Genomic DNA, 42,674 nt, shown 5'->3' with positions numbered 1-42,674 from the left:
GGGAACACGCCGGTCCGGCCCGTCGCCGTCTCGTCGCCTACCTGTCCACCACGCAACGGCGCAGCTCCGCTCCAAGCCGAACGCCTCACTGGTCGGAAAACTGGACACCCCGGGGGAGCACTGGGGCGAGGTCGCCTCCGTCCTGGCCGGCGCCTGTGAGGTCATCCTCCTCGACCCGCCCCTCCCGCCCCGGCCCCGCGAGCTCCAGCGGCTGGAAGCCCGCCTCCGCACCACCGGCACCACCCTGTTCACCACCCCCCTGGCCCGGCGCCGCCCTGCGCCTGACGACCGGCAACGCGGTCTGGAGCGGACTCGGCGACGGCCACGGCGCCCTCCGCTCGCGCACCACCGACGCCCACTGCACCGGCCGCGGCCGCGGCCGCGCCACCCGCCCCCGCACCACCCGCCTGCTGCTCCCCGACGAGAACGGCTCGGTGAGCGCGGCGCAGACGGCGGCCGCCGCCGGGACGGCGTCGGCGACCGGCGCGGCCGTCGCCGGGTAGTTGTCCGGGACGGCAGTTCCGGGCTCGGTGGGGTTGGGCGGTTCCGCAGCAAATTCTGGCGGTGTACGGAGATCCGGCCGGCACCGGAGACCAGGGGCCGTCGTGGTGCACCTGGTGGTCAGCCTGCTGGGGGGTGAGGCCACAGTCGTACTATGCCGTCTCCGTCGCCGGTGGCGAGCAGGCGCCCGTCGGGGGAGAACGCGACGGGCACGACGCGCTTAGCGTGGCCGGTGAGGGGTTCGCCGTGGGCTTGGCCGGTGGTGGGGTTCCACAGCCGGATTGTGCTGTCGTCGCCGGTGCTGGCGAGTAGGCGTCCGTTGGGGGAGAACGCCACCGACCGGACGATGTCGGTGTGGCCGGTGAGGGGTTCGCCGTGGGCTTGGCCGGTGGTGGGGTTCCACAGCCGGATTGTGCTGTCGTCGCCGGTGCTGGCGAGTAGGCGTCCGTTGGAGGAGAAGGCCACCGAGAGGACAGGGCCGCTGTGGCCCGCGAGGGGTCGGCCGTGAAGTTGGCGGGTGGCAGGGCTCCACAGCCGCACCATGCCGTCCTGGCCGGCCGTGGCGAGTAGGCGTCCGTCGGGGGAGAAGGCCACCGAGAAGACCGTGGTGGTGTGGCTTGTGAGGGGCTGGCCGTGCAGTTGGCCGGTGGCGGAGTCCCACAGCCGCACCCTGTCGTCGTGGCCGGCTGTGGCGAGTAGGCGTCCGTTGGGGGAGAACGCCACCGAGAAGACGACGCCGGTGTGGCCGGTGAGGGGAAGCCCTTCCGGCGGAAGTCTTGTGTAGAGGGCGCTGACCAGTGCTTCGATCCGGGCTTCGGCCGACTTCGCAGCGGTCTCAAGGACAGCGACGCGGTGAGCGAGTTCGTCGCGATCCTTCTGCAACGCGGTGATGGTCGGAGTGAAGGAGACGCGCTGAGGTGTCACGGTGAAGGAGACGGGCCGAGATCCCGGGGTGATGGTCGGAGTGAAGGAGACGTGCTGAGATCCCGGGGTGATGGCGCCGTGCCCGGGTACGGCATCGGTGGGCAGCGGTACTGGGGGACTTGCCGGACTTGCCGAGGGGGGATCGGGGGCGTCGGGCCGCTGTCGAGGACGCGGCGGGCTCTTGAGGCGGGCGTTAACCCGGGAGCGTTCGAGCTTCTCCCAGCGGGCGCGCCACTGTTTGACCTGTGGGTCCTCACGGCTCGGGTGGCGGCCGTCCTGGTCGAGCGCGACCAGGGTCTGGACCAGGGCGATCAGGAAGTCCAGGCGTGGCAGGCGCTTGCCCGCCAGGGCCTCGCTGACTGCGGAGGCCGACAGCGGCCGCGAGGACGGTGCGGCCTTCTCCACCTCGCGTAACGAGGGGTTGCCGCAGGCGATCCGAAGATCGCGGAGCGCTCCGGCGAAGGCGGACAGCTCCTGCGGGTAGCTGTCCGGGGCTGCGTCCTGCGTGCCGGTGGTCGGGTCGGTCACACGATCTCCCTGACGGTGTGTGGATGACCACCGTAGAGGCCCCCGTCAGGAGCGGCACCGAAAACGGCCGAACAGCACCGAACGAAACCAGTGTTCGGCCGGGCCGGTGCGCTGTACGGTCCCGGACGGCGCCGATCGGGTTCGCACGGGTGCGTTCGTGCAGTACCGGGCCGCAGCCGGAACGCGGTTGCACTGGTGGGCATGAACACCGATGACACCTCCCAGCCGCCCACCGTGGCCCCCGCTCCCGTAGCGACGCCGTCCGTACTCCGGATTCCGCAGGACAGCGGCGTCCGCCCGGCTGCCCCCGCTCCGACCCGTGAGCGGGTGCTGGACCTGGTGGCCCTGGTGCTCCTGATCGGTCTGGCCGCCGCCGTGTTCATCCTGGCCGGCCCCGGTGCCGTCACCGCCGTCACAAGCGTCGGCATGGGCCTGTTCGCCACCTGGCGCTCCCGCCGATAGCCGTGTCGGCGGCCCCCGCGCAGGGGCCGCCGACCGCGCCCGGGACGGCCTGGCCTACGGCGCTGGGCCGACGCCCGGGGCGGCCTGGGACGGTGCTTGCGGGCTCGGCGGGCCACGCTGCGCCGCACCGAGCTCGCCGCCGCCCCGTCGGCCTTCCGCTCACCTGCGTCGAACCGGCACCGACTCGCCGTGTAGGGGACCGGGCCCGGTGGAGGTCGTCCGGTGCCGGCGGCTGGGCCGTCGGTCTGTTCTTCCGTGGACGATGCGGGCGCCGGCGCACCGGGGTGGTGGCGGTTGACTGTTTCTGATTGAGGCCGCAAGTACCCGCGAGTGATCGGTTCGTGACGGTTGGTCGAACACCGGATGTGACATGAGTCACCGTAAGTCTATTGTCGGTGGCGGAGTGTAGTTGAGCTCGCTATGAGCTCGGCGCGTCAGCAGCTGAAATGCCCAGGGTCGACCCGCACCCGCTTGGAGATGATCACGGAATGTATTCGAACGTGATCAAGGCGTGAAATTCGCCGGGCGGGAGTGCGTGATCGGCGGGGGAGGGCTGATTTGCTAATCCCGGGCCGCAAGACAGCCCAGACGAAGGCCAGATGACGCTGTTTCCGACACAAAGGCCGCTCCCATGGACAGCACCACCCCTCGACACCGACCCCGCCCCAGCGCCCGCAGAGCGGGTCACGCCCCGCCCCGTGAACGACGGCGTGCGGCGCGCCCGCGCTCAGGCCGGCACCGGGAGGCCTGAATGAGCGACGACCCGCTGTTCGCCATAGGCCCCGATCAGCCCGGCCACGACCCCGAGTCCGGACAGTGGGGAGCGGCCGTGGAACTGCCGGTCGACGGGATGCCGCTGGAGTACGAGGCGTTCACCCTCACCCACCGCCCGTCCTACCTGTGCTTCGCGCAGGAGATCCTCGGCGACCCGGGAGTCGCGGGCGAGGTCGTCCACGAGGTCCTCGTCCAGCTCGCCATCGACTGGTCCGAGGCACTGCGCAGCCCCGACATCGTCGTCACCGCCTGGGGCATGCTCTGCCACGCGATCCGCGCCGAGGTGCGCCGCCGCGACCGCGACCCCCAGCTGCTGGTCCGCCTCGCCCGCCTGCGCACCACCCTCGACCGCATGCGCGCCGCCCTTCCCGACACCGAGGCCACGACGGCGGCCGACCGCGACCCGGACGCCGACACCGACGACCCTCTGATGGTCCTGCTCGCCACGCTCTCCCCACGCCAGTTCGACGTCGTCATACTCAAGGCCCACGGCCGCTCCACGCACTTCATCGCCTGGTTCCTGGGTACGCACCCCAGCACGGTGGACCGCAACCTCGCCCGCGCCCTGGCCCGGCTCGACGACGGGCTGCGCCCCCTGCGCCTCCTCCACCCAGGCACACCCGACCACCGCAGAGGAGAACGCCGGTGAACGAGCCCACCGCCGGCCCCCCGGACGACCACGCCCCCGCACCCGACCCCGGCCGCGGGCCCGGCTCCCACTTCGCCGAGACACCCGACCTCGACGAGTTCCTCCACGACGCCGGCGTCTGCGCCCGCCACTCCTCCCACGCCACACGCCGCGCGGGCAAGACCGACCGTGCCACCGCCATCGACCTGCTGCTCGCCGAGAGGGAGAACACCCCGACCCCTGCCGACACCCCCGCCGGCGGCCCCGGCTACGCCGCCGCCCTGCGCCGGATCGCCGCGGACGTCGCCCGCCACCGCGCCGGCCGCTACCGGCGGCCGGCTTGGTGGGCGGACTACAACCGTGCCCGCCTCGGCCTGGACTCCCTGTCCCGTTCCGCCCTCACCGGGCCGAAGGCGCTCGGCCTGCTCGCCCGCTTCGCCGAGGAGGAAGGCGGGGAGACCCAGCTGGTCTCGGTCCTCGACAACGGCCGCGACACCGACATCGAGATCGTGGGCGCCAGGATCTTCGGCTGCCTGCTCCACCTCGCCGGACATCCCGTCAGCGCCTGCTTCTGGTGGAAGATCGCGGCCGGGGCCGGCGACCGGATCGCCGCGTTCGCCATCTACCTCCAGCACCTGGAGCGCGGCGAGTTCGACGAGGCCGAGTACTGGTTCGCCCAGGGCTGCCTGGACCCTGACGGCGAGACGTCCGCGATGCCGCCCGGCCTGCCCGAGATGCCCGGCTACTTCAGGGCCGTCCCGGCGGTCATGGTCCCCTGGCACACCGCCGAGAACGCCGGGCCCGCCGCCGGCCTCGCCGACGAGGTCGACCGCCTGGTCGTGCACACCGATTCCGGCGACGGCACCGTCATCGACGGAGTCGTCCGCCGCCCCGGCCCGCGCCTGGCGAGCCGCCTTGAGGACCTCGCCGGCCGCTGACCCCCGGTGCCGGTGCCGCGCCGTTCGCGCGCAGCACCGGCGCCGCCCAGCCTCCCCCGGTCGACGCCTACCTCTTCAACACCCCCTGGCACAGCGCGGCCATGCGCCTACCCGACGACACCACCGACCTCCACCACCCCGACCAGGCGCTGCGCCGCGCGGTCGACCACCTCGACACGGTCCGCGAGGACGACCGGTTCGGCACGTTCGTGCTGCCCACCGAGACCACCGCCGAGCAGCTCCACGACCTGGTCTGCCCCTAGCCGACCGTCGGCGCCCACCCACCAAGCGGGCGGGTGCTCCCGCGCCCCCGGCACCGCCCGGGCAGGTCCGGTCCGGGTGTCCGGACACCGCGCGGAACGGCCCGATCCGACCCTGTTCCCCGTCCCGTCCGGACGGCCCCGATAATCGCTCGCCCTCCGCAGCGGGAACTCACTAGGATTTCGAAGTTGGAGCACCGGGAGAACCCCGAAATCCCAGGCTGGACCCGGCTGGAGAATCTGACATTGATTCGACTGACGGGCCGTCCGGGACATAAACTCAGAACCGCTGCGCAACTCCATCCCGCCGACCGCATCCGGTCGGCCCCCTAAAGCTGCCCCGCCACCGTGGCGGGGTGTCCAGGCGCCATAGCCTGGGACAACGGGAAAGGGAGTAGCACCATGCCGGCCTACGGAGGCAGCGGGCAGCCGCCCGCCAAGCACCAGCCCAGCGAGGACACGCACGACCGGGCCTCGCAGGAGCGGACCGGCAGCAGCACGAAGGAGAAGCGAAACGGCCTTCAGGTCGCGGCAGATGCCGTGACCCTGGCATGCGGGGCGGTGGAGCTCGGGCGCGAGCTCTGGAACCTCTTCGGCTTCCTCTTCACCTGAAAACGCAGCAGCGCCTCAGCTGAAGGCTGAGACGCTGCGTGTGCTGCTGTTGTCATAGCAGACGGCCCTACCCCGTACAGGATGCCAGTCCTGGGGTGGGGCCTTCTGCGTTCCCGCACAAGGTGAACCAGTGTGCCTGGGATCGCATCGTCAAGCTTAGTGCATCCTACTGTTCCTTCACCACGCGGTGCACTAATAATCGATACCCATGTGACTTGGTTCAAAGTCCCATTGCATCTGTGAACCTTCCGAACCGATGACAACAGGAACCTTCCTGGGCGATTACTACCGGATCAGTAGAGCGAAGGAGACGATTGGCACACTATCCCGTAGTTGAGTGAGTAGATCCGAGGCGAAGGCCGCCATCTTTCACTCGCAACCACTCTTATCCTCACTGCACACAACAAGTTCAGCACCGCCAACCACCCTGTTGTAGTACTTCACGACCAACATGGTCCCTGAACCGGGAGGGCAGGGTCACGCCCGTGTCGGCAGCGGGCCGCCGTTCACCGCTGCGCTTCCACCCGCCGGTCGGTACCGCTCTGCCCACGACCGTCTTCCGCTCCGCTCGCTGCCTTGGTGGTACCGAGGCGGCGTCGTGTCCGGGCTCGCGTGCACCTGCGCTGCTGCCGACGCTGTGCCAGTCCGTACGGTTCCGGGTTGGCGAATGCCCTGGCCCTCCGGTTCGTGCGCCCGCCGTTGGGACACGCACCAGCGCACCCCGTGGCCTGCGGGTGATCAGTCAAGAGGGGCATCGCTTTGATCGGCGACCCGGAGCGGGCTCTGCCGGGGGAGCGTGGGCAGGAGCCAGCTGGTGCTGTCGTCCGGAGGCTGGGCGGGTGGTGCGGGGCGAGGGGTTCCGCGGTAGTCCATGTACATCCCGGCCAGGACGCTGACCTTCGCGCAGAGCATCCAGGGCTCGAACGGCTTGGCGATGAAGTCGATCGCCCCGGCGCCGTAGCCGCGCAGCAGGCTCTCGGGGTCCGCCCCGATCGCGGTGATGAAGATGATCGGGATGTTGCGGGTCTGGGCGCGGCGCTTGATGCGGGCTGCGGTCTCGTAGCCGTCCATGCCGGGCATCTGCACGTCCAGGATGATCACGGCGACGTCGTCGTGCTGGAGCAGCGCCTTCAGCGCGTCCGTGCCGGAGGCCACTGCCAGTACCTGGCAGTCGGCGGCGGTCAGGACGGCCTCCAGGGCGATCAGGTTGGCGGGCTGGTCATCGACGATGAGGACCCGCGGGCTGCCCGTGCCCGCAGGGGCGGGGCGGGGCATCCCGGAGTGCTGCAGTTCCTCGCCGGCCTGCTGCTCGGCCACGACCAGTTGGCGCTCCAGGAGCTCGCAGCGTGCTTCGGCTGCGAGCTGGCGCCGACGGGACTCCTCCAGTTCGGCCGTCAGCCGCGTGACCTCCGCCTCCAGGCGCCGGTGCTCGCGCAGCAGCTCCTCGCGGTCCCCGGCGTGGAGGACCAGTTCGTCGCCCCGGGCCCGTTCGCGGGCCCAGTCGCCCTCCAACTGGTTGAGGCGCAGCGCCAGGTCGGCGATGCGCTGGTTCCTGTCGAGCAGGGCCTCGCCCAGGACGTCGCTGTGGGCGGTCGAGCGCCGGGAGAGCCGGTCGGCCTCGGCCAGCTGGAACTGGAGCTGCTGGACGGCGTGGCTGACCGAGGCGCTGGTGCGCTGGGCCGCCGCGTGCAGCGAGCGCAGCAGGTCGATCGTCTCGGAGGTCGCGACGCTGCCGCGGTCGGCGCCGACATCGGCGAGCAGGTCCTGGACGAACTGCCAGGACGGGATCCGTTGTCCGGACAGGTAGCGGGAGACGGCTCCCGCACTCAGGTGTCGGCGCGCGCCGTAGCGGCGCACCGACACCGTGGGCCGCAGGCCCGCGAACAGGCTGCGCAGGGCCTCGGCGAACGCCCGGCATTCGCTGTTCAGGTCAGGGCTCAGCGCTCGCAGGTCTCCCACCCGCCCACCCCTCGGTGTTTCGTAGGCCTCCACGGCGCCACCATCCTTGCAGTATCGGGTCGGCTGCGGCCCGGGAACCTGAGACACCCGGGCCGCAGCCTTCACATCAGACGGTCTCCTTGTCCGCCGGCTCCTCCCGGGGCTCCGCGACGAGCTGGTTCACGAACGACACGCTCGCACCGAACGCGCCGACGCCGTACAGGACACACTGGGCCAGGTGCGCGCCCCCCGCGGCGGTCAGAACCCCCGCGCCGATACCCGTGAGCACGCCGACCAGCAGCACCAGGGCCGCCCTCGGCGACAGCAGCGCACGCCGCACCATCAACCTCCTCGATCCGTGGCGGCACTCGCCGCCACGACCTGCCCGCCAGTCGGTTCGGCCTGACGGTGCATCACAGGATGAAGGAGGATGCCGGTGTTGCGCCTCCGTTGCCGGGCCGGCAACACCAGATGGCAACACTGCGGCTTCGGGCTGCACCCGACCGGATCCGGCGCCGCCCGCGCCCGCCGAGCGGCACTGTCCCACCCCACCGCGCCCGGTTCCGCCTCCGCGCGGCCTCGTTTCGTTCATGCTCGTCCCCTTGTGCGTCGTGTGTGGTGAATACGGGCTGCGGGCGGAAGGGCCTGGGGCGCCGCAGGCCCGCTTCCGGCGGTCTGTGTGCCGGACGCTAGGCGCGGGAGGCGGCGGGGCAAGAGGTTTCGGGCATTGGTTTTTGAGGATGGCACCGGCCTGGCGAGGATGTCGAACCGGCGCACGGTACACCGCTCAGACGACCGGTCAGCCCCTTGTCGGGGGCAGGGTTCGACGGTCCGGAGCATGTTGACGGCCGAAGCCCTGGTGCGGGGCGGCGGCCGGATCGGTCGGGGAGCCCCGCAGTCTGGGCACGAGCGACCCGGATGGCGCGGTCCTGCCGCGATGCCAGAGGAGTGGGTGGGAAGTCCGGTGACACCGCCAGGTCAGAGGGAGGACGATGTCTCCCGTTCCCGGCCTGCGGAGAGGACCTCGCCCTGTGATCATTTTCGACACGAACGCGCTGAACAACCTTCAGCTTGGGAGCCCGCCTGCGGACATCCTGCGCAAGTTCCGGGCCTCAGCCCAGCACAGGGTCGCGGTGCCGTGGATGGTCCTGGAGGAACTGGCCGCCCACCGCGCGAAGACCTACATGGCCGCGCGGGAGAACGCGAGCACCGCTCTCAACGCACTGCGCAAGGCGGCGCCGTGGCAGGCCGCCGAGGACTTCGCCCCGCCGGCCCTGGAACTTGAGCAGTGCCAAGCCCACTGGCGTGAGCAGTACAGCGCGCTCTTCGACGACATCGTCGAGACCGGAGGTGAGGCGGCCCGCCGGGCACTCGTACGGGAAGCGCTCGCGCTGCCTCCGGCCGAACGCTGGAAGGAGAAGTCCATAGGCGGCCGAGACGCCGCGATCTGGTTCTCCATCCTGGACTTCCTGCAGGCCAACCCCGAGGAAGAGGTCTGGTTCGTGACCGGCGACGGCGACTTCGGGGACGGCCGCACCTACCCGTACCCGATGGACCAGGACCTCTGCGACATGGCGGGCCGCCTGCACAGGATCTCCGGCTTCGACGAGGTCATCTCCCGCTTCACCGAGACCGTGCACGACGAGCAAGCCCGCGCCGAGACCGAGGCGTTCCTGACATCCCCCTTGTCCAGGAGAGCGTCGCCCAGGCGGCCGCCGACCTGCTGCGGTACCCCTTCGGGTTCCCCGGGATCGGAAGCAGCAGCCGGGAAGCCCGGTGGCAGCGCTTCGCCATCCGTCCCCAGGCCGGTCTCCTGAGTTTCGGGAACGCGCAGGGGCACCGGATCGGCGACGACGTCTGGTACACGGCCGAGACCACCTGGCTACTTCACGGGACCGCGCTGGAGGCCGAGCAGGACGGCATGGACAACATCACGTGCGCCTGGAAGGTGAAGCTGCTGTTCTCCACCGCCGGGGCCCACGGAGCACCGACGATCCTGCACACCAAGGCGCCAGCAGCCGCGGACCCGGCCGACGAGCAGGTCGGCGCCGTGCTCGCGACGCTCAAGCAAGCACTTCTGCGAGAGGCGGGCGAGAGAGTGCAGGCACGGGACCGTACGCGGCTGACCGTCGGCGAGATAGCGGCCTTGACGGGAACACCGCCGTTCCAGGGCGTCCTCGAGTCGTTCACCTCCACCTACGGCATCTTTGCGGAGAGCACGATCGCGAAGGCGATCCTTGCCTCTCCCAGCATCGACTTCATGAGCACGGTGCCGGACTGGCACCACTCGCTCTTCGGAACCGGCGCTGCCGAGTGGCTCCTCCAGGGCCTGGCGAAGCCGTACCCGGCTCCGCTGTTCGAAGCCGGCACGGGTACCGCGACGGAGGACGCCCCGGACGACAACCCGGCTTCCCCAACTGAGTAGCCGGCTCGACCGGGCGGCCGCGGCGATGGCCACCCGGCCGAGCCGCTCCTCAGCGCAGGATCACGGAGACGTGCTCGAACACGGAGACCACGATCTCCCACATCTTCACCACGGCGGTCCCGGCCAGCATCACGGCCACGCCGATCACGACCTGCCGCGGATTCGGTCCGGCGACCGCCAGGCCGACCGGCCGCTGCGCGCTGCCGGGCGCCGCCGTTCGGTGCCGTCCCACCCCGCCGCACCGGGTTCCTCGCTGTGCGGCCTCATCTCCACCATGTCCTTCTCCTTCATCGTCATGTGAGGTACGGACCTGGTCCCGAAGCCCGGGGTGCCGGGGCGTAGTCGGTGTTCGGGCGGTCCGTGGTGCCGGACGGTAGGGATGGGAGTGGGCCGGTCAAGAGGCTCCGGCCGTGGGTTTCCTCGTGCTGCCGACGGTGGTGGCGGACGCCGGATCGGCGGACCCTACATGGTCTGTCGCGTCGGTCAACCCCGTTCTGGGAATCGTCGCCCCGGGCATGGCGGCCGCGTTTCTGACGGGCGGGTCCGGACGGTCCTGTCGGCCGGGAGTTCGGGCCCGCCTGTCCGGTCGGTGGCGGCCGGGCGGGCGGGGCGCGGTCCGGGTGGTCAGCGTGCGAGGACGACGGTGATCGGGACGTTGTCGCAGCCGGAGGCGATGCGGTGGAGGGCGGCGAGTTCGGCGGGGTCGACGGACAGGCCCCAGCGGGTCTTCACCGCGACCCAGTCCTGGGTGTAGTGGCACTGGTAGCCGGCGGTCGGCAGCCATTCGGCGACGTCCTTGTCGGCCTTCTGCCTGTTCGAGCGGGCGGTGACGGCGATGAGGGTCCTCGGGTCGGACAGGTCGTTGGCGTACTGCTCACGCTCCTTAGCCGTCCAGCCGTAGCCTCCGGAGTCCCAGTTCTCCGCCAGCGGGATGACGTGGTCGACGTCTAGGCCGGACGCGTCGGTGACGACGACGTTGTCGTACGGGGAGAACCAGGTGCCACCGGCCAGGGTGCAGCCGGGGCCGACCTCCGGGGCCTCGACGGCCTCGCTGATGATGACGTCCTTGCGGGCGTTGCAGCCGTTGCGGTCGGCGTCGGTCCAGTGCCGGTAGGCGGTGCGGACGTAGCCGTCACGGCGCTCGTCCGCGACGTCGAGCGCGTCGATGGCGGCGAAGAAGGTGGTGGCCACCGTCTCGCCGGGCGCGCGGTGCGCGGCGCCCGAGGCCGTAGCCGCCGCTGCGGGAGCGACCGCATGGGCCGGTCCGGCGGCGGACAAGGATGCCAGCGCGATCGCGGCGAGAAGTGTGGCTGCGCGTCGCCACTTAGGAGTGATCATGCCCTACGACTACCGGCACCACGCGCCTCGCGATGGCATGGTCACCCCGCAGTAGCGCGTCCCGGGCGCACAGTTGACACCCCGACCGGCGGCGAGCCACCGGTCGGGGTCGTCTTGGTGCGTGTTTGTGTGGGTTGGTCGTGCGGGGTGGGAGGGACTCCGGACGGGGTCCCTCCCACCGTGCGCCGGGTGGTCAGGAGAAGATGACCGAGCGGAGCTTGAGCCTGTTGCCGAGTTTCTTGCCGGGGTTCATCACGTAGTAGGTGTCGCCGTCGCAGTTGAAGTCGAGGAAGACGGTGGCGGTGGAGGTCGTGAAGTTCTCCGGCGCGAAGGCCGGATGATCCTCGGTGGCGCCGAAGAGGTTGATGCACTCACGGCTTTCCGGGTCGGCGAGGCCGGCCGGGACGCCGGGGCCGACCTTGTAGAGGAAGTCGCCGGTGGCGGCCTGAGCTGAGGTGGGGACGGAGACGAGGAGGGCGAGGGCGCCGAGGGCGGCGGCGGCCGTGGTACGCAGACGCATGCTGCTGGTCCTGTCCGGTCGGGGGCGGGCGCCCCGCCGAGTGGGCGGGGCGGTACACGAACACTCCCCTGTCGTTCCCCCGGCCAGGCTCCGGATCCTCCATGCAGCCCAAGGATCTCTGCCCGCAGGACGGCCCCGTCGCCGGGACAGGCCGCGGCCGACGGCCTGTCAGGAACAGGCCCGCGCCCTTCGGGGCGCGGACCCGTTCGATTCGGCAGCCGTCACCGCACGCGCCCGACAGACGGGAACCCGCGCCACCCACACGGCCGCCGCCCCCGTCCGGCCGCCGATCTTCCGCACCCCTGGCGATCCCCACGAACCCGGCCCCCCGACACCGCACCCGACAACATCCGGCCGCCGACCAAGCCCGCCGAGCCTGCCCCAACCCGCACACCCCTCTGCCTGGCCCGGCGGCCCTCGCCGACGTCCGGCCGGCCGGATCCCCGTCCAGGCGGTCGCCGCCGTCGTGGTGACCGAGGCCGCACCCGGTCGTTGAACCTGTTCGAGCGCCCGGACCAGGGCGCGCGGCGATGCCCTGCTCCACACCCGACGCCCGGACACCCCCCCACGGCGTCGGGCCGCACGGTACCGACCGCAGGGGCGGCCGGACACACCCGCCGCCCCCGAACACGCTGAAGGCCGCCACCCCGTACGCAGGGTGGCGGCCTTCAGCACTGCTCAGAAGCCGGGGTGCTGGGGGCCGCCCGGGGCGATGAAGCGGGCGCCCAGGTTGTCGTTCGGGTTGAGGTACACCAGCGCGGTGAACCACACCGCGGCCGCCTTCGGGTCGCGGCGGCGCAGCAGGTCTGCGTAGCAGTAGAGGATGCAGTGGGCGGGCCGGTTGTCGAGCTCGCCGTAGAGCAGGACGTCGGTGAACGGCCAGGGCAGGGACTGCTGGAGGACGCACACCCCGGCGCGGGCCCACTCCAGCGCGGCGTCCAGCTCGCCGGGCACCTCGCCCTGGTCGTCCTCGTCGTCGAAGCCGTCCTCGCCGTCCTGGCGGAGGCCGGCCACCTCGTAGGCGATGGTGGCGTAGGCGTCCAGGTCCCGCGGGTGCAGCCGGCGGTCGCCGATCGCCACCGACGCCTTCTCGTACGCCTCGCCGCTCTCCTCGTCCGGACTCCAGTCCCGTTCCATCCGCCAGGACTGGCGCACCGGCAGCTCGGCGATGCGCTTCTCCAGCTTCGACAGCTTGTCGCCAGCCTCACGGTGCTCGGCGTAGAAGTCCGTTGTACTCCGGGTCCTGGATCCAGGCCAGGAGCGGCCGGTCCAGCTTCGCGAGCGCCTCGGCGGCCAGGCCGGACGGTGCCAGCCACGGCAACGTGCCCTCCAGGCTCTTGGCCACGGTCTTCGGGTCTTGGCCCACGGTCGTCTCATCCATACCGGCGATCCTCCACACCCGCACCGCACCATGTCCTTGAAGCAGCAGAAACCACCTCACCGAGGCACACGGCACGGTAGAAGCCGAAAGCCCGCCACCCGCACGTGCAGTACCACCCCCTTGTACAGCATGCTGTCGCACGCCTCGTGGCGCCCTCTCCGCCGTGCGGTGCCTGGCTTCGGGGGATCGTTGTCAGTGGCCCTCCATATCCTGAGGCACCCCTCCCACATCGTCGAAGGAGGCCCGTGGCCAACGACCTCAGAACCCTGCAGGACCCGCTCATCGAATGGGTCTACGACCACAGCGGCGACAGTTCCCTCGGGGACGTCTCCCTCGCCCCGTTCGCCGAGGAACACCACCTCGACTCTCGGCAGGCTTTCCGGCTCCTGCGGCATTGTGAGGAGTCCGGAAGGCTGGACGGCCGGCACTCCAGCCACGACGACGCCGTCGCCAACCTCACACCGGCCGGGACCGCGTGGGTCGAGGGACGAAGGCGGCGCCGGAACGATCCCGCCGCCCGCGTCGCAGCCGCCCGCACCGGCCTGCTGACCTGGTTGTGGCACCGCAAGCACGAGGGCGCCCACATGCCGGTGGTCGCCCAGATTCTCGAAGACCCTCAGTCCCTCTTCGAAGGCACACGGCTGTCGGCCTCCGAGATCGACCGGGCCGCCGGCCACCTGCAAACCAGGGGACTGATCAAGGGAGCCAGCCGCGCCGGGGGCATGGACGGACCCCTGCGCGCCGAGATCACTGCCGAAGGAGAAGACTGCGTGGAGAACTACGGCGCCGACCTCGCCGCATACGAGCGACGCAACAACGGCGGCGGCACCACCAACTTCCACATCGGCACCAACACCGGCAACATCGCAGCCAACAGCCGTGAGGTCACCCAGACCGCCACCACCAACCAGGGCATCAACACCAGCGAGCTGGTGCTCCTCGCCAGATCCCTGCGCCAGGCGACTCCTGTTCTGGGCCTGCCCGAAGGCGACGCCGAGGAGTTCACCGACATCGCAACCCGGATCGAGAGCGAGGCATCGACGGAGAACCCGGATCCAGGACGGATCCGGCGCTGGGGAAACACGATCCTGGACATTCTCAACTCCCCAGCGGCCAGCGGCGCCCTCGCCCAGACCCTGGCCACCACTCTCCAGGCCGCCATCACCCCGGGTAGCTGACGACACGAACTGCGTTCGTCACGGTGCCAGGCCGTAACGAACGCCCTACCCCGAACGACGCGGCGGGCCGTCACACCAATACAGGCGTGACGACCCGCCGCGTCGTTCGGGGCCAGCGCACCGTGTAGCGCCGGGAAGCGGCCGGCCCGGCCGCCGAGGGGTGACCGGGCCGGACCGTGCGGGGTTCCCGTCAGGCGTTGCGCATGACGATCGCGATGCCCGCGGTCAGGGCGGCGAGCTGGGCCGTGTTGAGGCCGAGCACGCGGGCCTGGCTCTTGGCGACGTTGCCGAGCATGTAGGTGCCGACCAGCGCCGCGCCGAGCGTGACCACTGCCTTCTGCTTTCCCGTCATCTTCTTCTTCACCTCCTTCCGGGGTTGGTATCCGACCAGGGTTGCACCCGGCACCGACAAACCAGGACGGGCCGGATTCCGTGCATGCTTGTATGGCTTACTAAAAAGGCGTGGACGGTGTCGGACGTGAGGCGTAGAGTCGTCCTAGCTTTTCGAGTTGGATGAATAGGCATGGAGGTTGTGGGTGTGTTCGTGACGACCGGTCAAGCCGGGACGGCCCTGGGGTGCTCGATCCCGACGGTGAAGAAACTCGTGGCCACCGGCGTGGTCCCGGGCGTGCGCGAGCAGGGTCGGCAGGTGTTCCCGCTGGCCGCTCTCCAGCAGTTGCAGGCGCGCCCGGCCGCGGACCTGTCCGTGCTCGGCACGCCCGAGGTGGCGGTGCTGCGCTCGGACGCCCCGGCGAAGGTGGACGAGCCGGACCGGGAGTGGATCGGCTTCGGCGCCGGCCTGAACGAGGCGCAGTTGCTGGCCGCGCTGTCCGGCTGGTGGCGGTGCGACCCGGCCCGCGTCGCGGCTGGCGGAGTGCTGCCGGTGACGGTGGCCGGCTTTGTCGTCGCGGTGCTGACCGGCCTGGCCGAGTGGGAGGGCGACGGTACCGTCGGCACCGCGGGGCGCTTCCGCTTCCCGAAGGCGCGGATGGCCGGCTACCTGACCGACCTCACCGCCCCCGTGAACGCCGCCGACCCCACCGACCCCGAGGACGCCCGCCTGGCGGCCCTGCTGCTCGGAACCCGCCTGGCGTCGGTGTCCGGCGGCCCGATCGCCTACGTCTCCACCACCCCGACCATCACCGACCGGCCCGCCGCCGAGGGGAAGTAAGCCCGATGGACCGCAAGACGTACACTGCCGAACTCGCCTCTCTGCGCGAGCTGCGCACCGGGATCACGGCCGCCGAGAAGACGGTCGCGGCCGCGCAGAAGGAGCTGGACAAGCTCGCCGCCCAGCGTGCGCGCCGGGTGGCCGGGCTCGCGGGGTACGAGGGCGCGCAGGCGCCGGCCATCGCGAAGGCCTCCGGGCTGTCGGTCGGCGACGTCGTGCGGATCGCGCCGCTGCTGGACCCGACCCCGGCCGTCGTCCGCGCCGCCAAGGCCGACGACCAGGCCGCCGCCGCTCCCGCCCTGGCCCCGGAGGCCGAGCCGGTCGACGAGCCCGCTGTCGCGGTCGCCCCGGCGCTGACCCGCCCGGCCCCCGTGCTTGAGCAGCCCGCCCCGGCCGCGCCGGTGACCGAGGCACCGGCCGAGGTCGAGGACCAGGGCACCGTCGAGCAGCCAGCCACCGCCTTCGCTGCCCTGGTCGCCCCGCCTGTGCTGCAGGAACCACAGGAGACAGAACCCGGCGTACAGGCCGGCACCGTTGTCGGGCCGCGTCCGGCGGTCGAGGCCGGTCCGCGTGGGCTGCCCGCCCTCCCGCAGGGCCCGGCCGGTGCCCGGTTCGAGGCCGTCACCACCGGGCTGGTCTCCAAACGCCCGCCCTACACGCAGCAGGCCCGCGCCACGGTGTTCCTGGACGCGGCGGCCGGGACGCTCGCCGTGCGCGAGCAGACCGTGCGGCTCGACCTCGGCGCCCGCACCCCGGGTGAGATCCTGGACGCCGTCCACGTCGCCGCGCCCGGCACCGAGCGGGTCTACATCACCGCCGGTGCACCCTGGCACGACGGCGCCGAGCGGTACAGCACGCTCAAGGACGCGGTCGCGGCCTGGCTGAACACGCCGTCGGAGCGGTGGACGACCGCTGTCGGCTCCGGCCGGGACAAGTTGGCCGGGCACTTCGTGCACCAGCGCCAGCCGGTCGGCCGTTACGCCCCCACCGCGTCCCCGGACGGCCCGGTCACGGAGATCCGGTCGATGGGGGAGTGGTTCGATGCGGACGGCGCCGACGTCGTGACCTGCCGGCAGGCGTTCACGCTGCTGTGGCAGGCGCTGCGCCGGCACTGGGACGACGCGGTGCTGATGGGCTCGCCGTCGCAGACCGGCCGGGACCTGTGGTCACGCACCATCCCCACCACTGGCAAGTGGGCCGGGGGCTACCCGGTCCTCAGTGAGGAACTGCGGGGCCTGCTGCACGCGACCGGCGGCCAGGGCCGTACCGAGCTGATCCTGCCCCCGCGCGTCCCGGAGCAACTGCCCGCGCTGGTGGAGTACGACCGCACCTTCGCCTACGCCAAGCACCTGTGGAAGTCGCCGGTCGGCACGCCCCGGCGGATCACCGCCGCCGCGTTCGCGGCGATGACCGAGCAGGAGCAGACCAAGGCCCTGATGTCCTGCTCCCACTGGAACGTCCGCGTCACCGTCCCGCAGGGCTGGCAGCACGTCGGCCTGCTCCCTGCCCCCGTCACCGGGGATCGCGCCTGGGTCTACCCCTCCGAGCCTGGCGCCACCTTCACGACGTGGGCGGGCGGCGCCGAGGTCCACCTCGCCCTGTCCAACCACCTGGCGCCGTGGAAGGTCGAGATCCTCGGCGGCCTGCTCTTCGAGGACGGCAAGCCGCTGGATGAGTGGGGCAAGCGGTTGAAGTCGGCCTGGGCGGACCTGACCAACCTCTCCAAGCTGCACGCCGACGAACGCCAGCGACAGGCGGCCTACCTCGCCAGCCGCGCCGTCCGGTCGGTGCTGCTGTTCGGCCTGGGCGGCTTCGCGCAGCGCCCGCGCCTGGTCTCCGGCACCACCCCGCTCGGCGAGGCGCTGCCAGCCGGAGTGGAGATCCTCGGCCAGGACGACCAGGTGGTCACGTGGCAGCGGCAGGCCGGGTTCTCCCGCGACCCGTACGCGCACCCCGAGTGGGCCGCCTACGTGTGGTCGGGGGCGAGGGCGGCGCTGCTGGACATGAAGTACCGCCAGGGCAAGGAGGTCATCGGCTACGCAGGTGCCCTGCACGCCAAGCCCGGCACGGTCGTCTACTTCGGCACCGACGGCATCGCCCTGACGGAGCGCCAGCCCTGGCCGTACCGGGGCGAACCGGGCGACTACCTCCTCAAGGGCCACCTCACCGGCCCGGTGGAGCACCCGGTCAGCCAGGAGCAGTACCTCAAGCTGCGAGGCCTGGGCCGCGCCGAACTCGCCGCCGCCGCGAAGGGAGCTGGCCAGTGAGCCCGGCCGACCCGAACAACCCGAACGAGGCCGCCCGGTTGACCCAGGAGTTGCTGGACCAGGGCTACACCAAGCGCCAGGTCGCCAAGCTGCTGGGCAGGGACGCCAGCCTGGTCTCGCAGTTCTTCACCAAGGGCAAGGGCGCCAGCATGGTCGGCGCGCTGCGCCAGGTGGTCCGTGCGGTGCGCGGCGGCGAGCGTGATGAGGAGGTGCTGTCCGGGATCGCGGAGGCGAACACCACCCGCCGCCGCACCAAGACCGGCCAGAAGGCCCGGGTGCGTGGCAAGGACGTCGTCGGCAAGCCCGGCGAGTCGATGGCCGGCCGCGCGGGCAAGCAGGCCATCAACTCCGGTGCCTCCCACCTCGCGCCGGTGGTCCACGCCACCGGCCAGGCCGGCGGCCGCCTCGCCTTCACCGTCCGGATGAAGGCCGATCAGTACGTCTACGGCGCGGGCTCGGAGCAGGACTCCGGTGGCATCCGACGCGGCTTCCTCCCGCGCGCGGACGGCACCGAGGAGCGCACCTACGGCTCCGCCTCCACCGGCGGGTTCGACGCCGCCGAGTGGTCCCAGCGCGTCGCCGACCACCACGGGGACGTCACCGAGGCGATGCGCGAGTGGCTGGTGGAGACCGGCCGGGCGGTCGAGGGCGCGGACATCCGCTACCTGGAGGTCCGCGGCTGGATCCCTGAGTAGTCGGTGGGCCCCCGACTCGGCCGCACCTGCGCGGGCCGGGAGCGTTCGGTCGGCCGGTGAGCGCAAGGGGAGCCGATCGAGCGCCCGGCCCCCGGTCCGGGGTGTGCGCTTCAACGGCCGGGCCCGGCCAGCCTCCTGACGGACGGACCCACAGCGGTGTCGCCCAGGGTTCGGCGCCCTTCGTGCTCCGCCCACCCCACGGTGGCCCGCCGGTCTTCCGCCGCCCGCGCCACGGCGCCGCGCCGATGAGCCTACGATGTTCACCTGCGGCGGATGTGACCTCAGAAAGCCCATGCCGCACGATGGTTGCTGCCTGCGGTACGGCAGGCGGCAGGGGAGAGCGGAGCGGCTGCGACTGTGCACTTGAAGGACTTCTCCGTGAGCGGGTTCCGCTCGCTGACGCTGCTCAAGAACATCCCCGTCAGCTCGCCGACGATCCTGGCCGGCCACAACGACGGCGGGAAGAGCGCGGTGCTCGCCGCCCTCGCCTTCCTCCTCGGCGGCCATCGTCTGGCCGAACAGGACCGAACCTACGTCACCCCGACCGGAGCCGGCGGCGTCGCCGAGCCGGGACGCTGTGCCTCGACATGGGTCGAAGGCCGCTTCGCCCTGGACGACTTCGAGCAGGAGGCGGGCTTCGCACCGGAGTTGAGGGTACGGCGCCGAGTGGAGGGCGATGCCGCGCCCGTGCTCGAGTACTGGGCCAGGATTCCGGCCGACCCCAGGCTGCGTGACATCCACTCGCTGCTCGTACCCGAGCTCAGGGAGCTGGTTCTCGCCCTCGGACTGCAGGCCGAGGGCAAGGGACTCAAGGCCGACCTGCAGGCGGCGCTGGCCGCACACGCGGCACGCTCCCCGCAGGTCGACCAATGGGCAGCCCTGCCCAAGCAGTTGGCGCGACGGCTGCCGCGGCTGTTGTCATTCAGCGGGAAGGACGAGAGCCCGGAGCGGGCCGTCCACACGGCACTGGCCGGCAGCTACCAGGCCCATCTCGAGGACGACGGGCTGCAGGGCCGCCTGCGTACGATCGAGTCCGAGGTCACCGCGCTGGTCAAGGACGACGCCGCCGACCTGTGCGAACACATCAAGGCACACTGTCCGGATCTCGTGGACGTCTCCGTCGAGCCGGAGGTCTCCTTTTCCCACGGTTTCAAGCAGGCGCATCTGCACATCTCCCGTGCCCGCGGCGAGCGGGTCGATCTGTCCAGGTCCGGACGGGGCAGCAACCGCCGGATCGCCCTGGCGGTCTGGGAGTGGACCAGCAGGCTGCTGGAGGGCCCCCAACCGGACGGGGACGACATGCCGCCCGTCCAGACGATCGTCGTCTACGACGAGCCCGACACCCACCTGGACTACACCCACCAGCGGACCGTGATGGACCTGATCCGCCGCCAGTGCGCGACGGATGCCGTCAACGTCATCGTGGCCACCCACTCGATGAACCTCATCGACGGCGTGGACATCGCCGACGTCGTCCACCTGCGCCTGGAAGCGGGCCGCACCGTCATGGAACGCCTCGCCGAGGACACGCACGAAGGCATCGACCTGCACCTGGGGCAGATCGCCGCCGCGCTGGGCCTGCGCAACTCCGTCCTGCTCCACGAGCGCTGCTTCCTCGCCGTCGAAGGCCCCACGGAGCAGCAGGCGATCCCGGTGCTCTTCCGCCTCGCACAGGGCCTGTCCCTACAGGCGGCGGGTATTGCCCTGTGGGCCTGCAACAACAACGAAGGAGCCCTGCACCTCGCCCGCTACCTCGCCGGCCAGCGCCGCACCGTCATGTTGCTCGTCGATGCCGACAGCCGCAACGTCGCCAAGTTCTTCAGGGACGACCGGATGCGCCAGTTCGGCCTCGATCCCGCGCGGCAGGTCTCGTTCGTCGGCGAGGCGACGGGCTTCAACGAACTCGAGGAGCTCTTCGAGGACGAGCAGTGGGCCCAAGTGGCCAACCGCAAGTGGCCGCGCCCCGACGGCCAGCAGCAGTGGGAGGCCACGGACTTCAAGGCGCACCGTGGCGGCCGGAAATTCAGCAAGGACATTCTTGGCATGATTAAGGATCAGGGCCGCACGAGTCCGGACGGTAAACCCGAAATGGTTTACGAGCTGGCCACGTCCTTGGGCTCCGCCGCAGACGTGCCGTCGCAGTTGAGGGAAGTATTCGCGGCTTTGCGGGCGAGTGCGGGCTGATCATTTCCTGACGGCGCGTCCTGCCGGAGCCGGGCGGTGCGCCGCGCCGCCATCCGGGCCTTGCGTTGTTCACTGGTCGGGGAGGCCCAGGCGTGCCAGCCCGCCTCCTCCACCCACTGCCGTGCGTGGACCCGCTCGTCGATGCCACACCACCGGCACCCGTTCGGAGCAGGGAAACCGCTACGCAAAGAGCCTTGCTCGGAAGTCATCTCTCCCCCTCTCTGTCCTTATTCTTTCCCGCCGCACTGACAATCTCTCGCCCCCGGGCCCACCGCTCACTCCCTTGCCGCCGCCGGTACGGCATCTGACATCCAACGGTTCCCACAGATCACCAATGCGGGCCAGAACACCGAAACCGGCCCGCACCCCACACCCGAACGGTTACGGTCAGCGACCATGCGATTGCTCCACACCTCGGATTGGCATCTCGGGCGCACGTTCTACCGAGAGTCCCTCATCGATGCCCAACGTGCCTTCCTCGACCACCTGCTGACCGTCGCGCGCGAACGGGAGGTGGACGCGGTCCTGGTCGCCGGCGACGTCTACGACCGGGCCATCCCGTCCCTGGACGCCGTCGCCCTCTTCGACCACGCGCTCAACAGCCTGGCCGACCTGCGGGTCCCCGTCGTCATGATCAGCGGCAACCACGACTCGCCCCAGCGCCTCGGCGTCACGTCCCGCCTGATCGAACGGGCCGGCATCCACCTGCGCACCGACCCCGCCACCTGCCACACACCCGCTGTGCTGCACGACGCGCACGGACCGGTCGCGTTCTACGGTCTGCCCTACCTCGAACCGTTCCTGACCCGCGAGGAGATGGCAGCCGACAAGCCCACCCACGAGGCCGTCCTGGACGCGGCGATGGACCGGGTGCGGGCCGACCTCGCCGCCCGCCCGGCGGGCACCCGCTCCGTCGTCCTCGCGCACGCCTTCGTCACCGGGGGCCGCACCAGCGACAGCGAACGCGACATCACCGCCGGCGGGATCCCCACCGTCGGCGCCGCCGTCTTCGAGGGCATCGACTACGTCGCCCTCGGCCACCTCCACCGCCCGCAGAAGGTCACCGACCGCATCCGCTACAGCGGTTCCCCCCTCGCCTACTCCTTCTCCGAGGCCGGCTACGCCAAGACCACCTGGCTCGTCGACCTCGACGCCGACGCCAACCTCACCACCGAGGCCGTCCCCTGCCCTTGCCCCCGGCCCCTGGCCACCCTCACCGGGCACCTCGACGACCTCCTCGACGACCACCAGCACGACCACCTGCACGACGCGTGGCTGCACGTCGTCCTGACCGACCCACAGCGCCCCATCAACGCAATGGACCGCCTACGCACTCGCTTCCCCCACACGGTCCAGCTCACCTTCCTTCCCGAGGACGGCGGCCCCCGCGACAGCGCCACCTACACCGAACGCACCCGGCACCGCACCCCGCTCGAGATCACCGCCGGGTTCGTCGACCACGTCCGGGGCGGCCTCGCTCCCACCCCGGCCGAACACGACCTGCTGCGCCGGGCAGTCGAGTTCGCCCGCCACGACGACACCGAGAAGGAAGCCCGCTGATGCGCCTGCACACCCTCGTCCTGCAGGCCTTCGGCCCCTTCCGTACCCGGCAGAGCATCGACTTCGACACCCTCTCCCAAGGAGGGCTGTTCCTCCTGCACGGCGCCACCGGCGCGGGGAAGTCCACCGTCTTCGACGCCGTCTGCTTCGCCCTCTACGGCAACGTGCCGGGGGAGCGGCACCAGACGGCGCTGCGCAGCCACCACGCCGACCCCGCCACACCCACCCAGGTTGAGCTGGAGTTCAGCATGGCGGGGCGGCGCCTGCGAATCGTGCGAACCCCTCAGCAGGAACGCGCCCGACGCGACGGGAGCGGCACCACGCGTTCCCAGGCCAAGGCCCGGCTGGAGGAACAAGACGGCGACGACAGCCTCGGCCGGCCCCTGTGGAGGCCCGTCACCGCCGCCCACCAGGAGGTCGCCCGCGAGGTCGAAGCCCTGCTGGGCATGAACCGCGAGCAGTTCTGCCAAGTCGTCCTGCTGCCACAGGGCGACTTCGCGAAGTTCCTGCGCGCCAAGGCCGAGGAGCGCGCCACCGTCCTGGGCCGCCTCTTCGGCACCCACCGCTTCCGCACCATCCAACGCTGGCTCACCGACCACGCCAAGGAGAGCGGTCAACACTGCGACGACGCCCGCCGCGCCGTCCTGCGCGACATCGACCGCATCCAGGACACCGCCGGCGCCGCGATCACCGACCCGGTCGAGGAACCAACCCCCACCCAGGACAGCATCGACGCCGCCCACCCCGCCGCACTCGCCTGGGCGCGGGCCGTGCACGACGGCGCCGCCCAGGCCCAGCAGGCCGCCGCCGGCGCACTGCGGGACGCCCAAGCCCACCACCGGATCCAGGAGAGCCACACCGCACAGGTCCGCGTCCTGGCGGAGCGTCAGCTGCGCCACCGCACCACCGCCCAGGCCCTCACGGCCCTGCAGGCGCAGGCACCGGACTTCGAGAGCCTGCAGGCGGACCTGGAACGCGGTCGCAGCGCCGAGCGGGTCCGGCCCCTCGTCCGGGCCCTCGACGACGCGGACCGTGACCACGAACAGGCCCGCGAGGCAGAAGCCCAAGCCAGGACGCGACTGCCCGAACCGCGGCGCGAGGACACTGAGGAGAACCTCACCGCCGCCGAGGACCAGTTGAAGAACGAGCTGGGCCGCCTCGACGCCCTGCGCCACGACGAACGGCGCTTCGACGAACTGGCGGCCTCCCTCGCCACGCTCGAAGCCGAACTCGACGAAGCCCAGACCGACCACGACGAGATCACGGCCTGGCTCGGCCAAGCGGACGCCCGCCGCGCCGAGCACACCGCGCGGATCGAGCGCGCCCACCTGGCTCAGCTCCAGGCAGACAGTCTCGCCGCCACCCTGCCCGCCCTCCAGCAGCAACTCGCGGCGGCCCGCCGCCGCGACGAACTGGCCACCGAGGTGGCCCGGGCCCAGGCCGGCGTCGACGAGCTGACGGACGCCGTCGTGCGCAGCGCCGCGCACGCGCGAGAGATCCGGGACCGGCGCATCGACGGCATGGCCGGCGAACTCGCCGCCCGGCTGCGTCCCCAGGAGCCCTGTCTGGTCTGCGGTTCGCCCGTCCATCCCCGGCCGGCGACGGCTGCCGCCGATCACCCGAGCCGAGCGGACGAGGCCCGCGCGGAGCAGGCATATCAGCAGGCCGACCAGGCCTGCAAGGACGCCGAACAGGACCTGGTGCGGCTCACGGCCGAGGCCGGTGCGGCCGAGGAACTGGCCGACGGGCAGGCCACGGCAGAGCTGCAGCAGCGCCACCTCGCCGCCCAGGAAACCCACAAGGACCTCCTGGCCACCGCCGCCGACGCCGTTCCCGCCACCGAGGAACTGCGCGCCTTCGACGAGACGCACACGACCCGGACAACCGAACTCACCGCCCTGGGCCGCCGCATCGGCGACTACATGGGCCGCCAGGAGACCCAGAACACCGAACAGGAGATCCTGACCCAGCGCCTGGCCGACGCTCTGGCCGGGTCCCCGACGATCGCCGCCCGCAGCGCCGGACTCATCGCCGAGGCCAAGGCGATCGCGGTGGCGCGGGCGGCGATCCAACAGGTCGCGGCGAGCGCGGTGAGCCTGGACCGCGCGCACCGTGCCGCCTCGACCGAGATCACCGCCGCGGGATTCGCCACCGCCGAGGCCGCCCGCCAGGCCATGATCCCCGGCGCCGAACTGGCAGCGATGGAAAGCGAACTGGACGCCTGGCGGACCGCCCAGGCCACCCACGCGGCGACACTCGAGGACCCGGACCTCACACAGGCCGCCGCCACGGAACCAGCCGACGAGCAGGCCGCCGAGGCGGCGCTGACGGCCGCCGCCGACCGCGCGCAAGCGGCGGCGATCGCCGAGAGCGCCAGCCGCGCCCGCAGCGAGGCGCTGGTCTGCCACATCGACGACCTCACCCGGCACATCGCCCGCCTGGCCCCACTGCTGGAGGAGCACCACGTCGCCAAACACCTGGCGGAGCTGGCCGCAGGCACCTCGGGCGACAACCAGTACCGCATGCACCTGGAAGCCTACGTCCTGGCAGCCAGGCTGGAGGAGGTTGCGCGGGCGGCCAACACCCGTCTGGAACGCATGTCCTCCCACCGCTACGCGCTGTCCCACACAGACGCGCGCACCAGTGGACGCGGCCGTTCCGGCCTCGGCCTGGAGATCCTCGACCAGTGGACGGGCCAGACCCGCGACACCACCACCCTGTCCGGCGGCGAGTCCTTCTTCGCCTCGCTCGCGCTGGCCCTGGGCCTGGCGGACGTGGTCGCCCAGGAGGCCGGCGGCAGCCGGCTCGACACCCTGTTCATCGACGAGGGCTTCGGCAGCCTCGACGACGACACCCTCGACGAGGTCCTCGACGTGCTCGACGAACTGCGCTCCTACAGCCGCACCGTCGGGGTGGTCAGCCACGTCGCGGACCTGCGACGGCGCATCCCCAGTCAGATGCAGGTCCGCAAGAGCCAGGACGGCTCGACCGTGAAGGCCATGGCCACGGCCCCGGCCTTCTGACCTTCCTACCTACACGATAGGACGAGGCGAGACCCCCACACCGATCGGGGCGGTCGACGCCTCGTCCCGTCGTCAAGCGGGCCGCCCGCCGTCCCAGCCCGCGAAGGAGAAGCACCGCCGTGGAGACCACCACCGAGGCCGATGTGCCGGCTGCGTTCCGCGCCGACGCCGGGCAGCCGGTCCCGCAGCAGCCGACCGGGGCGCTCAACCCCTTGCCGCTGCACTGGTTCCAGAAGGACGCGGTGGCGGCCGCGGTGAAGGAGGTTCGCGACGGCGGCCGCGCCACCGTCGTGGCCGCGACCGGCTCCGGCAAGACCCTCATCGCGGCCGGCTGCGCCCGGCGTCTGGCGGCGCGGGGGCGGGTGCTGGTGCTGGTGCCGACGATCGAGCTGTTGGAGCAGACCGCCGAGGCGTGGTCGCTGCGGGGCGGTCGCCGCGGGCTGGCGGTGGCGGCGTGCTCGCGCGAGGAGGCGCTGGAGAGCGCGGAGGCGGGCGGGCGGGTGCGTGTGGAGGTGTCGACGCAGGCGCCGCGGATCGCGGACCTGGTCGCCGCCGCGAAGCCCGGCGAGTCGGCGACCGTGTACGCCACCTACGCCAGCCTTGAGCGGATCGTGGCGGCTCACCGCGACTTCGGCCTGCCAATGTGGGACCTGGTGGTGATCGACGAGGCGCACAGGACCGCCGGCTCCGAAGGGAAGGCCTGGGCGGCCGTCCACACCGACGACAAGGTGCCCGCGAAGCGCCGCCTGTACTTCACGGCGACGCCGAAGATCGCCGATGACCGGAAGGCGAAGGACGGCCTGGCCGACCTCACCGCCACCGACGCCGCCGACGGCCAGGCGCTGCCCGCGCTCTGCTCCATGACGGACAGCCGAATCTACGGCGAAACCGTCTTCACCTGGACGCTCGGACAGGGCATCGAGCACGGCTACCTCGCCGACTACCGCGTCCTGGTGCCCGTCGTCACCGACGAGGACCTGCGCGAGCTCCTCAACCTGCCCGCCGTCGCCGACCTGCGCAGCCAGCGCTCCAACGAGGAACTGCTGCGCCTCGCCCTGCAGATCGCGGTGCTGCGCGCCATCGCCGACCTCGGCCTGCGCCGCGTGATCACCTTCCACTCCCGGGTCAGCGCCGCCCGCGAGTTCGCCGACACCCTGCTGGAGACCTCAGAACTGCTGCAGGACGCGGACCGGCCCGAGCGGATCTGGGCGAAGGCGGTCGCCGGAACCGACCGCCTCACGGTCCGCCGCAAGGCCTTCGCCGAGTTCAAGGCCCACACTGGCGACGACGGCGAAGAGTGCGGCATCCTCGCCAACGCCCGACTCCTGTCCGAAGGCATCGACGTCAGAAGCGTGGACTCCGTCGTCTTCAGCGATCCGAAATCGAGCGTCATCGATATCGTCCAGGCCGTCGGCCGCGCGCTGCGCCAGGCATACCGGCAGGGCAAGGTGTCCTGGATCATCATCCCCGTCTACCTGCCCAGCCCCGCCGTCGGCGACGACACCGCCGCCGACCCGGCCGAGGTCCACGACGCCGGGGAGGCGGTGAAGGCGGAGGCCGACGCCGAGATCGAAGCATCGTCGTTCCGCACCATCTGGCGGGTCCTGCGGGCCCTAGCCGCCCACGACGCCCGGGTGGTGGGCCGGATCACCGAGCTGCGCGCCAGCCGCTCCCAGGAGCACACCACCACGGCCAGGGCATCCGAGGGCGAGAGCCCCGGGGCCAGCACCGGCGAGGGAGAGCAGCAGCCCGCCGTTGCGGAGTCGCCGATCGAGTGGCTACGGATCAACGCCAAGCACCACGCGAACGCCATCCTCCAGACGGTGAAGCTGCGGGCGTTCAATCCGCGGGCGGTCGAGTGGCAGCGGATGCACGCGGTCGCGGCGGTCTTCCACCTCCAGCACGGCCACCTCGACCCCACCGACAAGACGAAGCACGCCGAGCTGATCTCCTGGCTCACCCGCCAGCGCCACCTCAACGGGCAGAGCCTGCTCGACCCCGCCCGCGTCAGCGAGCTGGACGCGCTCGGCATGATCTGGTCGAAGAACGCCAACGCCTGGGAGAGGGGCGCCGCGCACGCCGCCGCGTTCCACCGCCGGCACGGCCACCTCGCGATCCCGGCGACCGCGAAGCTGGATGACCACGCCGTGGGTGCGTGGATGCGCCGCCAGCGCAAGGCCGAGAACCTGACCAAGGACCAGGTCGCCAAGCTCGACGGGCTGGACGAGCTGTGGCGCCTGGAGCCGGACTGGAACCGCTCCTACCGGCGCCTGCTCGCCTACCTCGCCGCTGGCGGCACTCTGGCCGGTCCGGCGAATCGCACCGGCGGCGAGGCGGACCCGACCTTCCGCCCCGGCGCCTGGCTGCGCAAGCAGGACAAGGCCCGCACCGAGGGTAAGCTGACCGACCACCAGACCGCGCTCCTAGACGCGCTCACCCGGCACGCCGAGACCGTCGCCGACTGACCCGCCCCGACCAACGCCCGCCCGTCCCGGGCCGCCCAGGCCGGGACGGCCCGCTCCCCGGAAGGAGACGAGTGACCACCACCCAGCGGCGTCGCCTCCTCCTCTTGCTCCGGATGGCCGCGGCCCAGCGCCTCGACCTGCCGGGCGGGCAAGCCTGACCCGCTCTGGGCCGGCCCACCATCCCTTTCACTGTGTGGCCCAGGGTGACCTCCGGCTGGGCCGCGCATGCGGCGTCGAGATAGGCGCGCGCTTCTTCCAGCTGTTTCCTCGTCCGTGCCACCGCGCCCCAGGTCACAGGCTGGCCGTCTCCTCCTGCGCGGTGCTCCCGTCGTCGGCTTCGGGGACGTCTTCGAGGCTCTCTGCGGTGCGGCGGTAGTAGGGGTGGGTGGAGTCCATCCTGCGGGCGAGGTGGAGGGGCGTGGGGGTGCTTTGGCGGACGTCGGAGGTGATGCCCTGGTTGGTTAGGACGGCGGCGACAGCGCCGATGAGGTCGCAGTCGGCGCCGGTGCTCTGGGTGATGACGGTGAACCGGGTGGCGGTGTGGGCGTAGCCGTTCTTGCTCTGGCTGCCGCTGTCGAAGCGTGTCTCGTCTTTCCCGAAGCGGCCGGCGGGGCCGGCGGCCCAGACGCGGGGGACGTTGACGAGCAGGAAGTCGGGGTAAGTAAGGGTGCCGTCGTCGGTGGTGAGCTGGAAGAAGCTGTTGGTGGTGTCGGTGGCGCGCCAGGTGCCGTCGCTGGTGCGCATATGGGCACCGGTGGGGCGGCCGATGCGTTCCAGGTCGCCAATGACGCGGACGGTGGCCAGGGGGCGCTGGGCGCGGGGGAGGCTGTGGCCGGGCAGCCAGGAGGCCGGGCGGGACAGGTTGGAGGGCGGGTTCTGGCCCAGAGCTTCGTCGGTGAGGCCCGCCCAGATGTACTCGGCGCTGTCGCCGTCGACGTAGAGCACCGCAGGGGCTGCTTCGGGCAGTTGCGTGCGGGTGGCGATGAGGGCCTGTTCGACGATGTCCGCGGCGGCGCGGGCCTGGAGGTGCTCGTCCGCGGCGGCACGGTAGCCGGTGACGTCCCAGGCGAGGCCGGCGGCGTGCAGCGCGGTGACGGCCGGGCTGTGGGACAGCCACCGCCCGGCCTGTGGGCTGTAGGCCCAGATCTGCCAGGGGTCGTCCTTCCCGCTGGTGGGGCGCATGGCGGTGAGGGTCGCGGTGATCGGTGCCGGTTCGGTGCTGCGGGGCCGGCCGGGCGTGCGGCGCTGGGCGTGGCGACGGACGTGGATGCCGATGTGCCACCAGTTCTCAAGCGGCAGTTTCCCGAACGCGGCGCCCAGGCGGTGGTCGGTGGCGCCGACACCGCTGAGGATCTCGCGCAGCACGTTCGCGGTCGAGCTGTCCAGGCCGCTCTGACGGGAGGCGACCTTCTTCGCCCGGTACTTCTCGTTGTAGGGCTTGCCCTCCCGGGTGTGGGTGGGGACCGGCGGCGGGGCCTGCTTGATGTACTGGGAGGTCGCCGAGAGGCGCGCCAGAGCCTGCTTTGAGGGCCACTTGCCGTCTTCGGCCTCGGCCTTCTCGCGGTCTTCGACGCTCGGGTACCAGCGGTCGGGGTCCCAGTCGGTCTCGCAGATCGCCGCGACGAGGGTGTCCTCGCGAATGTAGGGGGCGAGCATCTGGGCCAGGTCCCGCTCGCGCTCCGCGCTTGTATGCGGCCCGTGGCCCAGCGCGCCAGCCTTGTCGTGGAGAAAGACGACCTCGATACGCCCGCTGGCCGCGGGCTCGGCGACGCCTTCGACGGCCTTCCAGTCCTCACCGCAGCCCCACTGGGCGGCGATCGCGGCCTTCACCCGGGCGCGGACCTCGTCGGTGCTCCACAGAACGGGGACGAGGAGGGCGCCCACGCCAGCGGCGTCCAGCGCCGCAGGGATCCGCTCCGGCGAGATAGGTCCGCTGACGCGCGAGCCGCTCTCGGTGGGCGGCACCTTGATGCCGGGGACCTCGATGAACACGGGACTGCGGTGGCTGTACTTCTCGCACCGGGTGTCGATGGCCTCCTCGATGCGGCGGAAAAGTTCCATGCCGTGTCCGCGGCCCAGCCCGGGCGTGCGGACGCTGGCGGGGGCGACGGCCCACACCGGCCCCGGGGCGGCATCGGCGAGGGCGCCGGCGGCGAGGTGTTCGGGGAAGGGCGGCACGTTCTTACTCAGGCGGGGCAGGGCGGCCAGGCGGCGGCTGGCGGCGACCGCGGGGACGTTCAGGCGGCGCTTCCACGGCGGGCCGTCGGTGGCCGCGGCAACGACGAGCGGCTGGTCGGGGTTGGCCAGCAGGACGGTGGCGACACCCTTCCAGGAGGTGGCGAGGAGGGTGGTGACGGCGTTGACGGTCAGTGCGTGGCGCCCAGAGTGCCCGCTGGCAGCGGTGCCGATGGTGATCCGGGGCAGCAGGTGGCGCACGATGCCTTTGCGGTCGGGTTCGGCGGGCAGCTCGTGGCCGATCGCGGCCAGGCGGCCGTCGGTGCACAGGGCGAAGCGGACGGGTGTGCCGTTGTTGCGGGGCCACTCGAGGGCGGCGAGTTCCTCGGCCAGGCGCCAGCGGGCGAGTTCGCCCGGCCACCAGCCGCGTGAGCGCCTGCCGGCGCGGGGCGGCTCGGGCAGGACGGCGGGGCGGGGTTCGGCCCGGGCGAGGAGTTCGGCCAGCTGCTCGCCGATGCGCCGGCCGTCAAGGCCGGGGACTACGGCTTCGGCCCAGTAGCTGAACACGTCGCGCCGGTCCTCGGCGCTGATCGGCGCCGCGCACAGCAGTTCGTAGCTGTCGTCGTTCCACTGCCAGCGCGCCCAGGTACCCGCGGCCGCGCGCAGAACGGACTCCAGCGCGCGGTAGGGCGGCTGCACCTCCAGGCCGGAGCCAACGTTGCGCTTGTACTCCTGCGCAAGCTCCCCGGCCAGGTCCAAGACGGGGGCGGCGGGCCGGTAGGCGATCACCTGCCCCAGGTCGGATGGTGCGGTGCGGAACTGCAGCAGGCGGGCCTGCTTGCGGGCGACGCTGTCGAGCGGGCGGCTCATGCGTACTCCCCCAGGTAGGAGTGGAAGCCCGCGCGCAGCGCGGGGAGCAGGTGCTGGGCGTGGGCGTACTCGGCGATTTCCTCGATGGTGTGGCCGTAGCAGGCGCCGAGCTGGGCGAGGTCGCCCGGCGGGGACTGCTCGAGCAGGCCCCGCACCAGGGTGGGCAGGTCGGATCCCCAGGTCGGGTCGTGGAAGGCGCCGTCGATGAAGTGGAGCTCGACGTGGGTCTGCCCGCGGCGTCCGCGGCCGGCCAGCTGGACGCCCTGGCCCAGGAGGGTGGCGACGAGTTCATGCTTCAGCTCGTCGGGCAGGGCGGAGAAGCGCTTGGGCGCATTCAGGTTGAGGCGCAGGTGTGCCTCGGCCGCCGCGCGGGCCCGGGCCAGGACGGCAGCGGGGTCGTCGCCGGGAGCGGTGTCGCGCCAGGCCCGGGCGGCGACGCTGGCGGCCAGCACCGGTGCCTCGTCGGCCGGCATGACCGGCCGCACAGCCATGGCGATCAGGGTGATGGCGGAGACGGCGACGCCCTCGAACACGGTCAGTACGTTCAGGCCCCGTTCGGTGCGCGGCAGAGGCGAGATGAGTACTTCGCCGTCGAGGTCGGCCAGTTCCGAGAAACGGTCGCGGGTGAGCTGGCCGATCGCGTCGCACACCGGCGGCAGGGAGGGGTCGGGGGTGTCCGCGACGGCGACGTAGATCCGCAGCCGCCGTCCGAGGGCGAGCGCAGTGTCGTACAGGGCCTGGGCGAACAGGCGGGCCTGCCGGTAGGAGTTGACGGTGACCAGCGCCCGCGCGCGGTGCCGGGTACGCAGATCCGCGGCCAGCCGGGCCAGGTCGCGGACCAGGCCCGGCGCGTAGCCGGCGGCCAGCGAGACGACCCGCTGGTCTCGTTCGCGGTAGGGCGTGCTGCCGACGGCCAGGCATTTCCCGTCGGCGACGGGAGTGCTGTTGAAGATGCTCAGGCCGCCTTGGAGGGTGTCGGGCATCGCCCAGTCGGGGCGGGCGAGCAGGTGGGTGCGAGCCGCGCCCGGCATGTAACCGGTGGCGGACATGCCCACCACGGTGCGTTGGCGGCCGCTCAGGGCGAGGGAGACGACACTGCCGAGGAACTGCGTCTCGGTGTGGGGGTCGGCGCGTAGCACCTCCATCTTCAAACTCGCATGTCCGCCCGGGTCGTCCAGCCCCTCGAAGCGGAACCCGCCCAGCTGGCGGCCCAGCGGGCCGAACGGGACGACGGTGCCGGCGCCCTGGTGGCCGATCGCGTCGGCGAGTGTGGAGGCCGCGTCGATGCCGTGCCCGGCGAGCTCGCCCGCCCGGTCTGTCAGGTCGAACATCGTGTGGACGATGGCCGTCAGCCACGTCTTCATCATCAGTGCGTGCAGGATGCCCGCGGTGGCCTCGGCGTGCGTGACTACCCCCACCGGCCCCGGGCCGCCGGACCCGCGCTGCGCCGGCACCGCCGATTCGACAGGTGCCCCGTCGCCTCCGCCCTCGGTGGCAGTGCAGGCGGGCAGCGCGGCAGAGATGATCTCCCGCAACTCGTCCTTGAGGGGGGCCAGTTGCCACTCGCCGCCCTCGTCGATGGTGAGCATCCGCTGCAGCACGTCCGGGACGGGCAGCAGTCGATCCGGCAGCACGGCACGGGAGGATCGGTCACCCGGCCGCGTAGCCACGGGCGGGAGTAGGGCTTGCAGGCACTCAGCCTGCTCCGCAGTGGCTGCGGCCTCGGCATCCACTCCGATCAGGTTCTCCAGCAGGTGCCGGTCCCACCGGTGGGGCTGGTACCAGCGCTTGCGGTCCTGCACCACCTGCCGGGCCCGGCGCGGGTCCTGCCCGCGGGCCAGAGCCCGCGCCTGGGCGACCTCGGTGCACACCTCCTCGCCGGCCACCAGGTCGAGCAACTGCTCGGCCAGGAACACCGCCCGGGTCAGCGGTCGGCGCACCGCCACCGCCAGCCGTGGCGGCGCCTGGTGCAGGCTGTCGCGGATCTGCCGCAGCACCGTGTTCGGGCGGGAGCGGGACGCGAGCTCCAGCACGCCGCACTCGTCGAACCCCTTCGACTGGTAGGCGTCGACCTCGTCGACGACCACGTAGGACGCCAGGCGCAGAAGGAACTCCCGCACGCTGATGCTGTTGCGGACCTCCCCGTCGACCTCTACCGGAACCTTGATCATCCCGGACTGGAAGCACGCGTGGGTGGTCACGATGATCCTGGCCGTCGTCGCGGCATCGACGTGGGAGAACTTCCCGCAGGACGACACGTACGGACACAGCGCCCGTTCCGGCTGGCCGAAAGCGTCCGATGCGGTGACCGTGCACGGCTCCCTGCCGCCCTCGAACAGGTCGCGGCCCTCGAGCTGCGCCTGCGCGGCGCACCCGTAGGCGGAGTTGTCGATGAGGAAACCGATGCTCGCCGACGCCTGCGCCAGCGGCACGCCGGTACCCTCCAGCTTCGCGGCGGAGCGCAGCGCGAAGGCATAGCGGCTGTTGGGGGCGATGAACGGCGTGGCCGTCGCCTTGACGCCTGCCGCCCGCAGCTCCTGCTGCAAGGTGGCGGCCTCGTCGTACACATCGCCGTTGTCGCTGACCACCAGCACGGTGGTGCGATCCATGCCTGCCTGCTGGATCGCCAGCCCCCGGCCGAAGACGTTCTTGCCCACGCCCGGAGGCGCGCTCAGCAGGTGCATGCGTCCCGGCGGCAGGACGACAGGCTCCAGGGGGCGCCGTCCGCCCCCGATCGTCCCGCGCAGCAGCAGCGCGATCTGCTTCTCGCGGAAGGCCGGACCCTCCATGTCCTCGTCGGTGTCCCGGCTCTGCCAGCCGAGTTCGTCGGCGTCCACCACCAGGTCCACCGACGGCGCGGTCACGACCCGGGGCGGCCTGTACACCCCCTGCTCGTCCGGGAAGGCGAGCTGGACCCGCCCGCGCGAGGTCGGTGCCGACCAGCCCGATCCGCTGGCGACCCGCAGAGCCCGCCGACGCCCGGTCGCCGTGAGCAAACGGTCGGCGACGTCCGCGGGATCCTGCCCGTGAACGGGCAGCACTTCGAGCGCCCGCCCCCGCTCGCTGTACCAGAGCGCATAGAGGGAGGGCAGCGGGTCGTCCACGTCCGAGGTGTGGAAGACATCATGGACGGCCCGTTCGACATGGTGCAGCAGCGCCTCCCCCCGGTGGCGGATCCCCAGCAGCGCGCCCAGGCGCTGCTTGTCCGCCTCGGGCCACATCTCCCATGCAGCCACGACGCGCGGCGCGTGCCCGCTCAGCAGGACATGGGCGTCCGCGACACGCACCACCTGCTGTCCGTCGCGGAACCGGGCGGGCAGCAGGTGCTCAGCCAGGGCCAGAGCTGCGGCCAGGGCCCTGCTCACGCTCCCTCCACCTCCGCCACCAGATCGGTGTCGGTCAGCACACGGGCGCTGCTGCCCCGCACCGCCCGGCGCAGCAGCGGCAGGTACCCGCGCAGGTGCTCAGGCACCACGAAGCACAGCTCGCCGGGCCCCTCCGGGTCCTCGCGCAGCTTCTGGGCCAGCCCGTACGGGTCGGCCCAGGTCTTGACGTCAACGCGCCACGTCCGGGACCGACCAGGACCGGTGACGTGCAGGTCGTAGGCGTCGCCGAACGGCCACAGCCGCACCTGCGCGCCCGAGGCGACCAGCCGGTCACGCAACTCGACCTCCAGCAGGCCCGGGAGCGTCACCCACAGCCACAGGGCGTAGGGCAGCGCCACGCAGCCCTCCACGGGCACCAGCTCCGGCACAGTGCGCAGTTCGCCGCGCGGGGACAGGCGCCAGCCCTCCGCAGCCGGCTCGGCCCGGTAGCGGGCACCTAACAGGCCGTGGCGCTCGTCCTCGCACTCAAGGTCCACCGCGCCGCCGGGGCGAAAGGTGGCCCGCATCGTCCACTTGCACATCGGGCACGCCGCCCACAGGCCGCCGAACTGCCGTGTCGGGGAGATCTTGTTGTACGCGCCCAGCTCGACCAGCACGGTGTTCCGGGACAGCTCACGCCGTGTCAGGACAGGCGTGCGCACCATCGCCTCCCGGCTCCGGGTGTACACCTCGAAGCCGGCGGCCCTCAGCGCGCGGAAGACCGCGTGCTGGACGGTCTCACCGGAAATTCGCGACAACCCGGTACTCGCTGGCAGCATTCCCACCGCCCGCAGCAGACTGTGTAGATGACGGATGTCGGCACCGATCCCTGGGGCCTGGTGGCCATGCTCGGCAGCTTCCACCGCCAGTCGGTGCAGCACCGAGCTGGGCATGCCGTCGCCATCGAGTAGCCACAGCTCGCCGAGCACTGACCCCTGGGGCCGTCCCGGTAGAAGGTCGGTCACCCGAGTTCCGCGTAGCCGGCCGGTGAACACCGCGTACGACGGCGCCGACGCAAGGACGCCGAAAGAACGTACGTAGCGGCCATAGCACTCCATCAGCAGCTGCATCCGCCCCCGAGCCTCGCCCTCACTGCTGCTCAAGGCCAGTGCCGCGACCACGCAGGCATCGAGCGCCGCGCGCTGATCCTCATCGAGTTCTTGAACGGCCGTCGCCGTCCCGGCCACCGCCGACACTCGGTCCTCCCCACACCACATCGAGCCCATGCCGCAACATCAACCCCTCCACCCTGTGGGAGGGCACGGGAGTTCGGGGCACTTCCCCCGATCCAGTGATCCGGCACCGTTGACCGGCACCGTTCTGATCTCCCGCGGCGCCGCGCCCCGGCTGGAGTTGGCCCCGCACAGCAGTCGGCCCGCGCCCGCTGACCAGGACCTGGGTCGCCCGATCCTGGAATCCCCGCTGGTGCGCGGCGCGATGTGGCTGCGCTGGAGCGGCCACGACGGCATCCGCACCCTCCACCAAGGCGCCGACCTGGCCCGCGGCTGGACCGAGAAGGACGTCTACGGCCTCGACGGCTGGGTCGCCTTGGGGGAGGGGCCGGATCGTCCTCGCCGCCCGCCCCGGCGGTGGCCTGCCGGAGCACGTCGTCCATGCCGAGGCGTGGGAGGCCGACGCGACGCTGCACGCCGCCCTTGCTCAGCACCCCGCCCGTACCCCCTTTACCGAGGACGAGGACGAGGACCAGGAGCACGGGCTGCTCGGCGACGTCCCTCACTGGGTCCGCTGCCGGGCCGCCGGGATGACCCCGGAGAACATCCAGCAAGTCCTGCACCAGGCCCGGAACGACGCCCACGCCACCGCGGCCGACGCCTTGGGCGAGTGGCAGCGCGTACGCGACCACACCACCGATACCCGGGCCGAGCGCTACGACCCCGACCACGACACCGCCCTCCAGCACGCGCTGCGCGGTGAGCGCCACCGCCGCGACGTCGCCGAATACGCCCGCGAGGCCGCCGGCCCCGGCAACTTGACGGACTTCCTGATCACCGCCGAATAGCGGACCTGCCCGACCACCTGGCGGTATCCCTGGCACCGTGTGCGACGGTCAGGATCGGGGGCGAGGAGTGCGGGTGACGGAGCCTGTGGGGAAGTGCTCGGCGCCGAGGACCTCGGTTGCTCCAAGGATACGAATGGCGAGGTCGGGGATGCCGCGAAATTGTGAGATATCCACAGTTCGATGGCTTCCGGAGCATCCAATGGTTAGCGTCTGGATCCGGGGGAATTTGCTGCGGAAGAGCTCTAGATCGTCCTGTCCCGTATAGTTGCCCAGAAAGAGAAATCTGACCTGCGGGGCGATAGGGAAGTCCGCGCCGATCGAGATCCCGGAATCTCCCTGGAGGAAGAGGTATTCGAGATTCGGAAGGGTTGCAGCTTCTGCAAGACCGGCAACAGGGCCACCTATGCTCAGGGAAGTGAGTCGTGGCCAACGAGTGATGCCGTGCAGAGCAAGAGCTGCGCATGCCGTGGGCCCAAGGTACAGCTCGGCCAGATCGGCGCGGACGGGAAGTGCGTCGAGGTCGTGGCCGGACAGCGCCGTGTCGAGGCTCAGACGTTCGAGCCCAGTCAGCCTCTCAAGCCCTTCGACGCCGACTAGATCGCATCTCAACAGATGGAGCCCACTGACGCCAGAGTCGGCGAGGGCTGAAATGTCGATTTCTTCATGGCATTCGAGGAGGGTCAGATCTCGCAGTCCGGTGTAGGGGCGTATGAAGCCCAGACTGCGGAGTGTTGAGTTGTTGTGGAATGCGAGCCATTCGACTTTCCTCGGGTCGATGGAAGCGGTCACTAAGTCGCTGGGAAGATCCCCCCGGATGATGACATGCGGAGGAGTTTTCAACGACTTGAGAGCATCCAGCTGCTCCGCTGAGGTCACGGTCACCAAGCGGGGTTCGGAAATATGTCCGAGGATCTCGCGAGCGTAATCGGCAGCATCGAAACGTCCCCAAGCGAACTGCAACTCCCACTTCACCTGATCTTGTGCGCAGGCGCGGAACTTCTTCATGACGGTCATGGCCGCGTCGCCGCCGATGAGGCCAGCGGTGCGGATCACTGCTTCGGCTTCATCGTCCTCGATACCAACAGGACCTGGGAGGAGGTCGAGAATGACAGGGCCGACCGTGGCGAGTTCCTGCGCCTCCTCAGGACTTCGCGGGGGCAGAAGAGCAGCGGTGTGGCTTTGGACTTCCTCCCGCACGACCGGGTCGAGCTCCGTGGCAACCTCTAGGCATGCGGTGGCCAGCAGGTGGAGGCGAGTGCGGTGGCGAGGGCTACGACTACCTCGAGCGAGCAATCGACGCAGCAACGAGGCACGTTCACGGGGACGAGCATGGCCGACGGCCATGCGCAGGACGTCCTCCCACTGGTCGTCATGCGCGTGGCGTACGAGCAAAGGGAGGTCGTGACTCTCGACGGCCGCTTTGGCACCGAGGTAGTCCTGAAAAGTGCGATGGACGAAGTCGACACTGTCGGCAGTCGGCATGCGCAGCAGGCCACTGCGCCCAAGGAGATGCGCGAGCACAGCAGCCGCGTCACCTTGATCGGAGACCTGGGGCATGGCAGGCAGAGCATCATCGACGAGGGCAAGAGCGGTCTCGTAATCCATCTCGGTCTGCCCGTTGCGAATGAGCCAATAGGCCAGACGTTGCAGGAGCTGAATGCTCTCGTGCTCGGTGACCACGATGCCTTCGGGTGCGTCGATGTCGCGTTCACGGTCTCGGCGGACCAGCAGCACGGATAGCGCGGCCTCGTAGAGCTCCATCCGCCCCTGGGGCAGGTGACCACGCCGGTCACGGTGCAGTGCACACATCAGAGCGCATAGGAGAGGGGTGGTTGCCAGCTGGGACAGGGCACGCTGCGCGCGTACCGTGTCCTTCAGAGCTTCTTCCAACCCGGCCAAGTGAGCGCGCTCCTGGTCGGTTGAAGCACTAGAGGCGGCTGCCGCGTGCCAGCGAGCGACAAAAGCGGCTACGTCTCGGGCACTCATCGGGTGGACCGTCAACTCGGAGAAGCTATAGTCCGCTAACCAGCCCTCGGGCACCGCCGAAGGCCGCGTTGTGGCCATAAGACCCACCTGCGGATAGGCGGCGAGTACCTCACGCAGCCAGGCGCGAGTGTGTGCCCGCCGCTCTTGAGGCACCTCATCCAGGCCATCGACTAGCAGCAGTCCTTTCCCCGATGCCAAGACCCGATCGGCCCAGCCAGGCGGCTGGACTGCATCCAGCGGGCAGCCGACCGCGCCGAGCAGTTCCTGAGGCGCAGGCAGCTTTTGGCCGCGGCGCATCAAGGTGCGCAACGGCAGAACGAACGGTAGACAACCACTGAGGTGAGCCAGCTCCTGGGGAAGCTCATGGCGGGCGACACTCACAGCTAGCCACTGCAGGAGGGTGGTCTTACCGCTGCCCGCCAGCCCGCGAACCAACGTACGGCGCAGGCCGGCAAGAGCCTGCTCGGCCCGCTTCACCTGAACCTCTGCCACCTCTCCCGGACCAGCCAGTCCGGTCGAAGCTCCGACCGATGAGAATGCGGAGAGCTCCAGGCTCAGGTATGCGGCGTCGAGTGGCCAGCAAGCCCGCTCTGGCCCAGACAGATCCAGCCCGACTATGGACAGCTGCCCATGTCGCTCGACCACATACCGCCGATACCGCTCCTCGAATGTCCGGTCGGCGCTCGTACCCGCCACATCATGCGTCTCAGTCACCACCGGCGACGCTGGGAGGGCCTGGCGGCGCAGCTCCAGCAGCGGCGAGGGATCCACGGCGAGTGACCGAGCCAAGGCGACAAGAGTGGCTTCGCTGGGGTGCCTTGGCCCGTTTAGTGCCTGACTGACGGTGGTGTGGCCCAGCCCCGTCCGCCGCTCCAACGCAGCCATCGACAAACGCTGCTCGGTACGCAGTCGTCGCAGACGCTCCTTCAGCTCGACGAGCGCCGACTGACCGAGCTCAACCATTGGCACCGCCTCGCTCACAGCTCTTCCCACGGACCCTTGTACTGACTCGTTCATCTTCGTCCACCTGGACACCGGTGTACGAGAAATAGGACATCTTCCGTTCTGACCTAACTTCTTGACGGGACGGAAGACGAACGATGAGCCCCACCATGACCACGCTTAGCCTGCTCGCCATGGCTTTGCTCGCCGCAGTTCTCCTCTCCGCTCTGGTCGCCGTAGGCGCCGGCCTACTCGCTCGCATGGACGGTGCCAGCCTCCCAGCCGCAGTGCTGCGCGCCGGGGTTGCCTTCGGCGCTAGCCTCACGCTGCTCATTACCCTGTTCACCTTGAGCACCAGCGCGCTGACGAAGTGAGGCAGTGGGACGGCACCACGCCCGGAGCCGCGGGCGGGGTTGGCACCGTGACCGACTGGGCGACCGAGGCCGAGTTCCCGCTGCCGGGCGGCCGGCGAAAGGTGCGTCCGGACGCGGTGTGGCAGGCCCCGGAGGTCGGGGTGCCGGTGCTGATGGTCGAGGTCGACCGCTCCACGATGTCGCCGCAGCGGGTGGCCGCGAAGTTCACCGCCTACCGCGAGCTGTTCCGCACCAAGGTGAAGAGCACCGACCCCGCGCTGGCCGACGACGACCCGGCCGGCCGGATGGTGCACTGGTGGCGCCGGACCTGGCCCGGCCACACCCAGCCTGGCTACCCGCCGGTCGCCCTGGTCGTCACCGACGCCGGACCGGTTGCCCTGGCCAACCGTCAGCAGGCGGTGGCGGACCTGGCGCGCGACGCCTGGGGCGGTGGCTGGTGGACCATCACCCGGTACGACAACGACGGGGACGGCTGGCGCGAGTACGACGACGCGGTGCCGGTCATCATCACCACCCTGGAGCTGCTGGCCGAGCACGGCCCGGTGTGGTGGCGCTACGGTCGCCAAGGCTGGCACTCCCTGCTCGAGGCGTTGGAGAACCCGGACAGCCGTTGCCGTCTTACCGCTGGTCTTTGCTCTGCGAGAGCGTCTCGTGTGTCATCTGCCGCAGTCCGGGCCGTCGGCTGACGGTCGGCAGTTCATCCCGGTCGGAAGCCAGCTCCGCCTCTGCGGCCTGTGCGGCCTGTTCACGCAACTGCGCCAGCTCGGTCTGAGCATCGCTGTCACCGGCTTCGGTTGCCGCTTCGTACAGTGCTTCGGCGTTGGCGGTGTTGCCCGTTCGCGCGCTCAGCCGCGCCAGCCTCGCCAGGGCAGCGGCTTTCCCGCCCGTGGTGGCGATTCGGCGGAGCGCTCGGGCATCGACGACGTGCCCGGTCCACTCCCGCATCTTCGCCAGCACGATCAGGGCAGCGGTGTCACTCTCGTTGGCGACGAGCCGGTACAACGCCTCCGCCTCCGCTGTGTCCCTGACTCCCACATGCATCTTCGCCAGCTCGGCCAGCAGCGTGGTCTCGTCGCCCGCAGTTTCCGACTCCCGCAGGGGTTGGGCACCTTCCCCTGCCTTCCCGCGTAGCCTCATCAGCGCCACCGAGGCTCCGCTGTCGCCGCCTTCGAGCGCGGCTGTGTACAGTGCCTCGGCGCCAGCCATGTCCCCGGCCCGTGCGCACAGCCTGGCCAAGGTAGCCAGTGCACTGGCGCGGCCCGTTTCGACGGCCACGCGGTACAGCCACTGAGGGTTGTCGAGGGAGTGGGCCAGCTCGGCCAGCTTGCGCGCTCCCTGCTCGTCCGCCGCCGAGCCCTTAGAACGGACGGGAGTGGTGCGCAGCAGTAGGCTGATCTGCTGGACATCACGAGCACGCTGGGGGGCGGTGCGCCTGCTCAGCTGGCGGGCACCGCTGGACCCGAGAGAGGACTGACCGAACAGCATGTCGAAGTCGCCGGAGTCCTGGTCGTCAGTCACGTCGGTCACGCCCCTCTCGCTTCTTCTTCTCCTCGACGCGCCACCGGTAGATCAGTCCCTCGATCGCCCGCGCGCTCGAGGCGCCCAGAAGCTCGCGGATCTCTTCCTGTGAGTAGCCTTCGAGGGTCAGCACCACAGCGTCCCTCGTCTGCTTGTTCTTGATCTGTTCGAGGCCGGCGATCACCTCCAGGTTGCCGAGCACCTCGTCAGCGACGCTCAGGGCGCTGACCGGTTCCCGATAGACAGCCTTCTGCCTCCGCAGCGCCCGCGCCTGCCGTTCCTCGTTGGCCCGCCAGCTGCGGAACTCGTTGGGGAAGTCGTAGACGCACGCGCCCATGAAGTAGGTGGTGATGCTGGCGCCGCCCTCGAATCGCCAGCCGCCTTCGACTAACGCCCGCCGGCGGAACCGGGGCAGGGCCTTGGCGACGATCATGGTGGCCAACTGGTCCCGGAGTTCGCCGTCACGGTGCAGTTCCTCCAGCTCGAATTCGTTCGGCTTGAGGCCGAAACCGCGCTCGGCGACGAGCTTGAAGACGTATCCGGAGTGCATCCATGCCCGCAGCACGGCGACCCCGTACCGGACCAGCTCGGTGACGAACCTGTCGTACTCCGTGCCCTCGAAGCCCTTGTCGGCCAACAGCCGGACGAGGTGTGCATCCGCCATCCGGCGGTCGATGTTCTCCCGCAGGCAGAGCGATTCGTGGTCGAGCCGGGATTCCTCGGCCAGGAAGACCTCTGCTGGCACCGGTGCGTCCAGCGCCAGCACCGTTGGGTCGAGGCCGACTCGGCCCGGCCGACCTGAAGGTTGTAGATCCCGGGCGTGCACGTGCACGGGCGCGACCTGCCCGCCCGCCGCATCGCCCTGCATCGCCTCCCCTTTCCGGTCGTTTGGCCTCTTCTACGTGGCGCCCTTGCGGGCATCCCACGGACTTTCTCGAGATTCTTCCGAGGGCCTGTGGTCGGATGTCGCCCGTGGGGTTCCGGGGACAGCACGACATACCAACTGGCGTCTGAAACACAGCCAGCAAGCCGGAGAAGCGCATGAGTTTGCCCACCCAGAACCCGCCCGAGCCGGAGCCCGCCCCGCTCCTGACAGTGCGCACCGCCATCATCCTCCTCGCGGGAGCCTTCATCGGGGTGATCGCCGGCGGTCTGACTTACTTGAGCGGAGGCCCGGCCGCCGGCGCCGTCCTGGCGGGCCTGACAGGCTGCGGAGTCAGCATCCCAGCCCTCCACATTCTGATCCGCTGAACCGCCAAGAGCCCTCCACGCCGATGAGGAACTAGGCGTCCACCGCCTCCTCGAACGCCGTGCTGCGGCTGTGCTGGTGTGCTGGGGTTCGATCGGTGGGAGGGCTGGCTCCATGCTGGAGCTGACCGTGAAGGCCGGCCCCGATCGGCTGGGGTGCCCGCGGTGCGTCAGCGGCCGGGAGGCGGAGGAGCTGGGGCCCGTTGGTATTACCGATCCTGACCGAGCGCGAGCTGGTGGCCGCGCTGGTCTGCGCTCCGGGCGATCCGTGGTGGGAGGTGCGAGTGCCCCACGCGAAGCTCTACCCGGCGAAGGACCGCGCCACGTCAGCGCCAGCCACCGGTGAGGCTGCCACGCCGCTATCCCTGCTGATGACGGCATGCCGAGGGCGCCGGCCCTAAAGG

Annotated in this window: 35 protein-coding genes; 20 read left to right on the top strand and 15 right to left on the bottom strand. The window is 71.0% G+C overall.

Going from position 1 to position 42,674, the window contains the following annotated elements; genetic code table 11:
• Positions 1 to 155 precede the first annotated feature (155 nt).
• Positions 156 to 503, top strand: coding sequence for a hypothetical protein (locus ACFWOG_RS12475; protein WP_380357500.1), 348 nt, complete (start codon positions 156 to 158; stop codon positions 501 to 503).
• 118 nt (positions 504 to 621) lie between these two features.
• Here ACFWOG_RS12475 and ACFWOG_RS12470 read toward each other — a convergent pair whose 3' ends face one another.
• Positions 622 to 1,953, bottom strand: coding sequence for a WD40 repeat domain-containing protein (locus tag ACFWOG_RS12470; RefSeq protein WP_380357497.1), 1,332 nt, complete (start codon positions 1,951 to 1,953; stop codon positions 622 to 624).
• 201 nt (positions 1,954 to 2,154) lie between these two features.
• On the opposite strand from ACFWOG_RS12470, the gene ACFWOG_RS12465 reads away from it, so the two are divergent.
• From ACFWOG_RS12465 to ACFWOG_RS12445, 5 genes are all read left to right on the top strand, one after another.
• Positions 2,155 to 2,415, top strand: coding sequence for a hypothetical protein (locus tag ACFWOG_RS12465; protein ID WP_380357494.1), 261 nt, complete (start codon positions 2,155 to 2,157; stop codon positions 2,413 to 2,415).
• A gap of 751 nt (positions 2,416 to 3,166) precedes the next feature.
• Positions 3,167 to 3,838, top strand: coding sequence for an RNA polymerase sigma factor (locus ACFWOG_RS12460; RefSeq protein WP_380357492.1), 672 nt, complete (start codon positions 3,167 to 3,169; stop codon positions 3,836 to 3,838).
• Complete coding sequence (locus ACFWOG_RS12455; RefSeq protein ID WP_380357490.1) at positions 3,835 to 4,755, top strand: hypothetical protein; 921 nt, start codon at positions 3,835 to 3,837, stop codon at positions 4,753 to 4,755. The genes ACFWOG_RS12460 and ACFWOG_RS12455 overlap by 4 nt, the downstream gene beginning before the upstream one ends.
• Before the next feature lie 101 nt (positions 4,756 to 4,856).
• Positions 4,857 to 5,018 carry a hypothetical protein gene (locus ACFWOG_RS12450; protein WP_380357487.1) on the top strand — a complete coding sequence of 54 codons (162 nt, stop codon included), beginning with the start codon at positions 4,857 to 4,859 and terminating at the stop codon, positions 5,016 to 5,018.
• A gap of 399 nt (positions 5,019 to 5,417) precedes the next feature.
• A complete protein-coding gene (locus tag ACFWOG_RS12445; protein ID WP_380357484.1) occupies positions 5,418 to 5,627 on the top strand; it encodes a hypothetical protein in 210 nt (69 codons plus the stop codon).
• A gap of 738 nt (positions 5,628 to 6,365) precedes the next feature.
• Here the strand turns inward: ACFWOG_RS12445 and ACFWOG_RS12440 are convergent.
• Positions 6,366 to 7,586 (bottom strand): response regulator, encoded by a 1,221-nt coding sequence (locus ACFWOG_RS12440; protein ID WP_380357482.1) that lies wholly within the window; start codon positions 7,584 to 7,586, stop codon positions 6,366 to 6,368.
• Positions 7,587 to 7,692: 106 nt separating this feature from the next.
• Positions 7,693 to 7,908: a hypothetical protein gene (locus ACFWOG_RS12435; RefSeq protein ID WP_380357479.1), complete on the bottom strand. Its 216-nt coding sequence runs from the start codon at positions 7,906 to 7,908 to the stop codon at positions 7,693 to 7,695.
• 688 nt (positions 7,909 to 8,596) lie between these two features.
• On the opposite strand from ACFWOG_RS12435, the gene ACFWOG_RS12430 reads away from it, so the two are divergent.
• Together ACFWOG_RS12430 and ACFWOG_RS12425 are read left to right on the top strand one after the other, a co-directional pair.
• Positions 8,597 to 9,382: a PIN domain-containing protein gene (locus ACFWOG_RS12430; RefSeq protein WP_380357477.1), complete on the top strand. Its 786-nt coding sequence runs from the start codon at positions 8,597 to 8,599 to the stop codon at positions 9,380 to 9,382.
• Positions 9,383 to 9,486: 104 nt separating this feature from the next.
• Positions 9,487 to 9,990 (top strand): hypothetical protein, encoded by a 504-nt coding sequence (locus tag ACFWOG_RS12425; protein ID WP_380357475.1) that lies wholly within the window; start codon positions 9,487 to 9,489, stop codon positions 9,988 to 9,990.
• Positions 9,991 to 10,039: 49 nt separating this feature from the next.
• Here ACFWOG_RS12425 and ACFWOG_RS12420 read toward each other — a convergent pair whose 3' ends face one another.
• The 5 genes from ACFWOG_RS12420 to ACFWOG_RS12400 form a co-directional block, all read right to left on the bottom strand.
• Entirely contained in the window at positions 10,040 to 10,222 is a 183-nt protein-coding gene (locus tag ACFWOG_RS12420; RefSeq protein ID WP_380357473.1) for a hypothetical protein, read from the bottom strand.
• 392 nt (positions 10,223 to 10,614) lie between these two features.
• Positions 10,615 to 11,328 (bottom strand): HNH endonuclease family protein, encoded by a 714-nt coding sequence (locus ACFWOG_RS12415; RefSeq protein ID WP_380357470.1) that lies wholly within the window; start codon positions 11,326 to 11,328, stop codon positions 10,615 to 10,617.
• A 193-nt stretch (positions 11,329 to 11,521) separates the two neighbouring features.
• Positions 11,522 to 11,848, bottom strand: a complete 327-nt coding sequence (locus ACFWOG_RS12410; RefSeq protein ID WP_380357468.1) for a hypothetical protein — start codon at positions 11,846 to 11,848, stop codon at positions 11,522 to 11,524.
• Positions 11,849 to 12,526: 678 nt separating this feature from the next.
• On the bottom strand, positions 12,527 to 12,985 hold the full coding sequence (locus tag ACFWOG_RS12405) for a hypothetical protein (RefSeq protein WP_380357466.1): 459 nt from the start codon (positions 12,983 to 12,985) through the stop codon (positions 12,527 to 12,529).
• A gap of 67 nt (positions 12,986 to 13,052) precedes the next feature.
• The gene (locus ACFWOG_RS12400) at positions 13,053 to 13,229 is read right to left on the bottom strand and encodes a hypothetical protein (RefSeq protein ID WP_380357464.1); all 177 of its coding nucleotides are present in this window, start codon (positions 13,227 to 13,229) and stop codon (positions 13,053 to 13,055) included.
• Positions 13,230 to 13,474: 245 nt separating this feature from the next.
• Here ACFWOG_RS12400 and ACFWOG_RS12395 point away from each other — a divergent pair, with 245 nt between their 5' ends.
• Positions 13,475 to 14,407, top strand: coding sequence for a hypothetical protein (locus tag ACFWOG_RS12395; protein WP_380357462.1), 933 nt, complete (start codon positions 13,475 to 13,477; stop codon positions 14,405 to 14,407).
• Positions 14,408 to 14,597: 190 nt separating this feature from the next.
• Here ACFWOG_RS12395 and ACFWOG_RS12390 read toward each other — a convergent pair whose 3' ends face one another.
• The gene (locus tag ACFWOG_RS12390; RefSeq protein ID WP_380357459.1) at positions 14,598 to 14,759 is read right to left on the bottom strand and encodes a hypothetical protein; all 162 of its coding nucleotides are present in this window, start codon (positions 14,757 to 14,759) and stop codon (positions 14,598 to 14,600) included.
• 240 nt (positions 14,760 to 14,999) lie between these two features.
• Between ACFWOG_RS12390 and ACFWOG_RS12385 the strand changes: the two genes are divergently transcribed.
• The 7 genes from ACFWOG_RS12385 (at position 15,000) to ACFWOG_RS12355 (ending at position 27,772) form a co-directional block, all read left to right on the top strand.
• Complete coding sequence (locus tag ACFWOG_RS12385; RefSeq protein ID WP_380357456.1) at positions 15,000 to 15,578, top strand: DNA-binding protein; 579 nt, start codon at positions 15,000 to 15,002, stop codon at positions 15,576 to 15,578.
• Between the two features lie 5 nt (positions 15,579 to 15,583).
• A complete protein-coding gene (locus tag ACFWOG_RS12380) occupies positions 15,584 to 17,845 on the top strand; it encodes a hypothetical protein (RefSeq protein ID WP_380357454.1) in 2,262 nt (753 codons plus the stop codon).
• Positions 17,842 to 18,540: a helix-turn-helix domain containing protein gene (locus ACFWOG_RS12375; protein WP_380357451.1), complete on the top strand. Its 699-nt coding sequence runs from the start codon at positions 17,842 to 17,844 to the stop codon at positions 18,538 to 18,540. The genes ACFWOG_RS12380 and ACFWOG_RS12375 overlap by 4 nt, the downstream gene beginning before the upstream one ends.
• Before the next feature lie 378 nt (positions 18,541 to 18,918).
• Complete coding sequence (locus ACFWOG_RS12370) at positions 18,919 to 20,724, top strand: ATP-dependent endonuclease (RefSeq protein WP_380357449.1); 1,806 nt, start codon at positions 18,919 to 18,921, stop codon at positions 20,722 to 20,724.
• A 396-nt stretch (positions 20,725 to 21,120) separates the two neighbouring features.
• Positions 21,121 to 22,284, top strand: coding sequence for an exonuclease SbcCD subunit D (locus tag ACFWOG_RS12365; RefSeq protein ID WP_380357447.1), 1,164 nt, complete (start codon positions 21,121 to 21,123; stop codon positions 22,282 to 22,284).
• Positions 22,284 to 25,307: an AAA family ATPase gene (locus ACFWOG_RS12360; RefSeq protein WP_380357444.1), complete on the top strand. Its 3,024-nt coding sequence runs from the start codon at positions 22,284 to 22,286 to the stop codon at positions 25,305 to 25,307. Before ACFWOG_RS12365 ends, ACFWOG_RS12360 begins: the two co-directional genes overlap by 1 nt.
• Positions 25,308 to 25,426: 119 nt before the next feature.
• Complete coding sequence (locus ACFWOG_RS12355; protein WP_380357441.1) at positions 25,427 to 27,772, top strand: Helicase associated domain protein; 2,346 nt, start codon at positions 25,427 to 25,429, stop codon at positions 27,770 to 27,772.
• A 291-nt stretch (positions 27,773 to 28,063) separates the two neighbouring features.
• Here the strand turns inward: ACFWOG_RS12355 and ACFWOG_RS12350 are convergent, their stop codons facing one another.
• From ACFWOG_RS12350 to ACFWOG_RS12340, 3 genes are read right to left on the bottom strand one after another with little or no spacing between them, the layout of a single operon-like run.
• A complete protein-coding gene (locus ACFWOG_RS12350; protein WP_380357438.1) occupies positions 28,064 to 30,817 on the bottom strand; it encodes an RNAseH domain-containing protein in 2,754 nt (917 codons plus the stop codon).
• Entirely contained in the window at positions 30,814 to 34,182 is a 3,369-nt protein-coding gene (locus tag ACFWOG_RS12345) for a hypothetical protein (RefSeq protein ID WP_380357430.1), read from the bottom strand. The genes ACFWOG_RS12350 and ACFWOG_RS12345 overlap by 4 nt, the downstream gene beginning before the upstream one ends.
• A complete protein-coding gene (locus tag ACFWOG_RS12340; protein ID WP_380357428.1) occupies positions 34,179 to 34,940 on the bottom strand; it encodes a hypothetical protein in 762 nt (253 codons plus the stop codon). The genes ACFWOG_RS12345 and ACFWOG_RS12340 overlap by 4 nt, the downstream gene beginning before the upstream one ends.
• 1,004 nt (positions 34,941 to 35,944) lie before the next feature.
• On the opposite strand from ACFWOG_RS12340, the gene ACFWOG_RS12335 reads away from it, so the two are divergent.
• Entirely contained in the window at positions 35,945 to 36,202 is a 258-nt protein-coding gene (locus tag ACFWOG_RS12335; protein ID WP_380357425.1) for a hypothetical protein, read from the top strand.
• Positions 36,203 to 36,250: 48 nt separating this feature from the next.
• On the opposite strand, the gene ACFWOG_RS12330 is transcribed toward ACFWOG_RS12335, so the two are convergent.
• Positions 36,251 to 39,169: an NACHT domain-containing protein gene (locus ACFWOG_RS12330; RefSeq protein WP_380357422.1), complete on the bottom strand. Its 2,919-nt coding sequence runs from the start codon at positions 39,167 to 39,169 to the stop codon at positions 36,251 to 36,253.
• A gap of 119 nt (positions 39,170 to 39,288) precedes the next feature.
• On the opposite strand from ACFWOG_RS12330, the gene ACFWOG_RS12325 reads away from it, so the two are divergent.
• Both ACFWOG_RS12325 and ACFWOG_RS12320 read left to right on the top strand, forming a co-directional pair.
• Complete coding sequence (locus ACFWOG_RS12325) at positions 39,289 to 39,504, top strand: hypothetical protein (RefSeq protein WP_380357420.1); 216 nt, start codon at positions 39,289 to 39,291, stop codon at positions 39,502 to 39,504.
• A gap of 47 nt (positions 39,505 to 39,551) precedes the next feature.
• Positions 39,552 to 40,190 carry a replication-relaxation family protein gene (locus ACFWOG_RS12320; protein ID WP_380357417.1) on the top strand — a complete coding sequence of 213 codons (639 nt, stop codon included), beginning with the start codon at positions 39,552 to 39,554 and terminating at the stop codon, positions 40,188 to 40,190.
• Here ACFWOG_RS12320 and ACFWOG_RS12315 read toward each other — a convergent pair.
• Together ACFWOG_RS12315 and ACFWOG_RS12310 are read right to left on the bottom strand one after the other, a co-directional pair.
• The gene (locus tag ACFWOG_RS12315) at positions 40,123 to 41,031 is read right to left on the bottom strand and encodes a tetratricopeptide repeat protein (protein WP_380357414.1); all 909 of its coding nucleotides are present in this window, start codon (positions 41,029 to 41,031) and stop codon (positions 40,123 to 40,125) included. The two genes, ACFWOG_RS12320 and ACFWOG_RS12315, sit on opposite strands and share 68 nt — an antisense overlap.
• Positions 41,015 to 41,890, bottom strand: coding sequence for a hypothetical protein (locus ACFWOG_RS12310; protein WP_380357412.1), 876 nt, complete (start codon positions 41,888 to 41,890; stop codon positions 41,015 to 41,017). Before ACFWOG_RS12310 ends, ACFWOG_RS12315 begins: the two co-directional genes overlap by 17 nt.
• A 173-nt stretch (positions 41,891 to 42,063) precedes the next feature.
• Here ACFWOG_RS12310 and ACFWOG_RS12305 point away from each other — a divergent pair, with 173 nt between their 5' ends.
• Positions 42,064 to 42,273 (top strand): hypothetical protein, encoded by a 210-nt coding sequence (locus ACFWOG_RS12305; RefSeq protein WP_380357409.1) that lies wholly within the window; start codon positions 42,064 to 42,066, stop codon positions 42,271 to 42,273.
• Positions 42,274 to 42,674: the final 401 nt, after the last annotated feature.

Origin of the sequence: Kitasatospora sp. NPDC058406 (assembly GCF_042722765.1) — a bacterium.
Lineage (GTDB): Bacteria > Actinomycetota > Actinomycetes > Streptomycetales > Streptomycetaceae > Kitasatospora.
The sequence above is the reverse complement of the archived record's forward strand: the minus strand, read 5'-3'. Positions and strand labels throughout refer to the sequence as shown.

Coding starts and splice junctions, on each gene's coding strand:
- ACFWOG_RS12465 (WP_380357494.1), top strand. CDS start 2,155: ATGAACACCGATGACACCTCCCAGCCGCCCACCGTGGCCCCCGCTCCC.
- ACFWOG_RS12460 (WP_380357492.1), top strand. CDS start 3,167: ATGAGCGACGACCCGCTGTTCGCCATAGGCCCCGATCAGCCCGGCCAC.
- ACFWOG_RS12450 (WP_380357487.1), top strand. CDS start 4,857: ATGCGCCTACCCGACGACACCACCGACCTCCACCACCCCGACCAGGCG.
- ACFWOG_RS12445 (WP_380357484.1), top strand. CDS start 5,418: ATGCCGGCCTACGGAGGCAGCGGGCAGCCGCCCGCCAAGCACCAGCCC.
- ACFWOG_RS12435 (WP_380357479.1), bottom strand. CDS start 7,908: ATGGTGCGGCGTGCGCTGCTGTCGCCGAGGGCGGCCCTGGTGCTGCTG.
- ACFWOG_RS12425 (WP_380357475.1), top strand. CDS start 9,487: ATGGACAACATCACGTGCGCCTGGAAGGTGAAGCTGCTGTTCTCCACC.
- ACFWOG_RS12415 (WP_380357470.1), bottom strand. CDS start 11,328: ATGATCACTCCTAAGTGGCGACGCGCAGCCACACTTCTCGCCGCGATC.
- ACFWOG_RS12410 (WP_380357468.1), bottom strand. CDS start 11,848: ATGCGTCTGCGTACCACGGCCGCCGCCGCCCTCGGCGCCCTCGCCCTC.
- ACFWOG_RS12405 (WP_380357466.1), bottom strand. CDS start 12,985: ATGGAACGGGACTGGAGTCCGGACGAGGAGAGCGGCGAGGCGTACGAG.
- ACFWOG_RS12400 (WP_380357464.1), bottom strand. CDS start 13,229: ATGGATGAGACGACCGTGGGCCAAGACCCGAAGACCGTGGCCAAGAGC.
- ACFWOG_RS12390 (WP_380357459.1), bottom strand. CDS start 14,759: ATGACGGGAAAGCAGAAGGCAGTGGTCACGCTCGGCGCGGCGCTGGTC.
- ACFWOG_RS12380 (WP_380357454.1), top strand. CDS start 15,584: ATGGACCGCAAGACGTACACTGCCGAACTCGCCTCTCTGCGCGAGCTG.
- ACFWOG_RS12365 (WP_380357447.1), top strand. CDS start 21,121: ATGCGATTGCTCCACACCTCGGATTGGCATCTCGGGCGCACGTTCTAC.
- ACFWOG_RS12360 (WP_380357444.1), top strand. CDS start 22,284: ATGCGCCTGCACACCCTCGTCCTGCAGGCCTTCGGCCCCTTCCGTACC.
- ACFWOG_RS12350 (WP_380357438.1), bottom strand. CDS start 30,817: ATGAGCCGCCCGCTCGACAGCGTCGCCCGCAAGCAGGCCCGCCTGCTG.
- ACFWOG_RS12335 (WP_380357425.1), top strand. CDS start 35,945: ATGACCCCGGAGAACATCCAGCAAGTCCTGCACCAGGCCCGGAACGAC.
- ACFWOG_RS12325 (WP_380357420.1), top strand. CDS start 39,289: ATGAGCCCCACCATGACCACGCTTAGCCTGCTCGCCATGGCTTTGCTC.
- ACFWOG_RS12310 (WP_380357412.1), bottom strand. CDS start 41,890: ATGCAGGGCGATGCGGCGGGCGGGCAGGTCGCGCCCGTGCACGTGCAC.
- ACFWOG_RS12305 (WP_380357409.1), top strand. CDS start 42,064: ATGAGTTTGCCCACCCAGAACCCGCCCGAGCCGGAGCCCGCCCCGCTC.